This window comes from Pseudomonas sp. zfem002, from assembly GCF_032621685.1.
Classification (GTDB): Bacteria; Pseudomonadota; Gammaproteobacteria; order Pseudomonadales; family Pseudomonadaceae; genus Aquipseudomonas; species Aquipseudomonas japonica.
The window spans coordinates 1-55,482 of sequence record NZ_JAVYJH010000026.1 but is presented as its reverse complement, the minus strand read 5'-3'; the positions used below and the strand labels follow the sequence as shown (position 1 = coordinate 55,482).

Annotated in this window: 53 protein-coding genes and 2 pseudogenes (1 of these 55 only partly in view); 22 read left to right on the top strand and 33 right to left on the bottom strand. The window is 64.4% G+C overall.

The window, feature by feature from the left end; translation table 11 throughout:
- The 6 genes from RTI28_RS25195 to RTI28_RS25170 all read left to right on the top strand — a co-directional run.
- On the top strand, window positions 1-2,293 hold the 3' portion of the coding sequence (locus RTI28_RS25195) for a hypothetical protein (RefSeq protein ID WP_316922993.1). 323 nt of this gene lie to the left of the window's left edge; 2,293 of the gene's 2,616 nt are visible here — the last part of the coding sequence; its start codon lies off the left edge, out of view; its stop codon occupies window positions 2,291-2,293.
- Window positions 2,290-2,709, top strand: a complete 420-nt coding sequence (locus RTI28_RS25190; RefSeq protein ID WP_316922992.1) for a hypothetical protein — start codon at window positions 2,290-2,292, stop codon at window positions 2,707-2,709. The genes RTI28_RS25195 and RTI28_RS25190 overlap by 4 nt, the downstream gene beginning before the upstream one ends.
- 119 nt (window positions 2,710-2,828) lie before the next feature.
- Entirely contained in the window at window positions 2,829-3,635 is an 807-nt protein-coding gene (locus tag RTI28_RS25185) for a hypothetical protein (RefSeq protein ID WP_316922991.1), read from the top strand.
- A gap of 67 nt (window positions 3,636-3,702) precedes the next feature.
- Window positions 3,703-4,125 (top strand): hypothetical protein, encoded by a 423-nt coding sequence (locus tag RTI28_RS25180; protein ID WP_316922990.1) that lies wholly within the window; start codon window positions 3,703-3,705, stop codon window positions 4,123-4,125.
- A 147-nt stretch (window positions 4,126-4,272) separates the two neighbouring features.
- On the top strand, window positions 4,273-4,596 hold the full coding sequence (locus tag RTI28_RS25175; RefSeq protein ID WP_316922989.1) for a hypothetical protein: 324 nt from the start codon (window positions 4,273-4,275) through the stop codon (window positions 4,594-4,596).
- A 165-nt stretch (window positions 4,597-4,761) separates the two neighbouring features.
- On the top strand, window positions 4,762-5,574 hold the full coding sequence (locus tag RTI28_RS25170; protein ID WP_316922988.1) for a hypothetical protein: 813 nt from the start codon (window positions 4,762-4,764) through the stop codon (window positions 5,572-5,574).
- 85 nt (window positions 5,575-5,659) lie between these two features.
- Here RTI28_RS25170 and RTI28_RS25165 read toward each other — a convergent pair whose 3' ends face one another.
- Window positions 5,660-7,780: a c-type cytochrome gene (locus tag RTI28_RS25165; RefSeq protein ID WP_316923049.1), complete on the bottom strand. Its 2,121-nt coding sequence runs from the start codon at window positions 7,778-7,780 to the stop codon at window positions 5,660-5,662.
- A 222-nt stretch (window positions 7,781-8,002) separates the two neighbouring features.
- On the opposite strand from RTI28_RS25165, the gene RTI28_RS25160 reads away from it, so the two are divergent.
- Both RTI28_RS25160 and RTI28_RS25155 read left to right on the top strand, forming a co-directional pair.
- Window positions 8,003-8,431: an SRPBCC family protein gene (locus RTI28_RS25160; RefSeq protein WP_316922987.1), complete on the top strand. Its 429-nt coding sequence runs from the start codon at window positions 8,003-8,005 to the stop codon at window positions 8,429-8,431.
- Between the two features lie 103 nt (window positions 8,432-8,534).
- On the top strand, window positions 8,535-8,822 hold the full coding sequence (locus tag RTI28_RS25155) for a DUF2218 domain-containing protein (RefSeq protein ID WP_316922986.1): 288 nt from the start codon (window positions 8,535-8,537) through the stop codon (window positions 8,820-8,822).
- 109 nt (window positions 8,823-8,931) lie between these two features.
- Here the strand turns inward: RTI28_RS25155 and RTI28_RS25150 are convergent, their stop codons facing one another.
- Entirely contained in the window at window positions 8,932-9,996 is a 1,065-nt protein-coding gene (locus RTI28_RS25150; RefSeq protein ID WP_316922985.1) for an AbrB family transcriptional regulator, read from the bottom strand.
- Window positions 9,997-10,125: 129 nt separating this feature from the next.
- On the opposite strand from RTI28_RS25150, the gene RTI28_RS25145 reads away from it, so the two are divergent.
- Window positions 10,126-11,025, top strand: coding sequence for a LysR family transcriptional regulator (locus tag RTI28_RS25145; protein WP_316922984.1), 900 nt, complete (start codon window positions 10,126-10,128; stop codon window positions 11,023-11,025).
- A 45-nt stretch (window positions 11,026-11,070) separates the two neighbouring features.
- On the opposite strand, the gene RTI28_RS25140 is transcribed toward RTI28_RS25145, so the two are convergent.
- Together RTI28_RS25140 and RTI28_RS25135 are read right to left on the bottom strand one after the other, a co-directional pair.
- Window positions 11,071-12,087, bottom strand: coding sequence for an alpha/beta hydrolase (locus RTI28_RS25140; protein WP_316922983.1), 1,017 nt, complete (start codon window positions 12,085-12,087; stop codon window positions 11,071-11,073).
- A 29-nt stretch (window positions 12,088-12,116) separates the two neighbouring features.
- A complete protein-coding gene (locus RTI28_RS25135) occupies window positions 12,117-13,325 on the bottom strand; it encodes a cytochrome c biogenesis protein DipZ (protein ID WP_316922982.1) in 1,209 nt (402 codons plus the stop codon).
- Window positions 13,326-13,546: 221 nt separating this feature from the next.
- Here RTI28_RS25135 and RTI28_RS25130 point away from each other — a divergent pair, with 221 nt between their 5' ends.
- A complete protein-coding gene (locus RTI28_RS25130; RefSeq protein ID WP_316922981.1) occupies window positions 13,547-14,290 on the top strand; it encodes a response regulator in 744 nt (247 codons plus the stop codon).
- Window positions 14,287-15,579 (top strand): sensor histidine kinase, encoded by a 1,293-nt coding sequence (locus RTI28_RS25125; RefSeq protein WP_316922980.1) that lies wholly within the window; start codon window positions 14,287-14,289, stop codon window positions 15,577-15,579. The genes RTI28_RS25130 and RTI28_RS25125 overlap by 4 nt, the downstream gene beginning before the upstream one ends.
- Before the next feature lie 507 nt (window positions 15,580-16,086).
- Here the strand turns inward: RTI28_RS25125 and RTI28_RS25120 are convergent.
- The 5 genes and pseudogenes from RTI28_RS25120 to RTI28_RS25100 form a co-directional block, all read right to left on the bottom strand.
- A complete protein-coding gene (locus RTI28_RS25120; protein WP_316922979.1) occupies window positions 16,087-16,563 on the bottom strand; it encodes a nuclear transport factor 2 family protein in 477 nt (158 codons plus the stop codon).
- Between the two features lie 47 nt (window positions 16,564-16,610).
- Window positions 16,611-17,498 (bottom strand): annotated as a pseudogene (locus tag RTI28_RS25115) (pyridoxamine 5'-phosphate oxidase family protein); the annotation flags it as partial.
- Window positions 17,499-17,541: 43 nt separating this feature from the next.
- Window positions 17,542-18,171 (bottom strand): glutathione S-transferase, encoded by a 630-nt coding sequence (locus RTI28_RS25110; RefSeq protein ID WP_316922978.1) that lies wholly within the window; start codon window positions 18,169-18,171, stop codon window positions 17,542-17,544.
- A gap of 126 nt (window positions 18,172-18,297) precedes the next feature.
- On the bottom strand, window positions 18,298-19,200 hold the full coding sequence (locus tag RTI28_RS25105) for a LysR family transcriptional regulator (RefSeq protein ID WP_316922977.1): 903 nt from the start codon (window positions 19,198-19,200) through the stop codon (window positions 18,298-18,300).
- Window positions 19,197-20,117, bottom strand: coding sequence for a LysR family transcriptional regulator (locus RTI28_RS25100; RefSeq protein ID WP_316922976.1), 921 nt, complete (start codon window positions 20,115-20,117; stop codon window positions 19,197-19,199). The genes RTI28_RS25105 and RTI28_RS25100 overlap by 4 nt, the downstream gene beginning before the upstream one ends.
- A 294-nt stretch (window positions 20,118-20,411) precedes the next feature.
- Between RTI28_RS25100 and RTI28_RS25095 the strand changes: the two genes are divergently transcribed.
- Entirely contained in the window at window positions 20,412-21,026 is a 615-nt protein-coding gene (locus tag RTI28_RS25095; protein ID WP_316922975.1) for a biliverdin-producing heme oxygenase, read from the top strand.
- Complete coding sequence (locus RTI28_RS25090; RefSeq protein ID WP_316922974.1) at window positions 21,023-23,260, top strand: ATP-binding protein; 2,238 nt, start codon at window positions 21,023-21,025, stop codon at window positions 23,258-23,260. The genes RTI28_RS25095 and RTI28_RS25090 overlap by 4 nt, the downstream gene beginning before the upstream one ends.
- Before the next feature lie 63 nt (window positions 23,261-23,323).
- Here RTI28_RS25090 and RTI28_RS25085 read toward each other — a convergent pair whose 3' ends face one another.
- From RTI28_RS25085 to RTI28_RS25060, 6 genes are all read right to left on the bottom strand, one after another.
- Window positions 23,324-24,028, bottom strand: coding sequence for an ABC transporter ATP-binding protein (locus tag RTI28_RS25085; protein ID WP_316922973.1), 705 nt, complete (start codon window positions 24,026-24,028; stop codon window positions 23,324-23,326).
- Complete coding sequence (locus RTI28_RS25080; protein WP_316922972.1) at window positions 24,028-24,744, bottom strand: ABC transporter permease; 717 nt, start codon at window positions 24,742-24,744, stop codon at window positions 24,028-24,030. Before RTI28_RS25080 ends, RTI28_RS25085 begins: the two co-directional genes overlap by 1 nt.
- Before the next feature lie 205 nt (window positions 24,745-24,949).
- Window positions 24,950-26,449: an MDR family MFS transporter gene (locus RTI28_RS25075; RefSeq protein ID WP_316922971.1), complete on the bottom strand. Its 1,500-nt coding sequence runs from the start codon at window positions 26,447-26,449 to the stop codon at window positions 24,950-24,952.
- Window positions 26,439-27,572: an HlyD family secretion protein gene (locus RTI28_RS25070; RefSeq protein WP_316922970.1), complete on the bottom strand. Its 1,134-nt coding sequence runs from the start codon at window positions 27,570-27,572 to the stop codon at window positions 26,439-26,441. Before RTI28_RS25070 ends, RTI28_RS25075 begins: the two co-directional genes overlap by 11 nt.
- Window positions 27,569-29,035 (bottom strand): TolC family protein, encoded by a 1,467-nt coding sequence (locus RTI28_RS25065; protein WP_316922969.1) that lies wholly within the window; start codon window positions 29,033-29,035, stop codon window positions 27,569-27,571. The genes RTI28_RS25070 and RTI28_RS25065 overlap by 4 nt, the downstream gene beginning before the upstream one ends.
- A gap of 98 nt (window positions 29,036-29,133) precedes the next feature.
- Entirely contained in the window at window positions 29,134-29,880 is a 747-nt protein-coding gene (locus tag RTI28_RS25060) for a helix-turn-helix transcriptional regulator (protein ID WP_316922968.1), read from the bottom strand.
- A 280-nt stretch (window positions 29,881-30,160) separates the two neighbouring features.
- On the opposite strand from RTI28_RS25060, the gene RTI28_RS25055 reads away from it, so the two are divergent.
- On the top strand, window positions 30,161-30,700 hold the full coding sequence (locus tag RTI28_RS25055) for a methylated-DNA--[protein]-cysteine S-methyltransferase (protein ID WP_316922967.1): 540 nt from the start codon (window positions 30,161-30,163) through the stop codon (window positions 30,698-30,700).
- On the opposite strand, the gene RTI28_RS25050 is transcribed toward RTI28_RS25055, so the two are convergent.
- The 10 genes from RTI28_RS25050 to RTI28_RS25005 form a co-directional block, all read right to left on the bottom strand.
- Entirely contained in the window at window positions 30,697-31,638 is a 942-nt protein-coding gene (locus RTI28_RS25050; protein WP_316922966.1) for a choline ABC transporter substrate-binding protein, read from the bottom strand. The genes RTI28_RS25055 and RTI28_RS25050 overlap by 4 nt on opposite strands.
- 44 nt (window positions 31,639-31,682) lie before the next feature.
- Window positions 31,683-32,144, bottom strand: coding sequence for a thioesterase family protein (locus RTI28_RS25045; RefSeq protein ID WP_316922965.1), 462 nt, complete (start codon window positions 32,142-32,144; stop codon window positions 31,683-31,685).
- A gap of 10 nt (window positions 32,145-32,154) precedes the next feature.
- Window positions 32,155-33,105 carry a PDR/VanB family oxidoreductase gene (locus tag RTI28_RS25040; protein WP_316922964.1) on the bottom strand — a complete coding sequence of 317 codons (951 nt, stop codon included), beginning with the start codon at window positions 33,103-33,105 and terminating at the stop codon, window positions 32,155-32,157.
- Between the two features lie 147 nt (window positions 33,106-33,252).
- Complete coding sequence (locus tag RTI28_RS25035; RefSeq protein ID WP_316922963.1) at window positions 33,253-34,188, bottom strand: 3-hydroxyacyl-CoA dehydrogenase NAD-binding domain-containing protein; 936 nt, start codon at window positions 34,186-34,188, stop codon at window positions 33,253-33,255.
- Window positions 34,188-34,937, bottom strand: a complete 750-nt coding sequence (locus RTI28_RS25030) for an SDR family oxidoreductase (protein ID WP_316922962.1) — start codon at window positions 34,935-34,937, stop codon at window positions 34,188-34,190. The genes RTI28_RS25035 and RTI28_RS25030 overlap by 1 nt, the downstream gene beginning before the upstream one ends.
- A 5-nt stretch (window positions 34,938-34,942) precedes the next feature.
- Window positions 34,943-36,364 carry an aminobutyraldehyde dehydrogenase gene (locus tag RTI28_RS25025; protein ID WP_316922961.1) on the bottom strand — a complete coding sequence of 474 codons (1,422 nt, stop codon included), beginning with the start codon at window positions 36,362-36,364 and terminating at the stop codon, window positions 34,943-34,945.
- A 17-nt stretch (window positions 36,365-36,381) separates the two neighbouring features.
- Window positions 36,382-37,311, bottom strand: a complete 930-nt coding sequence (locus RTI28_RS25020) for a 3-keto-5-aminohexanoate cleavage protein (protein WP_316922960.1) — start codon at window positions 37,309-37,311, stop codon at window positions 36,382-36,384.
- Window positions 37,312-37,319: 8 nt separating this feature from the next.
- Window positions 37,320-38,075 carry an SDR family oxidoreductase gene (locus tag RTI28_RS25015; RefSeq protein ID WP_316922959.1) on the bottom strand — a complete coding sequence of 252 codons (756 nt, stop codon included), beginning with the start codon at window positions 38,073-38,075 and terminating at the stop codon, window positions 37,320-37,322.
- Entirely contained in the window at window positions 38,072-39,214 is a 1,143-nt protein-coding gene (locus tag RTI28_RS25010; RefSeq protein WP_316922958.1) for a ring-hydroxylating oxygenase subunit alpha, read from the bottom strand. Before RTI28_RS25010 ends, RTI28_RS25015 begins: the two co-directional genes overlap by 4 nt.
- Before the next feature lie 276 nt (window positions 39,215-39,490).
- A complete protein-coding gene (locus RTI28_RS25005; RefSeq protein WP_316922957.1) occupies window positions 39,491-40,510 on the bottom strand; it encodes a GlxA family transcriptional regulator in 1,020 nt (339 codons plus the stop codon).
- A gap of 157 nt (window positions 40,511-40,667) precedes the next feature.
- Between RTI28_RS25005 and yghU the strand changes: the two genes are divergently transcribed.
- Window positions 40,668-41,507 carry a glutathione-dependent disulfide-bond oxidoreductase gene (yghU, locus tag RTI28_RS25000; protein WP_316922956.1) on the top strand — a complete coding sequence of 280 codons (840 nt, stop codon included), beginning with the start codon at window positions 40,668-40,670 and terminating at the stop codon, window positions 41,505-41,507.
- Window positions 41,508-41,648: 141 nt separating this feature from the next.
- Here yghU and hpaC read toward each other — a convergent pair whose 3' ends face one another.
- The 3 genes from hpaC to hpaA all read right to left on the bottom strand — a co-directional run bounded on the left by hpaC (window position 41,649) and on the right by hpaA (window position 44,730).
- Complete coding sequence (gene hpaC, locus RTI28_RS24995; protein ID WP_316922955.1) at window positions 41,649-42,152, bottom strand: 4-hydroxyphenylacetate 3-monooxygenase, reductase component; 504 nt, start codon at window positions 42,150-42,152, stop codon at window positions 41,649-41,651.
- A 13-nt stretch (window positions 42,153-42,165) separates the two neighbouring features.
- The gene (gene hpaB / locus RTI28_RS24990; protein ID WP_316922954.1) at window positions 42,166-43,731 is read right to left on the bottom strand and encodes a 4-hydroxyphenylacetate 3-monooxygenase, oxygenase component; all 1,566 of its coding nucleotides are present in this window, start codon (window positions 43,729-43,731) and stop codon (window positions 42,166-42,168) included.
- Window positions 43,732-43,815: 84 nt separating this feature from the next.
- Window positions 43,816-44,730 (bottom strand): 4-hydroxyphenylacetate catabolism regulatory protein HpaA, encoded by a 915-nt coding sequence (hpaA, locus tag RTI28_RS24985; RefSeq protein WP_316922953.1) that lies wholly within the window; start codon window positions 44,728-44,730, stop codon window positions 43,816-43,818.
- Between the two features lie 312 nt (window positions 44,731-45,042).
- Between hpaA and RTI28_RS24980 the strand changes: the two genes are divergently transcribed.
- Window positions 45,043-46,287, top strand: coding sequence for a hypothetical protein (locus tag RTI28_RS24980; RefSeq protein WP_316922952.1), 1,245 nt, complete (start codon window positions 45,043-45,045; stop codon window positions 46,285-46,287).
- A gap of 60 nt (window positions 46,288-46,347) precedes the next feature.
- On the opposite strand, the gene RTI28_RS24975 is transcribed toward RTI28_RS24980, so the two are convergent.
- Window positions 46,348-46,584, bottom strand: a complete 237-nt coding sequence (locus RTI28_RS24975) for a hypothetical protein (protein ID WP_316922951.1) — start codon at window positions 46,582-46,584, stop codon at window positions 46,348-46,350.
- Window positions 46,585-47,026: 442 nt separating this feature from the next.
- Between RTI28_RS24975 and RTI28_RS24970 the strand changes: the two genes are divergently transcribed.
- Complete coding sequence (locus RTI28_RS24970) at window positions 47,027-48,310, top strand: hypothetical protein (RefSeq protein WP_316922950.1); 1,284 nt, start codon at window positions 47,027-47,029, stop codon at window positions 48,308-48,310.
- Between the two features lie 24 nt (window positions 48,311-48,334).
- A complete protein-coding gene (locus RTI28_RS24965) occupies window positions 48,335-49,579 on the top strand; it encodes a hypothetical protein (RefSeq protein WP_316922949.1) in 1,245 nt (414 codons plus the stop codon).
- A 60-nt stretch (window positions 49,580-49,639) separates the two neighbouring features.
- Here the strand turns inward: RTI28_RS24965 and RTI28_RS24960 are convergent, their stop codons facing one another.
- Window positions 49,640-49,876 (bottom strand): hypothetical protein, encoded by a 237-nt coding sequence (locus RTI28_RS24960; protein WP_316922948.1) that lies wholly within the window; start codon window positions 49,874-49,876, stop codon window positions 49,640-49,642.
- Between the two features lie 470 nt (window positions 49,877-50,346).
- Here RTI28_RS24960 and RTI28_RS24955 point away from each other — a divergent pair, with 470 nt between their 5' ends.
- Window positions 50,347-50,577, top strand: a complete 231-nt coding sequence (locus RTI28_RS24955) for a DUF4160 domain-containing protein (protein WP_316923048.1) — start codon at window positions 50,347-50,349, stop codon at window positions 50,575-50,577.
- Window positions 50,565-51,017 (top strand): DUF2442 domain-containing protein, encoded by a 453-nt coding sequence (locus RTI28_RS24950; protein ID WP_316922947.1) that lies wholly within the window; start codon window positions 50,565-50,567, stop codon window positions 51,015-51,017. The genes RTI28_RS24955 and RTI28_RS24950 overlap by 13 nt, the downstream gene beginning before the upstream one ends.
- Before the next feature lie 93 nt (window positions 51,018-51,110).
- Here RTI28_RS24950 and RTI28_RS24945 read toward each other — a convergent pair whose 3' ends face one another.
- The 3 genes and pseudogenes from RTI28_RS24945 to RTI28_RS24935 form a co-directional block, all read right to left on the bottom strand.
- Window positions 51,111-52,268: an MFS transporter gene (locus tag RTI28_RS24945; protein ID WP_316922946.1), complete on the bottom strand. Its 1,158-nt coding sequence runs from the start codon at window positions 52,266-52,268 to the stop codon at window positions 51,111-51,113.
- 110 nt (window positions 52,269-52,378) lie between these two features.
- The gene (gene folK / locus RTI28_RS24940; RefSeq protein WP_316922945.1) at window positions 52,379-53,005 is read right to left on the bottom strand and encodes a 2-amino-4-hydroxy-6-hydroxymethyldihydropteridine diphosphokinase; all 627 of its coding nucleotides are present in this window, start codon (window positions 53,003-53,005) and stop codon (window positions 52,379-52,381) included.
- Window positions 53,006-53,054: 49 nt separating this feature from the next.
- Window positions 53,055-53,216: pseudogene (locus RTI28_RS24935) on the bottom strand (permease DsdX); the annotation flags it as partial.
- A gap of 185 nt (window positions 53,217-53,401) precedes the next feature.
- Between RTI28_RS24935 and RTI28_RS24930 the strand changes: the two are divergent.
- Both RTI28_RS24930 and RTI28_RS24925 read left to right on the top strand, forming a co-directional pair.
- Complete coding sequence (locus tag RTI28_RS24930; RefSeq protein WP_316922944.1) at window positions 53,402-54,967, top strand: alkaline phosphatase D family protein; 1,566 nt, start codon at window positions 53,402-53,404, stop codon at window positions 54,965-54,967.
- A gap of 133 nt (window positions 54,968-55,100) precedes the next feature.
- Complete coding sequence (locus tag RTI28_RS24925) at window positions 55,101-55,298, top strand: hypothetical protein (protein ID WP_316922943.1); 198 nt, start codon at window positions 55,101-55,103, stop codon at window positions 55,296-55,298.
- The last annotated feature ends 184 nt before the right edge of the window (window positions 55,299-55,482 follow it).

Here is a 55,482-nt window from a genome sequence, read left to right as displayed (position 1 = left end):
TGGCGAGGTGGTTGCCTATCGCATCCCGACCCAAACACCGACCACCCGCTATTTTCCTGGCCCCGGTGTCACCATCGATGCCCCAGGCGCTTCGGGCTTCGTGCTGGTACGCCATCGTATCCAGGCCCCCGCTATCGAAGGCTGTGCTGAGACCCCTCCATCGCTGACGTTCTACAGCCTGTACATGCACCTGCAGGACTGGGCGGCGTATGAGGACCGCACGCTGGAGCGACCGGCGTTCTGGGTGGAGAGCGAGGCCAAGTGGGTCAAGGAAGGGAAGGAGGCACCGGATCTCATTCGTTCGGGCGAGCATGGTGTGCGGGTAGTCAACCGCAGGCTGGAGCCAAAGACCCTCGGCTATCTGGTCGGCGGTACGCAAGTTGCCATTTCCGGCGAAGGTGACTATCGCCTGCTGGAAAACAGCCTGGGCCCCGAGCACTTGCTGAATGCGGACGGTATGTTGCGTGGCTACGTCGCGGTGAAGTATCTGGGGATGCGTGTAGGCGACATGTTTCTGGTCAACGCCGATGACCTGAACGTGCGCGCCGAGTCTGATCCGCGCAGTGCCGTATTGGACAAATTGCCCAGAAACACGCTGGTGGAAGTCAGCGGCTCGGGTGACATGGTCAAGCTGGAGCGCATCGAGCAGTACGTCCCCATCTCGGCACTGCGCAGCGAATACGTACCGGCCCTGCGCGACCAGGTTTTCGTCCCTGAGAAGCCGATACCGATCAAGGCTGGCGAATTGATCGGGCATATCGGCCCCTACCAGAACAGCGACGAAACCCAACCGCAGAACAGGCTGCACCTTGAAGTTTTCTGCACCACGTATTTCCCCAAGTTCCTCGACGCCAGCCGAGCCTGGGCCGATCGCTTGCCCGTCACGGAGCGAACCTGGCTGAAGGTCACCAAGGGTTCTCTCGCCATCATTCGTAAGCCCGAGCACGGCAGACGCTTTCCCGCCTTCGTCGAACCGCACCACGTCATCGACGCCGACGTGTTGATACCGAAAAACCTGATCGACAACCTGCCTGCGGCCAACAAGATCCACCAGCCCCAACCGGGGGGAGGGAAGAAGCGCAACTGGTACTACCTCGAAGGCCTGCTCAACGACAAGGACGGCACCATCGTCGATGGCTGGGTCGCGGAAATCATCGGTGAAACCGAGTGGGTCAGCCCCTGGCACTGGGGCGGATACGAGGTGATCAGCAACAGCGACTCGCCGACCAAGGGCCGGGCCTATGGTATGTCCCTGCGCGAGGACGTGAGCAAGGAAGACCTCGATCGCCTGCGGCCGATCGCCGATGAGTGGGATCAGGGCGACCTGCAAGGTCGTCTTCACGCCATCCTGGACCGCGATGGCGAGCCCGATGGAAAGATCAGCCCCAAGGAAATTCGCACCGGCCTGAATATCCCTGCTTATGCCCAATCGTTGTCGAGGATCGTGCTGGAGTGTGAAAGCGAGTGGTATTACCGCCAGGAGAAGTGGGATGCGCTGGATCAGATCTTTGGGCATACCACGTCGGCGCCGATTCTGAACTGGGTAGCGGAGAAGGAGCGGATCAAGGAGTTGAGTTGGTGGGAGGACTTGATGGAGCCGCTCAACTTGCCGACGTGGAAGGCCTATTTTCTCCACCCGCTGGGTTTGGTTGGGCAGTTCATCGTTGACGATAACGACTTGTGCTGGCTGAAAGTGCCGTTTGGGCAACTTACATTTGATGTCGAAGGTAACGATATTGAGTTCTCTAGGTATTTCAGTCGTACCGTTCATTGGCCGGGAGGCGCATCTGGTGTAACGATTGGGAGAGGATATGACCTGGGCCAATGCCCCAATCCAGAGGAGGACTTGAAGAATGCAGGAATAAAGGAACCTCTACTGTCTTGGCTATTGAAGTCGAAGGGGCTCAAAGGAGAGAAAGCGCGTGCGTATTTTAATAGTGCGTCTCATCAGATAGCAGGGTTAAAAATTACAAGAAAACAGCAGTACCACCTGTTCATAAATGTTTATCAAGTCATGAAAGATGATGTTGTCAGGGTTTCCGAGAAGTCCGATACGTCAAAAAAATACGGCAAGCTATTTTGGAGTGGCATCCATCCAAAAATCAGGGACATTATGGTAGACCTGCGTTTTCGTGGTGACTACGGAACCGAATCAAGGAAGTTTTTGCAGAAGCCTTTCATAAATAACGACTTAGAAGGGTTCCGCTTGACTATTCAAGACGAAAAAAATTGGCCAAATGTTCCTCGTAATCGATTTTCGGAACGTGCACGTTACGCGGAGAAAATTAAATGAGAGAGAATCGTGCAGTATTTTTCGCTCTAGCGCTTGCTTCTTCAATTTCTTGGGCGGAGGATTTTGACTATGCGGTAATGTCAAGGGCTGAAACACAGAGGATAGAAAACATGGTGGCTCGAAATATGAGCAGCCTTGATGACCCTTGCTTGTACATCGAGATTCTTGATCCTGAAAACAACTGGAGTCCAATTCGAAAAAAAAGCATATGTGCGCTTGATGGAAGAAGCCTGATTTCTGATTTCACGTATGCCAGTTTTTCGAATGTCAAATTTTCCCCCGGCGGGCTTCAGGCAGATTTGACTCTCATACCGCTCCAAGCGGTAATCGAGGATGTTTTACACTGCAGTATAAAGTTGATGGATGATCAAATAGGTTCGCTTAAATGTTCGCAAGGTCGTGAGGGGTATTACTGAGCGAAGTAAATAGTGAGCGATTTTTCGGTGAGATGTTACTAGGGTCATAAATTTGGACGCGCCTAACTACTCTCAGTGAAGGGAAATTTTACAAGGTTGTGGGGCGGGGAGGTGTTAAGGTGAAGCGCTTTCTGCTGGGGCTTTTATTTTTTTCATTTGCCTCCTTATCGGCGGGTGCTTCTAATTTTGACTCGGGAATATATGCGGTTGCAAGAGATCTGAGATTTGCCGAGGACGACGAGCATTGCGATGGAGTTCCTGTCGATCGTGCTTTCCAGCCTGTCAAGTGGGGGGATACGCTCGTATGCTTTGATTATGAGGAGGTGCGGCGTGATGGTTTACATTTCCCCGATGTCATTGCACTGCATACGAAATCTTCATTTGGGCCATCTGCAAAAGTTCACTACTTTTCAGGGGTGGCTAATTCAGGGACTATTCAGGACGTATTTCTGTTGTCGATTGCTCCTGCTGCAGAAGATAGGCTTTTCGTAATCTATCGCGATCCTAACCCTAATCGTTGGTTTTCTGCGCTGTATCAAGTTGCTGTATTTCAGTTGAACGGGGAGGGGCTAAGTCGCGATGAAGGTCTGTCAGAATTTTTCGGAATGGGTGGTGATTTCTCTCATGATGGTTTGGCGTATGTTTTTCCTTATAGAAGCCGAAAAGAAATTGAAAGTTCTGTAAATTCTGCGCTCTTCAGGCTCGCGACATCCTCTGGCGAGGTCATTGGAACTGTTCAGGATAAAACATATCTCTACGAGAAAATCCCTAGCGCGGACTGGAACAGTATTACTTCGTCTTATTTGATAAAAGGCGACAAGGTCAGTGTTATCGACGCCTTGGCAGGGTGGTGTAATGTTACCTACTCCGCGGGAGCCAGGCCGGTCAAGGCTTGGGTGAAATGTGAGAGTATGATCATTAATTAGGTGCCAAAGGATCGTTTCCAAAGGCGGAGGCACTACTAGGAATAATGAGGAAGGTTTTTTTGTAGTCATGTTTTTCTACTGTACTCAACTCGTTGCAGATGATCTGGATTGTCAGCGGATTTATATGGCTGGAACTGGAGAGGCTGCAGGGAAAATAAGAAGATATGTTCTTCACTCGAGCAGTTCGTGTGTGTTTGTTCAAACCTTGCGAAGCAGGGTCGATGGGAGTCCTGTTTATCAAGATGGATTGTGCTGGTTGGAAGGTAAAAGCCTGTCCAGAGATTTTGCGGATGTTGGATTCAATAACGGGGAGTTTCATGGGGGTAAACTTTACTTTGAAGTGAGTGTGACACCTCGTATACCGATGGGGGAAGAGATAAAACTATGTGAGGTGGTTTTTATCAATGGGCGAGCACACCATTTCAAGTGCGAAGATGGAAAGTCGATGGGTGATGTTCGTCGTTCACTATACATAGACGATTATTACTGAGGTCAAGTATGAGGTTTCTAAAAAGAACGACGGTAACTGAAAGTATGTTGCCCAAGGTGCTTCTGAAGGCAAGTCTAGGTCTGGTTTTGCTATTTCTGCATTTTTTTACCGGCAAACGCTAGAACTGTAGATTGCACAGATGTCTTGATGGTGGATTTGGGGGATGCTGGTGACGAGTTTGTGAAATATATTGTGCCGATGGGAAGACCCTGCGTTCTTGTTCAGCTTGAAATTCCCGGCGGGAAGGGGCGTTACAGCTTTCGCAAAGAAATCTGCTCCATTGACGGGAGCAGCCTGATCAACGACTTTTCGCAAGTTGAGTTCAGGCGCGGTGAATTCATAGATAACCAATTGTTCTTTGAGTTGGCTGTCATTCCAGTAGGGAAAGAAGAGTTTGAGATCAAGATATGCAAGGTGTTATTCAGTGACGGCAAGCCTGACAAGCTGACATGTGAATTGTCCCAGGGGTAATTCTGGAAAGCTGCCCCAATTGGCTTGGCGGACTGACGTCAGGGTTCAATGATGCGGCATCTCCCGCTGAATGATCTGCGCCAATCGTTCTCCGGTCCGCGGGTTGAAATATTTTCCAAGTTGGCCAGGGAGTGGGGGTTGTGATGAATAAATCTGGGAAGGTGGGTGTCTAAAGTGATACTAGGGAGGGTTTTGGTCGCTTTTGTATGTTTGCTTGGAGGTGTGAATCTGCCTATTGCCAGCACCATCGAGAGTGCAGATACCACTCATTGTGGCTATCAGCAGAACGACCAGGCTTATAAGCCTGTCGTATGGGGGCAGATGACGATTTGCTTCATCTATGAGAGGTCTTCTCTTGATACTGAGAGTGACGGGCTGCAGTCTGTGGATGGGATAGTTTTGTACATGTCCTCTGCTTCTGGAGCCGTCACCAGGGTTCGAGAATTCTCCAAGGTCTACACGGAAGAGATCCTTCATGATGCCTTCCTGTTTCCAGTTAACAAACAGGGCGAACTTCGGTTGTTTGTGATTCATAGCAATGATACGCCTGGTCGATGGGTGTCGGCTTCAAGGCTATATGATGTAAATGCCTTCGAGTTGAAAGCGGGTCAGCTAGTGCGTGATGATTTGATTTCGGATTTTTTTGGCGGGAGTGGTGACTATCATTTTGATGGGACTGATGAACTGAGGCATGTTTTTCCTTATAAAACCAGGTCGTCAATAGAACAGGTAATAGAGTCACCGCTCTTCAAGCTGGTGAACTCGGGGCTTACAGTCAAAGGCACGCTTAAAGAAAAAACCTTCCTCTACAAGGACAGGCCGTTTTCCGATCTGCACAGTATGACTTCTGCCTATCTGATAGAGGATGATGAGGTAACCGTCACTGAAACCTCGGTCGGTTGGTGCAATATCACTTACTCAGCTAACGCCAAACCGATCAAAGCCTGGATCAGATGTGACAGCATGACTGTTCGGTAAAACGGCATGCAAGGATATGGCTCGATTTAGTACCTCATTAGTAAAGCGCCGCATGCACGGTGCTCGACCTAAACATCACTCCAGCTCAATACCGCGCATCCACCGGCTTCTTATCCTTCGGCCAATCCTTCACTTTCCCGGCGAAGTCCGGGCGCGGCATATGGCTGAAGTATTCGGCCACATCCACCGCTTCCTGGTCGCTCAGGCCACCCTGGCCGAGGGGGAAGCCTTCGTGGAAGGCGATCGGCATGTTCTTCTTGACGAACGCCGCCGCGGTGTAGGTCCGCGCCATGCCGGCACCGATATTGAACGAGTCATCGCCCCACAGCGGCGGATACACCCACTTGCCCGCCGCGTTGCGGATGCCTTCGCCGTCGTTGCCGTGGCACAGGGCGCACTGCACGGCATAGAGCTTCTTGCCGTTCTCCGGGTTCGGCACGATGCTCGGGTCGATCTTGCCGACGCCGCGGCCTTCGACCTTGTCCTGCGCGGTGGTCTCGCGCTTCATCCAGTCGAAGTAGGCCACCATCGCCTTCATCTCCACCGATTTCAGGCCCAGCGGCTTGCCGTTCATCGAGCGCAGGAAGCAGCCGTTGATGCGGTCCTCCAGGGAGATCACCCGCCCGGCGCGCGGCGCGTAGCTGGGGAAGAACGCCGACACGCCGACATAGGGCGAACCGTCCGCCACGGTGCCGGCGTTGAGATGGCAACTGGCGCAGTTGAGGGCATTGCCGACGTTGGCCGGCAGCAGTTCGTGGGTGTTGGTGTTCAGCCGGGCGCCGAGGATCAGCTGGCCGGCGTTGGGCTCCTTGAGCAGGTCGGCCAGGCGCGGGGTCTCGAAGGGACGCTGGTCGAGGCTCCTGACGTCGAGGCGCTTGCGCATCTCGGCGACGGTGCTCGCCTGGATCGCCCTGGCCGCCGGGCGGCCCCAGCTGTCACGGGTGAAGTTGAGAATCTCGGCGATCTCCTGGTCGCTCAGGCGGGCGAACGACGGCATGCTCAGCGCCCGCGCGTTGTCCACGGTACGCGCCGAGCGCCAGCCGGTCAGGGTGATGTGCACCAGGGTCGACGGGTCTTCCGAGATCAGCACCGGGTTGCCGGCCAGCGGCGGGAACACGCCCTTGACCCCGGCACCATCGGCGCGGTGGCAGTCGGCGCAGAATTGCTGGTAGCCGAGGCCGCCGCGCGAGGCCAGCAGGTTGCTCGGGGTGGTGGAACGCAGGTTGATCAGCGGCGCGGGACCCTGGGCGACCTGCATCGGTTTGTCGTGCTCGGAGCTGGGCAGCGACTTCAGGTACAGGCCCACCGCGTGCAGGTCGCTGTCGTCCATGTACTGGGTGCTGTGCTGGACCACGTCGACCATGTTGCCGGACACCGTGCCATGGGCGTTGCGTCCGGTCTTGAGCAGCTCGGCGGTCTGCTCCGGGCTCCACAGGTTGCGTAGGCTCAGGGCGCGCCAGCCTTCCACGGTTTCGCCGGCGAGGAAGTAGCTGCCGTGCTCGCCGGCTTCGGACAGGGTCTTCTCCTGAAAGCCGATGCCCCGTGGCGTATGGCAGGCGCCGCAATGGCCGAGGCCCTGGACGATATAGGCGCCGCGATTCCATTGCGCGCTCTGCGTGGGGTCGGCGCTGAATGCCTGGTCGTCGAGGAACAGCCAGTTCCACAGGGTCAGGCCCCAGCGCTGGTTGAACGGGAAGCCCATGGCCAGGGCGCGGTTCTCCTGGCGCACCGGGTTGACCCCGTGCATCAGGTAGGCATACAGCGCCTGCATGTCCTCGGCGCTGATCCGCGCGTAGGAGGGGTAGGGCATCGCCGGGTAGAGATTCTGCCCATCCGCCGTCACGCCCTTGCGCATCGCGCGGTCGAACTGTTCGAAGGAGTAGCGGCCGATGCCGGTTTCCCGGTCCGGGGTGATGTTGGTCGAGTAGAGCACGCCGAATGGCGTCTCCAGCGCCAGGCCGCCCGCCATCGGCTTGCCGCGGTCGGCGCCGGTGTGACAGGCCACGCAATCGCCGAGGCGGGCGACGTAGCGACCGCGCTCCACCTGGGCCCGGGTGGCGTTGTCGAGGTCGGCGGCATAGTCGGCGGGAAGGTCGTCGATGATCTGCGGGAGGCTGGCGTTGTCGCTGGCCAGGGCGGGAGATAGCAGGGTCGCCAGCGCGACAGCGGCGACGGCTCGGCAGAGGGCTTGCACGGTAGTGTTCATTGTCAAGAATCAGGTCCGTTTGATTACTGTTATGTTTTTTAGTTATTTGAACCTTACTTTTGGTTATTTGCTTTGCGTGCGTAGTGATCTTCATCAATGAAGGCGGGGATTGCTTCCAAAGTACCGATGCGAGCCGTGGGTATCGTCCGTCGGAAGAATGGGACGGGTGCCGCCGGCCTGTAAGACTCGCAGCTTCGAATAATGACCACAGGAGACGGATACATGAACTCGGCACAGGGAGAAGTCACGCTGAAGGCCAGCGCGGACCTGGTCTGGCAGATCGTCGGCAACTTCAACGGCCTGCAGGTCTGGCATCCGGCGGTGACGGGCAGCCAGCTGACTGCGGGCGACAACAACGAAGTGGGCGCCGAGCGCCTGCTGGCGCTGGACGGTGGCGGGACCATCAAGGAGCGGCTGCTGGACTACTCGAGCAGCGAGCGGCGTTATCGCTACTGCATTCTCGACTCGCCGTTGCCGGTGAGCGGCTATGAGTCGGTGGTTCGCGTCGAGGACAGTGGCGATGGGCGCTGCCGGGTGGTCTGGAGTGGTTCGTTCGCGGCGCAGGGGGTTTCCGACGGGCAGGCGGCGGAAATCGTCCAGGGTATCTATGACGCCGGACTCGGCTACCTGCGCGAGCAGTTCGCCGGGTAGGCGCGAGTGCGTTGGTCAGGGAGCGAACGCCGGGGTTGTGGCATGGCACCGTCAGCTATATCGTTAATGTATTAACTTTAATCACCCCTCGAGGAACGCCGTCATGCTCTACAGCCAGGCCACCACCCCCACCGCGCAACCCCAGCGCCTGATCAACCGTCTGTCGCGACACTGGGCGCACAAGTTCCAGGTCGAGCAGGAAGACGGCCAGAGTCGCATCGACTTCGGCGGCAGTGGTTGCCTGCTCAAGGTGGTGGAGGCGGGGTTGTGGGTCGAGGCCTGGGGGCCGGCGCAGGAGATGGACGAGCTGGAGGTGGTGATCGTCGATCACCTGCAGCGCAACGCTGCGGCTGGCGAGATCCTGAGTTTTGCCTGGCAGCGGCGCAGTTGAGCGTGCTGCCCGGGTTTCCCTGATGCACCGCGGACACGGATTCTGTGGCCGCTTCGCGCCCATTCGCGGATAAATCCGCTCCCACAAATGAGCCGATTCTCGTCCCCTCCTAGTGCTGGGTCAGGCGGATGATCTGCCGTGCACAGAACGCCCCGGTCAGGATCACGCCGAACAGGCGCAAAGTCTGCATGGCCAGCACTAGGCCGACATCCGAGTCGGTTTCCACCGCGATGATCGCCATGGCATCCAGCCCTCCGGGGCTGGTGGCCAGGTACATGGACAGGAAGTCGCTGCCGCTCAGGCGCGCCAGCGGCCAGGCGCAGGCGGCGCAGAGGGCGATCAGCCCCACGGCGCCGGCGATCATGGTCGGCAGGCGCTTCCACACGTAGGCCAGCGTATCGCGGTCGAAGCGCAGGCCGATGTAGACGCCGATGGCGCCATAGGCCCCGGCCAGCAGCCATTCGGGCAGGGTGATGCGAAGCAGCCCGGACAACTGCAGGCAGCCGCCGAGCAACAGCGGCAGGAGCAAGGCACCGGCGGGTACCTTCGCGCCAGCGACGACCCCGAACAGAACCACCCCCAGGCCGAGCGCGAGATTCAGCATCGACGCGCTCTCTTCGGGCGCCGGCGCGCCGACGGCGATCTCGCCACCGGTGCTGGCCCCCAGCAGATGACTGACCAGCGAACCGAGCATCACCACGCACACCACCCGCACGTATTGCATGGTCGCGACCACCCGGGCGTCGGCACCGTTTTCCTCGGACATCGCCACCATGGCCGAGGCCGCGCCGGGCGCGGTGCCCCAGGCGGCGGTGCTGCCGGGAATGCCGCCGTAGCGCACGGTGGCGAGGCCGACCAGGGCACTGAGCAGCACGGTCAGCAGGGTGGCGAACAGCATCAGTTGCCAGGACTGCGCCAGCGCGGCGAGCACCGACCAGCTGATCGAGTGGGCGACCAGCAGGCCGACACAGCCCTGGCCGAAGCGAAAGGCCTGCCGGTGCAGGCGGATGCTCGCGCCATTCGCGGCGAAGACGATGGCCACCAGCATCGGCCCGAGAAACAGGCCGGCGGGCACTTCGAAGGTATGCAACAACTGGCCGCCGGCACCGGCGCTGGCAATCAGTGCCAGCCATTGCACGGACGGGGAACGGAACCACGGAAGGGCGGAGGGCAAGGGCGATATCTCCCGATCAGAGCGGCGCTGCGACACCGCGAAAGGCAGCAGGCGAGGAAATTATCGACGGCGCAATCCATCAGGTCTATTTTCTACTTTCGATGAATCGATAACTGAAATTCATGAATCATGGACCTGCGTGACCTGACCTACTTCGAAACCATCGCCGAAATCGGCCACCTCGGCCGCGCCGCGGAAAAGCTCAATCGCAGCCAGCCGGCCCTGAGCAAGAGCATCCAGCGCCTGGAGGAATCCCTGGGTACGCGCCTGTTCCAGCGTGATGGCCGGCGCATCAAACTCACCGATGTCGGCGAGCTGCTGCTGGCGCGCGGCAAGCAGTTGCGCCTGAGCATCAGCGAGACCGAGCGCGAGGTCCGCGATTTCGCCAGCGGGCTGATCGGCAACATCCGCCTGGGCTGCGCCGCGAGCATGGCCGAGCACCTCCTGCCGCAACTGGTGGAAGCCCTGCTGGCGCGCGCACCGGAGCTGACCCTGAGCCTGTCCATCGCCCAGGACGATGTCCTGCGTGAGTCCCTGCGTGCCGGGCGTCTGGACGCGATCATCTGTCCGCTGATCGTCGACGATCCGCGTTTCCTCACCTACCCGGTCGTGCAGGACGAGGCGGTGGTGGTGGCCAGCGAAGATCACCCGGTGTTTTCCAGGCCGGTTCAGCTCAGGGACCTGTGTGCCTATCGCTGGGTCCTGGCCTCGCCGACGGTGACCGCGCGGCGCTGGATCGACAACGCCTTCCTGTCCCGGCAGTTGCCGGCGCCGGTGGCGCAGATCGAGACCAATTCCATTTCCCTGTTGCCGCGGCTGATCGCGCGGACCCGGCTGTTGAGTTTTCTCGCCCGCGAGACGCTGGAGCACGGCCAGGGCATGTCGCGCCTTCGCGAGGTGCCGCTGGCCGAAACGACGATGAGCCGGACGGTCGCCGTGATGATCAGGGCGGAGGGCTACCTGCCGCCCGCGGTGGAGGCGATGGTCGAGTTGTTGCGCAGCGACGGGCGGAGTTTTTTCAATGGCTGACGCGCGGGCCGCCCGTGTTATCGGACTTCAGAGAAAGAACCAGGGTCAGAACCGATCCACATCCACGATCGCCTGGGCAAACGCCCGCGGTGCTTCCTGCGGCAGGTTGTGCCCCACGCCACCCTCGATCAGACGGTACTGGTACTTGCCGGTATAGCGCTTGGCATACGCCTCGGCGGGCGGATGCGGGGCGCCGTTGGCATCGCCTTCGAGGGCGATGGTCGGCACCGGGATCGACGGGAACGCTGCCAGCTTCTTCTCGATCGCGTCATAGCGCTGCTCACCTTTCTCCAGCCCCAGCCGCCAGCGGTAGTTGTACACCGACACCGCCACATGATCGGGGTTGGTCAGCGCGGCGGCGCTGCGCTCGTAGGTGGCGTCGTCGAAATTCCACTGTGGCGAGGCGGTCTTCCAGATCAGCCGGGCGAAGTCATGGGTGTTCTGCGCATAGCCCTCGCGCCCGCGTTCGGTGGCGAAGTAGAACTGGTACCACCACTGCAGTTCCGCCGCCGGCGACAACGGTTTGCGCCCCAGTTCCTGGCTGCCGATCAGGTAGCCGCTGACCGCCACCAGGCCCTTGACCCGCTGCGGCCACAGCGCGGCGACGATGTCCGCGGTGCGCGCGCCCCAGTCGTAGCCGCCGAGCACGGCTCGTTCGATGCCCAGGGCATCCATGAAGGCCACCAGGTCCTCGGCCAGCGCCGCCGGCTGGCCGTTGCGCAGGGTCCTGGCCGAGAGGAAGCGGGTTTCGCCGTAGCCGCGGGCATAGGGGATCAGCACCCGGTAGCCCTGTTCGGCGAGGGCCGGGGCGACATCGCTGTAGCTGTGGATGTCGTAGGGCCAGCCGTGCAGCAGGATCACCACCGGGCCATCGGCCGGGCCGACTTCGGCGTAGGCCACGTCGAGCACGCCGGCCTTGACGTGTTTCAGCGGCGCGAAGCCGGTGTGGCTGCCGACGGTGATCGGCGCGATCTGGGGTGCCGCGCTTTCAGCGGCCTGGGCACCCGCCAGAAGCCCCAGTTGCAGGACAGTGGCGGCGATGACGGCAGTAAGGTTGTGCATGCTCTTGCTCCTTGACGAACGCGGGGAATTCAACGGGCGGCCTTGGCTTCGGCCAGCAGTTTGCGGATGACGTTTTCCTGGATGGCATAGGCGCCTTCACCGAAGTGGCTGTAGCGCACCTGGCCGTCGGCATCGATCAGGTAGTGGGCGGGCCAGTACTGGTTGGCGAAGTTGCGCCAGATCGCATAGTCGTTGTCGATCGCCACCGGGTAGGTGATGCCCAGGCGCTCGACCTGCTTGCGCACATTGGCCGGCACCCGCTCGAAGGGGTATTCCGGGGTGTGCACGCCGATCACCACCAGGCCGTCCTTGCCGTAGCGTTCGGCCCACTGCTTGACGTAGGGCAGGGTGTGCTGGCAGTTGATGCAGTCGAAGGTCCAGAAATCCACCAGCACCACCTTGCCGCGCAGGTCTTCGCGGCTCAGCGGCGGCGAGTTCAGCCACTGCACCGCGCCGCCCAGCGACGGCATGCCGCCCTTGGGCGTGAGGTCCGGTTCGCTGGCGGCCTGGGCCTTGGCGACCAGGCGATCGATGACCGCCGACACCGATTTCAGCACCTGCTGTTCCAGGCGGTTGGACAGTTGCGACGAGGTGCCCGCCAGCAGCTCGCGGGTGCCACCGGAAGCGATGCCGACCGCGGCCAGCAGCACCAGCACGCCGCTAGCGCGCCGCAGCCACTCGACCACCGGCAGGGACAGGCGCAGACGGTTGCTCAAGCCCTTGCCGGCAATGATCAGGGTACCCAGCGACACCGCGCTGCCCAGGCCGTAGGCCAGCAACAGCAGGCTGGTCTGCGCGTTCGGTCCGGCGAGCAGGGCGCCACTGAGGATCAGGCCGAGGATCGGCCCGGCGCAGGGGGCCCACAACAGGCCGGTGGCGACGCCGATCAGCAGCGCGGCGAGCGGCCCGGACGCCGTGGCGTTGGGGGCGAGGCGGTTGCCCAGGGCGACGAAAGGCCGGGCCAGCCAGGTGCCGAGGCGCGGTGCCAGCAGCGACAGGGCGAACAGCAGCATCACCGCCAGGGCGAAGTAGCGCCCGCCGATGTTGGCCTTGACCACCCAGTCGCTGCCCACCACCGCCAGGCTCGACACTGCGGCGAAGGTCAGCACCAGGCCGCCGAGGGTCAGCACCAGGGAGGTGCGGCTGCGTCCGGCACGGGCGAAGACGAACGGCACGATGGGCAGGATGCAGGGACTGAGGACGGTCAACAGACCGCCGAGGAAGGCGATGATCAGCATGGCGTACTCCACTGGCGAGAAGGGGGCGCCGCCGACCGGTCGGTCCGCGGCTGTGAGGCATTTCGCCCTGGGCAGGTGTCCCGCGTGTTTCGCAGCCGGTCTTTACTGTCGCTTCAGGTATACCGGTACGGTTCTGATACATAACCCTACAAACCGGGCTGTCAGACGATTCCCGGCTCGATAGACTCCACCCACCTTCTCCCCGCTAAAAGGCCACTGCGATGGATGCCAACGCTGACCATGTGCTGATCGTCGACGACGACCGGGAAATCCGCGAGCTGGTGGGCAACTACCTGAAGAAGAATGGCCTGCGCACCACCCTGGCCGCCGACGGCCGGCAGATGCGCGCCTTTCTCGACGCCGGTCAGGTCGATCTGATCGTCCTCGACATCATGCTCCCCGGCGACGATGGCCTGGTGCTCTGTCGCGAGCTGCGCGCCGGCAAGCACCGGCATACCCCGGTGTTGATGCTCACCGCGCGGGATGACGAAACCGACCGCATCGTCGGCCTGGAAATGGGCGCCGACGACTACCTGGTCAAGCCGTTCTCGGCCCGCGAACTGCTGGCGCGGATCAATGCGGTGCTGCGTCGCACGCGCATGCTGCCGCCGAACCTGGTGGTCAGCGAGCAGGCGCGGCTGTTGGGCTTCGGCAACTGGCGCCTGGATACCACGGCGCGCCATCTGCTCGACGACCACGACACGGTAGTGGCCCTGAGCGGCGCCGAGTACCGTCTGCTGCGGGTGTTTCTCGACCATCCGCAACGGGTGCTCAGCCGCGACCAGTTGCTCAACCTGACCCAGGGCCGCGAGGCCGATCTGTTCGACCGCTCCATCGACCTGATGGTCAGCCGCCTGCGCCAGCGCCTGCTGGACGACGCGCGGCAGCCGGCCTACATCAAGACGGTGCGCAACGAAGGCTATGTGTTCAGCTTCGCCGTGCGCCTGATCGAGGGCACGTCATGAGTCGCTGGCCGCGCAGCCTGGCCTCGCGGCTGTCGCTGATCTTCCTTGCCAGCCTGGTGCTCGCCCACGGCCTGTCCTTCGGCCTGCAGACCTTCGAGCGCTACAGCAGCGCGAAAACCCTGATGCTGAGCAACTTCGAGCAGGACATCGACACCTCGGTGGCGATTCTCGAGCGGCTGCCGGCGGCGGAACGGCCGGCCTGGCTGGCGCGCCTGCAGCGGCCCAACTACAGCTATCGCCTGGATCAGGGCGAAGCGGGCGTGGCGATGCAGGATGAGCCGGTCTCGGTGAAGTCGATCAGGGCCACCCTCGGCGCGCACTATGACCTGACGTTCCGCGATATCCCCGACAGCCGCGCGCATTACCAGGCGCACCTGCGCTTCGCCGACGGCCAGCCGCTGACCCTCGATGTACGTCCGTCGATCATGCCCTTGTCGCCCTGGCTGCCGTTGCTGTTGCTGGGGCAACTGGCGTTGCTGCTGGCCTGCACCTGGCTTGCCGTGCGCACCGCCATGCGCCCGCTGACCCACCTGGCCAGCGCGGTCGACAACCTCGACCTCAGCCGCCCGGCACAAGCGCTGGAGGAACGCGGCCCGACCGAGGTCGCCAGGGCGGCCGCTGCGTTCAACGCCATGCAGGAGCGCATCGCCGCCTATGTGAAGGAGCGGGTGCAACTGCTCGCCGCCATCTCCCACGACCTGCAGACGCCGATCACGCGGATGAAGCTGCGGGTCGAGTTCATGGAGGACTGTGCGGAAAAGGACAAGCTGTGCAGCGACCTCGACGAGATCCAGCACCTGGTCAAGGAGGGCGTGGCCTATGCCCGCAGTACCGAGCCCTCGACGGAGCCGGCCAGCCGGATCCGTCTCGATGCGTTTCTCGAAAGCCTGGTGTTCGACTACCTCGACACCGGCAAGCCGGTCGCCCTGGACGCGCCGGCCGGTGGGGTGATCGTCAGCCGGCCCCAGGCGTTGCGCCGCCTGTTGACCAACCTGGTCGACAACGCGCTGAAGTTCGGCGGCGAGGCGCGGCTGCGTGTGCAGGGCGTGTCCGCCGGGCGCTTGTCGATCCAGGTGCTGGACAAGGGTCCGGGGATTCCCGAGGCGGCGCTGGGCGAGGTGCTCAAGCCGTTCTTCCGCCTGGAAAGCTCGCGCAACCGCGATACCGGCGGCACCGGCCTGGGCCTGGCCATCGCCGCGCAACTGGCGGCGAGCCTGGGTGGGGAATTGCGCCTGAGCAATCGGCAGGAGGGTGGGTTGTGTGCCGAGGTTGTGTTGCGGGGGGAGTGAGGGGGGCAAGATTGAGCGCCCCGTCCGCGGTGCATCGCGGTGTGCATGGCGATGCTCTTCCAGCGTCCTCAGGATCGAGCGCCGTCCGCGCGGCGCTTCGCGGTGTGCATGGCGATGCTCTTCCAGCGTCCTCAAGATCGAGCGCCGCCCGCGCGGCGCTTCGCGGTGTGCATGGCGATGCTTTTCCAGCGTCCTCAAGATCGAGCGCCGCCCGCGCGGCGCATCGCGGGCTACGCCCGCTCCCACATTTGTTGCAACGTACCTATGTCTGACAGGCCATGGTTGACCGCCTTGTTGGTTCGACTCGATACCGAGTCGAGCCCAACAGCCTCCCCGCGATGCATCGCCGAAAAACAAAGGCTAACAACTCAAATCCAACAGGCCATGGCGCGTTGCAACAAATGTGGGAGCGGGCGTAGCCCGCGATGCGCCGCGCGGGCGGCGCTCGATCTCGAGAGCACTGCAAGCCTCAAGACAGGCACCAGACGGTCACCACACAGCCCCCCCTCACAACCCCAACGCCGACAACCCCGGATGCTCATCCGGCCGCCGTCCCAGCGGCCAGTGGAACTTGCGCTGCGCCTCGCTGATCGGCAGGTCGTTGATGCAGGCGAAGCGTCGCGCCATCAGGCCGTGCTCGTCGAACTCCCAGTTCTCGTTGCCATAGGAACGGAACCAGTTGCCCGAGTCGTCGTGCCATTCGTAGGCGTAGCGCACGGCAATGCGGTTGCCGTCGAAGGCCCACAGTTCCTTGATCAGGCGATACTCCAGCTCCTTGTGCCATTTGCGCCGCAGAAAGGCTTCGGCCTCGGCGCGGCCGTCGATGAATTCGGCGCGGTTGCGCCACTGGGTGTCCGGCGTATAGGCCAGGGCGACCCTGGCCGCGTCGCGGCTGTTCCAGCCGTCTTCGGCCAGGCGCACCTTGAGCAGCGCCGACTCGCGGGTGAACGGCGGTACGGGTGGGCGGATCTCGGGATGGGACATGTGCAGGTTCCTCGATAGGTTGAAAAAACTCAGGCAGGCAGGGTCGTCCAGCGCAGCGCCGTGGCGGCGCGGCGCAGCACGACCCGCTCGACGTCGAGGCTCCAGAGCCGTTCGGCACCCTCGACGTGGTGGAGCCGTGGGTCGTCCAGCAGCAGCTCGGTGCGACCCGCAACCTGCAGCAGATCGCCGCTGGCGAAGTCGACGAACAGCAGTCCGGCGACCGGGTTGAGCAACAGGTTGCCCAGGGTGTTGAAGAACTGGTTGCCGCTGTAGTCGGGCACGATCAGGCGGTTGCCCTCGATGGCGATGAAGCCGGGGCGGCCGCCGCGGTGCGAGACGTCCACCGCGTGGCGACCAGCGTCATGCTCGACATGGCTGGCGATGAAGAAGGTGTCCGCCGCGCGGATCATCTCCCGGGTCTGCGGGTTCAGCGCGGTGAACGTTTCGGGGCGTTCCTGCGCAGACTCGCCGACATAGGTGAAGGCGCGCGGCTGGATGTACTTCGGGCAGTTGCCATAGGACTGTTCGACCTCGACCTCGATGCCGGCGCTGTCGATGCGGCGGATGCTGCCGTTCATACGGTTGCGCCGGCGGCTGTGCAGTTCGATGCCGAGCAGGCCGATCGCCCGTCCCGCGCGCAGGCCGGCGCTGGCGGGATCCTGGCTGTGCGCGCGGGTCGCCAGCAGCAGGTGGCGCGGATCGGGAGAGCGGGCGAACCCTGGCGGGCCTTCCAGCAGCGTGGCCCAGGGCTGGCCGTGATCATCCACGGCGCCGACCACGATGAACGGCAGTTGCCCATAGAAGGTCCGGTGCTGCTCGGGCAGGTGGTCACGGATGACTCTCTGGCCGACCAGTTCCATGCGCTCGGCGACATTGAAGCGCGCCTGCAACTGTTTCTCGCCGGCGTGCCAGGGTGACTTCGACGAACTGTCCATCGCGGCTCTCCTGGAAAAGGGCCGCCGAGGCGGCCCGTGGCATTCAACCAGCCTGCAGGCCGGCGGCGGTGCGCGGCATGCCGACGAAGCCCGGCAGTGCCTCGATGCGTTGCAGCCAGGCCCGCACATTCGGGTAGGCCTGCAGCGACACGTTGCCTTCCGGCGCATGGGCGATGTACGAGTAGTTGGCGACATCGGCGATGGTCGCCGTCGCGCCGGCCAGGAACGGCCTGTCGGCCAGCTCGCCCTCCATCACCTGGAGCAGGGTATGGGCGCGGGCGATGACCTCGTCGGCATGGAAGCTGGCATTGAACACGGTGATCAGGCGCGCCGCCGCCGGACCATAGGCCACCGGCCCGGCCGCGACCGACAGCCAGCGTTGCACGCGGGCGGCGCCTACCGGGTCTTCCGGCAGCCACTGGTCGTTGCCGTAGCGTTTTGCCAGGTAGACCAGGATCGCGTTGGAGTCGGCGATGACCGTGCCGTTGTCGTCGATCACCGGAATCTGCCCGAACGGGTTGAGCGCGAGGAATTCCGGGGCCTTGTGCGCGCCGTTGGCCAGGTCGACGAACACCAGTTCGACCGGCAGGCCGAGCAGGGCGAGTTGCAGTTCGATGCGATGGGCGTGGCCGGAAAGCGGGTGGCGATACAGCTTGATGGCGGTCTGGGACATGATCGAGGTTCCGTGTCGAGTCAGGGGAAGGGCAGCGGTGCGGCGCTGCTGGAGGCATCCTGCGCCCGTTCGCGGATCGACAGAATCGCCAGCAATGGCAATCCATAATTCCGTATTCCGAAACAGTCAGCCGAGAAAGGCCGCGTGTTCACGCAGCAGCGGCGTGGCGAAGTCGATGAAGCTGCGCACCCGCGCATCGGCCCGGCGCCCGTCGCGGTAGATCAGCTGCGCGGGCAGGCCGGGGCTGGCGAAGGCGCCGAGGACTCGCACCAGCTTGCCGCTCTGCAGCTCCTGGTGGGCCTCGTAGCTCATGCAGCGAACCAGGCCCAGGCCCAGGGTCGCGGCATGGATGGCGCCGCGCTGGGTGGTGCAGGTCAGCACCGGCCTGAGCCGGACCGGCCGGCTGCCATCGGCGTGACGCAAGCGCCATTCGCTGGCATAGCCGGGGGCGCTGGTCAGCACGGTGCGATGGGCGGCCAGATCGTCGGGCGTCAGTGGCACACCCCAGGCGGCAAGGTACGCCGGCGACGCGCAGACGATCGGACTGACCCGGCCCAGCGGCATGGCGAAGTCCGACGAGTCTGGCTGCTGGCCCAGGGTCAGGGCGACATCGATGGCATCTTCCAGCAGCCGCGGCAGGGTATCGCTGGCCCGGGTGACCAGTTGCACCTCGGGGTAGGCGCGCAGGTAGGCGAGGGCGATCGGGGTGAACACCTGGTGGTCCATCAGCAGCGGCAGGGCGATGTTCAGGCGCCCGGCGGGGCGCACATGCAGGCCGGCGGCGGAGCGTTCGGCGCTCTCGAGCTGCTGGAGAATCTGCCGGCAACTGGCGGCGAAGCGTTCGCCCGCCGGCGTCAGGCTCACCCCGCGCGGACCGCGCAACAGCAGCGCGCTGTCGAGGCGGGTTTCCAGGGCGTCGACCAGGCGGATCAGGGTCGCCGGCGACCAGGCCAGCCGCCGCGCCGCGGCGGCCAGGCTGCCGGCCTCGACCACGGCGACAAAGGCCTGCATCTGCCGATAGCGGCTCATGGCCTGGCGTGCCGCGCCAGGTGCAGGGCGGGGGTGTCGCGAAAACGCTCGACGCAGTGCTCGATGAAGCGGCTGACCTTGGCCGGCACCCGTGCGCCGGGCTGATACAGCACATGCACGGGAAAGGCCTGGATGGCGAAGTCCTCGAGGACCAGTTCCAGCTCGCCCCTGGCCACCCGTTCGGCGGCCTGGTAGGACAGCACCCGGGTGAAGCCCCAGCCCTGGCACGCGGCATTGATCGCCGCCTGGTTGGAGCTGACCAGCAGGCGCGGTTCGGGACGCAGGACCCGCGGCGTGCCACCGACATCGAACTGCCATTCGGTGAGCAGGCTGCTGGTGCTGGACATGACGATCGGCGCGTCGAGCACCTCGTCGGGCGTGGCGGGCCGGCCGACCTGGTCGAGAAAGGCCGGTGCGGCGCACACCACCGGACGGATTTCACCGACCTGGATGGCCTGCAGCGCGGTGTCCGCGAGCAGACCGATGCGCACGGCGACATCCACGTCTTCGTCGACCATGTTCACCAGGCGGTCCACCAGCAGCGCATTGACGGTCACCTCGGGGTGGCTCATCAGGAACTCGGTGATCAGCGGGATCAGGAACAGCTCGCCGAACATCACCGGTGCGGTGACGGTCAGGTTGCCGCGCGGGCGGATGTCGCTGCCGGTGGCCAGTTCCTCGGCCTCCTGCAGATCGACCAGGATGCGCTTGCAGTCCGCGACGAAGCGCCGACCGGCTTCGGTCAGGCGCAGGCTGCGGGTGCTGCGCGCCAGCAGCAGGGTGCCCAGGCGCTGCTCCAGGCCGGCGATCACCCGCGTCACGCTGGGCGGCGACATGCCCAGCAGGCGGGCGCCGGCGGCGAAGCTGCCGGCGTCGGTGACGGCGAGCAAGACCTTCATTTCCTGGAATCTGTCCATGTCGATCGTCCGCGCTGGGAAGGGAGTCGGCGCACCATACCGGCAGCGCGTTTCAAGGTGGAGCGAGTTTATACGCGATCGCAGGCGCCACCGTCGAAATCCACCTGCTCCAGTGCACCGCGATCGGCCCGCGAGCCAGTGCCGACATGGCGAAAACCCGCTGGCATTTCCTTTAGCGCGCCAACTGAATCCCACGTTGCGCGGCTGTAGGAATTAGTCCATTTTGTCTGTTGATCTTTCGATCAGCTTTTAGCCATTGGCCATCACGAGGTCATTCATCAGATCAGAGGCCACATGCAATCAACGCCCTGTGACGTCGCTTCGGCGCCGGTCCTTCAAGCCCTGCGTGCGGGCACCGGCGACCTGCACATCGCACTGGAAAAACGCCTGCCTTTCTTCTCCGACACCCTCGATCTCCCGGCCTTCCTGCGCCTGATGCAGGCCTATCACGGCTTCTATGCACCGCTGGAAGCCGCGTTGCGACAACGCAGCGACCTGCCCGCCGAGGTCGATCCGCAATCGCTGCACAAGACCGCCACCCTGGGCGACGACCTGCGCGCCCTGGGCCTGTCCGCCGAGGCGCTGGCGCAGTTGCCGGTGTGTCGCCAGTTGCCGCCGCTCGGTTCGAGCGCCGCCTGCCTCGGCGTGCTCTATGTCATCGAGGGCGCGACCCTCGGCGGCCAGGTGCTGCGCCGGGAAATCCACCGCCGTCTCGGCCTCGATGCCAGCAATGGCGCGGCCTTTCTCGATGTCTACGGCAGCGACACCGGGCGCCGCTGGCGGGCCTTTCTCTCCCTGCTGTGCGCTCGCCCGCTGGACGCCGCCGGGCGCGGCGTCGTGGTCGCGGCCGCGCAGCAGACATTCCGCTGTTTCGAACGCTGGCTGGAAAGCCGGGAGGTACTGCTGTGAACGCCGAAGAGCAGAAGGCTTTCGACGAACTGCTGGCCGATTGCGCCAACGAGCCGATCCGTTTTCCCGGGGCGATCCAGCCCCATGGCCTGCTGGTCACCCTGAGCGAGCCGGACCTGCGCATCCTCCAGGTCAGCGCCAACGTCGAAACCCTGCTGGGCCATGAACCGCAGGCGCTGATCGGGCAGCCCCTGGAGCAGTTGCTCGGCGCGCAGGCGCTGGCCGCGCTGCGTCCGACCCTGGAGCAGCCGCTGCTGTCCAACGAATCGCCCCTGCAGGTACAGCTCGGCGGCCTGAGCTTCGACGGTCTGCTGCATCGCCACGACGGTGTGCTGATCCTCGAACTGGAAGTGCACGCCCGGCATTTCGGGGCCGACAGCATCGCCGGCAACCTGATCAACCTCGGGCGCATGCTTCAGCGCCTGCAGGGGGCGAAGTCGCTGCAGGCGCTGTACGACATCAGCGTGCGCGAGATCCAGGCCATGACCGGCTACGACCGGGTATTGATCTACCGCTTCGAGGAAGAGGGCCACGGCCAGGTGATCGCCGAAGCCTCCGCGCCGGCCATGGAAGTGTTCAACGGCCTGTTCTTCCCGGCTTCCGACATTCCCCAGCAAGCCCGCGAGCTGTACCGCAGCAACTGGCTGCGGATCATCCCCGATGCCGATTACCAGGCCGTCGCGCTGGTGCCGCGCCTGCGCCCGGATACCCAGGCGCCGCTGGACATGAGTTTCGCCACCCTGCGCAGCGTGTCGCCGATCCACTGCCAGTACATGAAGAACATGGGCGTGCTGTCGTCCATGAGCATCTCGCTGCTCAAGGACGGCGAGCTGTGGGGCCTGATCAGCTGCGGCAATCGCCAGCCGCTGCATGTCCCCCACGAACTGCGCATGGCCTGCCAGGCCATCGGCCAGGTGCTGTCGCTGCAGATCAGCGCCATGGAGGCCCTCGACGTCAGCCGCCAGCGCGACGCCAAGATCGAGGCCCTGGCGCTGCTCAACCAGGCGCTGGTCGACTCGCCGCAGACCGTCTTCGACGGCCTCGCGGGGCAGCCCGAGGTGCTGATGGCGCTGACCGGCGCCGGCGGCGTGGCGATCATCGAGGACCGGCAGTTGCACCGCCACGGTAACTGCCCCGAGCCCGACGAGATCCGCGCCCTGCACCAATGGTTGCAGCACAGCGGCGAGCCGGTGTTCGCCAGCCACAACCTGTCCGCCGTGTACCCGCCGGCCCTGGCGTACCAGGCGGTCGCCAGCGGCGTGCTGGCCATGAGCCTGCCCAAGCCGGTGGACAACGGCGTGCTGTGGTTCCGCCCGGAGGTCAAGGAGAGCATCAACTGGAGCGGTGATCCACGCAAACCGCTGGACCTGGAAAACTCCGAGACCGGCCTGCGCCTGCGTCCGCGCACCTCGTTCGAGATCTGGAAAGTGGAGATGGCGGGGATTTCGCGCAAGTGGAGCCAGGGTGACCTGTTCGCCGCCAATGACCTGCGCCGTTCCGCCCTGGAAAACGACCTGGCGCGCCAGGTACGTCGCGAGCAGCAGGCGGTGCGCGCCCGCGATGACCTGGTGGCGGTGGTGTCCCACGACCTGCGCAACCCGATGACGGTGATCTCCATGCTCTGCGGCATGATGCAGAAGACCTTCAGTTCCGACGGCCCGCACACCTCGCGGCGCATCGCCACGGCCATCGACACCATGCAGCAGGCGGCGGGGCGCATGAGCACGCTGCTGGACGATCTGCTGGATACCTCGAAGATCGATGCCGGGCGCTACACCATCTCGCCGAAGACCCTGGATGTCGGGCAGCTCTTCGAAGAGACCCAGGCCCTGCTGGCGCCGCTGGCCTTGAACAAGGACATCAGCATCGCCTTCGAGAGCGAGCCGGCGCTGAAGATCCATGCCGATCCGGAGCGGCTGTTCCAGGTGCTGTCGAACCTGGTGGGCAATGCCATCAAGTTCACTCCCCGCCTGGGCGCGGTGGGAGTGCATGCGGTGGCGGGGGGCAACGAGATCGTCTTCACCGTACGCGACAACGGCGAAGGGATCGCCGCGGACCAGTTGCCTCACGTGTTCGATCGCTACTGGACGCTGAAGGCGGGCAATCCGACCGGGACCGGGCTGGGCCTGTACATCACCCAGGGTATCGTCGAGGCCCACGGCGGACGGATCGAGGCGCGCAGCGAGCTGGGGAAGGGGACGGAGTTCAGGTTCACCATTCCGGTGGGGCAGTGAATTCCGTCAGCGGGGTTGATTCGCGTCTGCGGCGTCGGATCAGCCCCGTTTCAGGCGGTCATGTCAGCTGTAGATGCTTGCGATGAAGGCGTCATCCAGCGTGGCCCCGCCAAATCTGCTCATGAACGCCTGGGCACTGTCGAAGCGGGAGAACTGCTGATTGTGAATCAGGTGGAAGCTGTCGCAGTGCTCGCAGATCTCCTGGATGTTGTGCGACGAGACGATGATGGTCGCGCCGTTCTCCCGGGCTTTCTTGATGAACGACCAGATGTAGTGGCGCGATTCGGGATCGACCCCGGCGGTGGGTTCGTCGAGGATCAGCAGTTCTTTTGCAAACGAGATGAGCGACAGGGTGAAGAAGAAACGGATCTCCCCGTAGCTGCAATGGCTTGGGCGTTTTTTCAATGTCTCGCTGAATTTCGTTGCCAGTCGGGTATCCCAGGCGTGGAAGGTCTGCAAGGTCGTGGCCAGCGACGGAATCCGTGCGCAGGACAGCGCTGCAGTCATTTCGTAGATTTCTTTCATCGACAGGGTCGCCGGCATGCCCAGGGTCTGTGACAGATAGGAATGCTGGTGCGTGAGGTTTTCCAGTGTGCCCCGGTCCGGGCGGCGGATGGCGCAGATCAGGTCGAAGAAGGTGGTTTTGCCGGCGCCATTCTTGCCGATGATTCCGGTGATCTCGTTTTTCCCGATGAGGATATTGGCGTTGTCGAACAGGACCTTGTCCTTGAACTTCAGTGACAGGGCCTGGGCTTTGATGGCGGGCATCAGTATCTGCTCCATACCGGGTTGATCTTCAGTTTTCGTGCGGTGTACACGAAGGTCACAAGCAGTACGCCGATGAACGACAGCATGAAGGGCAAGGCTTGATAGTGGCCGGCCATGATGTTTTTCGAGAGCAGGAAGATATTGAGCAGATTGACGATATCCAGGGCTGGGCTCTGCACCCTGGTCGACAGCAGTGCCAGCAGGATCAAGGCGAAGATGATGATCGAGATAACGGTGTTGGCCGTCTGGAATTTCAGTCGGCGGTTGGCGAGCAGCAATGCCGGGGTGCAGAAGATGATGAAGCAGGTGAGGAACCTGTAGAGGATCAGCGTCATTTCCGAAACGCTGTATTCACCGAAGCCAGGCTTGGTAATCAGATAGAACGTCAGGCAATAGAGCGATGCCGTCAGGAAACAGCAGATCAGGTGTGACACCAGGAAGATGTTTTTCGCCTCGGCGCAGTAGATGAAGGATCTGATAAACCCGCTTTCCCTGCGTCCGATGATGTAGAAGGCGACACCGAAAAAGGCCACGGTGGCGGCGATATAGGCATGGAAGCCTGCCGTCGAGTGGAGGTAGTTGTCACTTGCGCTGTCGGAGGGGGCATTGGTGTAGGTGATCAGATAGAACAGGGCGCTGGGTGAAATGAGCGTCCAGAGCAATGAGATGGGCTCTCTCAATTGCTCGCGCAGAAACAGGCTGGTGAGTTTGATCACTCTTGCGATCGTTGAAGTCTTCACAGGCACCTTCGACGTTGGCGGGTTTCTTGGGCGTTATGAGCTAAATCCTCGAGTGGGTGTTTTTAGTTGCTGATTCGTCCCGTGTAAGTGGGAATCTTCCTGCTGTTTTGTAGGCGGTGGATCTAATGCCCCGAGAGGAGCGACAGCAGTCGCCGTCGGCCCGGCAGACCACTGCCAATCTTCAGCTTTTCCCGCTGCGCAACAACAGCGCCGCCCCCGCACACACCAGCAGGGCGACGAACGCCAGATAGAACGCATCGCCATACGCCATCAGGAACGACTCATGGCGTATGTGCTCGCCGAGTCGCGCCAGCACCTCCAGCTCATCCGGCGCCCCTTGCAGGCGCTCCTGCAACGCCGGTGAAAACACATCCACCTGTTCGCCGATCCGCACCGAATGAAAACGTTCGCGCTGCGACACCACCTGGGTCAGCACCGCCGTGCCCACTGCGCCACCGAGGTTGCGCAGCATGGAAAACAGCGCCGAGGCCGATCCCGCTTCGCTTTTCGACAAGCCCGACACCGCCAGCACCGACAGCGCCACCATGATGAATGGCTGGCCGATCCCGCGGATCACCGTCGACGGGATGATCACATTGGCCGCCGCGTCGGCATCCAGGCAGGCCCCGAGATAACAGCCCAGCGCCATGATGGCGAAGCCGCTGGCGACCATCAGCTTGGGCGTGAGCCAGCTCATCAGCCTGGGCATGAATGGCGCCAGCAGCAGTTGCACCAGGCCATAGGCGATCAGGCTGACGCCGATTTCCCGAGCGTTGTAGTCATGCATCTGCGACAGGTAGTTGGGCACCAGGAACACCAGGCCGAAGGTCGCCCCGCCGAAGACGAACATCGCCGCGCTGGCCACGCCGAAGTTGTAGCCGGCCAGCAGGCGCAGGTTGATGAAGGCGCGCCTGCCGAACAACTGGGTATGGATGAACAGCAACAGGGCCAGCACGCCGACGACCAGGGTCCAGGTGATGAAGTTCGAGCCGAACCAGTCCTTGCGCCCGCCTTCCTCGAGGACGATCTGGATGGCGCCGAGGCCGACGATCATGGCCGCGATTCCCAGCCAGTCCCCCTGGCGCAGGCGCTGCAACTGCATGGGCTGCGCCGGGATGGCCCAGGCGATGGCCGCCAGCAGCGCCACTCCGGGCAGCAACTGCAGATAGAAGATCCAGCGCCAGCTGTACGCATCGGTGAGCCAGCCGCCGATGGACGGGCCGGCGGCCTGGGCCACGCTGTTGGACAGGCTGAACAGGGCCATGCCCATCGCCACCTTCGACGCCGGCAGCTCGGTGATGATCAGCTGGAACGACAACGGGATCAGCACCGCGCCGGCCGCGCCCTGGATCACCCGGATCAGGATCATGCTCGCCAGGTTGGGCGCCAGCGAACAGGCCACCGAGGCCAGCAGGAAGATCGCCGAGCCCACCAGCATCACCCGGCGCAACGAGAACACCTGCACCAGCCAGGCGGTGAGCGGGATCATCACGATCTCGGCGACCAGGTAGGCCGTGGAAATCCACGAGCCTTCCTCGAAGGTGGCGCCCAGCGAGCCTTCGATCTCCGGCAGGGCGGCGCTGGTGACATGCACGTTCATCCCGGCCATGAAGCAGCCGAACAGCCCGCCGACCACCGCGACCCAGGACTTCAGCGAGATCTTCTGCGCATCAAGGCTCATGGGTGTCGACCTCGGCGATCACCGACATGCCCGGCAGGATCGGCAGCTTCTGCCGGGCGCCGTCCTCCAGCACCACCTTGACCGGAAAGCGCTGGACGATCTTGGTGAAGTTGCCGGTGGCATTGTCCGGCGGCAGCAGGGCGAACACCGCACCGGAGCCCGGCGAGAAGCTGTCGACCCGGCCATGCAGGACCTGGCCGGGGAAGCTGTCGACCAGCAGCGTCACCGGTTGCCCCGGACGCATGCGGCGCAGCTGGGTTTCCTTGAAGTTGGCGACCACGAAGGATTGCTCCACCGGGACCAGTGCCAGCAGCGGCAGCCCCGGGGTGACGTACTGGCGCTGACGCACGCGGCGCTGGCCGACCACGCCGGCGATGGGCGCGCGGATCAGGGTGTCCTCCAGTTCATGGCTGGCCAGCTCCAGGCTGGCATCCGCCTCGGCGGCGCGGGCCCGTTGCTGGTCGAGCAGGGCGGTCGCCTGTTCTCGGCTGGCCTGCAGCACACTGAGGCGGGTGTGCTGGCGGCTGGCGGCGGCCTCGGCACGGCTCAGCGCCGAGCGGGCGCGGGCGAAGTCGGCACTGGCGCTTTCCAGACGCTGCTCGCTGGCCGCCTGTTGCGCCACCAGGTCGCGATAGCGCTGGAAGTCCAGCTGCGCCCGTTGGCGTTCGGCGCGGGCACTGTCGATATCGGCAGCGGCCTGGTCGATCAGCGCCTGCTGTTCCTGCAGGCGCGCCTCCAGGGTGACCAGCGCCGCCTGCTGTGCGGCGATCGCCGCGCGGCTTTCGTTCTGCCGGGCCCGGGCCTGGAGCAGGCGGGCCTGGTAGTCGCGGTCATGGATGCGTACCAGCGGATCGCCGGCAGCCACCGCCTGGTTGTCCGCGACCAGGACCTCGGCGACGTAGCCTGCGACCTTCGGGCTGATGGTGATCCAGTCGGCGCGCACATAGGCGTCGTCGGTCTGCTCCAGATAACGCCCGCTGTCCAGCCAGTACAGGCTGTAGCCGAGCACCGCCAGGCTCAGGGCGGCACCGCCGAGCCAGTACAGACGCTGGCGTCCATGGCGTGGCGGGGGTGTGGTGTCGGCGCCGAGCTGGGCGCGTTGTTCATCGACGGCGATATTCATCGGGCAGTTCCCTGGTCGTTGGCGGCGTAGTGGGCGGCGGGTTCCTGCCAGCCGCCACCGAGGGCCTGAAAGAGATCGATCTGGCGTTCCATCAACTGGCGGTCGGCCTCGGCCTTGTCCGCTTCGAGACGCACCAGGGCGCGCTCGCTGTCGAGCAGGTCGAGGAAGTCGATGGCGCCGGCGCGGTGGTTGAGGCGGGCCAGCTGGTAAGCCTTGCGCCCGCTGTCGAGCGCGGCGAGCAGGGCCGCACGGTGGCGGTTTTCAGCGCTGTAGCGGAGCAGGCTCTGGCGCACTTCCTTGAGGGCGACCAGCGTCCGCTGACGGAAGCGCGCCAGTTGCCCGCGTTCATGAGCCCTGGCGCCATCGACGCGGGCGCGGGTGGCGAGGACATTGGGAAAACGCCAGCTGATCAGCGGCCCGACGCTGTAGCTGATCGCCTGGTGTTCGCCAAGGTCGCCCAGGTGATCGGCGGACGAAGCGATCGCGGCGCCGAACGAGACGCTCGGCAGGTAGTCCGCCTGGCGTATCCCGACTTCGCGGCTGGCCGCTTCCAGCTCGCGCCGGGCCTGGCGGATATCCGGGCGACGCTGCAGCAGCGCCCAGCCATCGCCCACCGGCAGCGGGCGGGCCAGTTGCGGCACGTTGCGACAGCCGCTGATCGCTGGCGGCAGGCTGTCACGCTCGGCACCGACCAGCAGCGCCAGCTCCTCCAGCGCCGCCTCCTGTTCGGCCTGCAACGGTGCCAGGTCCGCGCGGGTTTCTTCCAGCAGGCTGCGCAGACGTTGCACTTCCAGGTCGGTGACCAGCCCGGAACGACGCTGGCGCTCGGTCAGGTCGAGGCTCTGGCGCACGGTGTCCAGCGAGCGCTCCTGGATCATCGCCCGCGCCGCATAGGCACAGGCGCTGGCATAGGCGCGAGCGGTGCCGGCGGCAATACCGACGCGCAGCTGGTCACGGGCGGCTTCGGCGGCCTCGGCATTGGCCTGGGCGGCGAGGATCGACTGGCGCACCTGGCCCCACAGGTCGATCTGGTAGTCGAGGGCGAAGGCGGGGCCGTGGCTCCACTGCGATGGCGCGCGCTGGCCGCTGGCCTTGGCTGCGCTCTGGTCCTCGTCGCTGCGACCGTAATCGCTGTGCCACGACAGGCGGGTATCCGGCCATTGCCGGGCCTTGCTCTGGCCGAGCAGGGCGAGCAGTTCGTCGACATGGGCGAGGGCCGCCTGCAGGTCGAGGTTGTGGGTCAGGGCGCGGGTTACCAGTTGATCGAGCTGCGGATCCTGGTACAGGCGCCACCATTGGGCGTCGGCCGGGGCATTGCTGGTTTCACTGGCGAGGGCGTGCCAGTCGGCGACCACCGGCGCGGTGGTGGCGGGCGCGGGATGCTCGCTGAGCGCCGAGCAGCCGGCCAGCAGCGCAGTGGCGCAGGCCAGTGCCCGCGGGCGAAGGGAGAAGGCTATGGGCATGGTCTGGAGTCATTTTCGTGGTGACTCCGGCAGGTTAGGCAGCGCTGCTTGCCGGTGCGCTCGCGCTGCGGACAACGACCCTCGCGAAACGGACAACCTCAGCCCGCCAGCCCCTGATAGTGGCTGGGCAACTGGCCGATGATGCGCCTGAAGGTCTGCGCGAACGCACTGGGACTCTGGTAGCCATGCTCCAGCGCCACCTCCAGTACCGAGGCGCCGGCAATCAGGCGCTGCATGCCCAGGACCATGCGCACGCGGGTGCGCCAGTCGCCGAAGTTCATCCCCAGTTCGCGCTGGAACAGCCGGGCCAGGGTCCGGCCGCTCATGTTCAGTTGCTGCGCCCAGTCCTCCAGCCCGGTTTCGTCCGCCGGGCGCGCGATGACCTGGTTGCACAGGCGCTGCAGGCGCGGATCGGCGGGCATGGCGAGGTGGATGCCGACGGTCTGCGCGGCGTGCATTTCCTCCAGCAGCAGGGCGTGGATACAGCGCCGCCGGCGCTCGTGCTCGATCGCCAGCGGCAACGCGCTGGCGGCCACCAGCAGCTCGCGCAGCAGCGCGGTGACGGTGATCAGCTGACAGTCCTGGCCGCCCCAGGGCCAGGTCGAGGCGGGCATGAACAGGGTGCGCATGCGCACGCTGCCGAACATGCGGATCTGGTGCCCGGTGCCAGGCGGTACCCACAGCGCATGGCCGGACGGCACCACCCAGTGCGTCCCCGCGGCACCCACCAGCATCACGCCGGACAGGGCGTGGATCAGCTGCGCCTGGATGTGGCAGTGGGGGAGGATCTCTTCACCATCCTGGTGATCGAAGGCCAGTGCTTCCAGGGCCATGGCGCAGGTCATCGGCAGTCCTTGTGCGGTTGCGGCGGGGGAATGTGGCCATTGTAAGAAGCAATGGCGGGGTGATTGTTGCAATTTATTGCAGGGTTGCGCCGAGTTCGCCAGAAAATATCGCCGTGGCGATGCGCGACGCAATCTTTCACCTCTTCGTTCGGCCTCGTGTCGGGCCGAGCCAGCGGTGTGGATCGACCACCCGATGAACCAGGGCTGGATCACCGCAGCCTTGAGATCCATCACGTGCCCATGGTAAAGACTGCCCCCTGACCCCAGGAGCCGCACCCCCATGTTCTACTCCACCACCTACCAATCCCCTGTCGGCACCCTGCAACTGGCGAGCAGCGACAGCCACCTGATGGGCCTGTGGATGGTGGGCCAGAAGTACTTTGGCGACAGCTCCCCGGGCGAACTGATCGTCAACGACGACCTGCCTTTCCTGATCCAGGCCCGCGACTGGCTCGACCGCTATTTCGCCGGTGCACAGCCCGCCATCGCCGAGCTGCCCATGGCCCCCCTGGGCAGCGACTTTCGCCAGGCGGTCTGGACCCTGCTCTGCGAGATCCCCTACGGCGCCACCACCACCTACGGCGAGATCGCCAAGGCGGTGGCCGCCCGCACCGGCCTGGCGAGCATGTCCAGCCAGGCGGTCGGCGGGGCGGTGGGGCACAACCCGATCTCGATCATCATCCCCTGCCACCGGGTCATCGGTCGCGATGGCAGCCTGACCGGCTACGCCGGCGGCATCGACAAGAAGATCCACCTGCTGGAACACGAAGGCGCGCTGTCCTCGCTGTTCTACACGCCCACCCGCGGCAGCGCCCTTTAAAGACTGGCGCGCACCGCCTCCAGCCCCGGCTTGCCCTCCAGCGTGCTGACCCCCTGCAACCAGCCCTCCAGCACCTGCGGGTTGGCCTTGAGCCAGGCCCGCGCGGCGGCTTCCGGTTCCATCTTGTCGTCGAGGATCGAACCCATGATGCGGTTCTCCATGTCCAGGGTGAAACTCAGGTTCTGCAGCAGTTGCCCCACGTTCGGACAGGCCGCCACATAACCCTTGCGCGTCGCCGTGTACACCGTGGCATCGCCGAAGTCGGGGCCGAAGAAGGCGTCGCCGCCGGTGAGGAACCTGATCTTGAAGCGCGTGTTCATCGGATGCGGCTCCCAGCCGAGGAACAGGATCGGCTCGTCGCGGCGAATGGCCCGCTCGACCTGCGACAGCATCCCCGATTCACTCGACGCCACCACGTTGAACCCGGCGTCCTTCAAACCGAAGGCATTCTGCTCGATGGCCTTGAGCACCGCATTGTTGCCGCCATCGCCGGGCTCCAGGCCGTAGATCCTGCCGTTGAGCGGGTCCTTGAAGCGCGGGATATCGGCGAAGTCCCTGAGCCCCTTGTCCCACAGCGCCTGGGGGACGGCCAGGGTGTACTTGGCGTGCTCCAGGTTCTTGCGCACGATGTCGATCTTGCCGGCGTCGCGGTACGGCGCCAGGTCCGGCTCCATGGTCGGGATCCAGTTGCCGAGGAACACGTCCATGCTGCGTCCTTCGGCCAGGGCCTTGTAGGTCAGCGGCACGCCGACCAGGGTGACCTTGGTCCTGTAGCCCAGGCTCTTGAGCAGGGTGGTGGCGACGGCGGTGGTGGACTGGATGTCGGTCCAGCCCGGATCGGACAGGCGCACGGTATGGCATTGCGCGGGATCGCTGGCCTGGCTGGTGACAGCAAAGCTCAACAGCGCACCGGCAAACAGCATGGATTTGGCGGACATCGGATCGCTCCTCGAGGCAGGGATTGGCGTTTGTGGTTGTCGTGCTAGCGGCGGATGGCAATCACCCGCCCGCAGTAACCGGGGTGGTTCGCCCCGGAATGCCGTGGCACCAGCGCCTCCAGGCGTTGCTCGACGCTGGCGGCAAAACCGCAGGCCTTGCTGGTGTGGAAATTGATGTTCATCAGCATCTGCTCGCTGACCGCCAGCAACTGGCCGCTGGCCCCGTGGTGCAGGTTGTGCACGATGTGCAGGCGCTTGCGATCGCGGTCGATGAACTGCGTGCGCACGTCCAGCGGGTCGCCCAGGGTGGCCTGGGCCAGGTAGTTGATGTGCGCTTCGAGGGTGAACAGGGTGTGCCCGGTGGCTCCGCGACCGACCTCGTCGAGGCCGATGCGCGCCATCAGGGCGTCGGTGGCGTAGCTGAAGATCAGGAAATAGAAGGCGTCGCGCAGGTGCTCGTTGTAGTCGATCCACTCGGGACGCACGACGGTACGGTAGGTCTGCATCGGGGGCTCCTTACAGGTCGAGTTCCAGCGTCTCGCTGAGGGCGCGGGAGACGCAGACGATGATGGTGTCGTTGCGCGCCTGCTCGGCGGCGCTGAGCACGCTGTCGCGGTGCTCGGGGATGCCGGCCAGCACGCGGGTCTCGCAGGACGCGCAGGTGCCTTCGCGGCACGAATGCTCGACCCTGATCCCGTTGCGTTCGAGGACTTCGAGAATGCTCTGGTCCGCCGGCACCTCCAGGCACCTGTCGCTTTTCGCCAGGCGCAGGGTGAACGGCCGGTTGGTGCCCGCCTCGACGGCCTTGGGCGTGAACCACTCGAAATGCACTTGGTCCGCGGGAAAGCGGCTGGCCGCCGCTTCCACGGCGAGCATCAGCGGGGTCGGGCCGCAGGTGTAGAGATGGCTGTCGGCGGGGAGGGCGGCGATGGCCCCGGCGATATCGAAGAAGCCGCCGGCTTCCTCGTCGGCATGCAGCAGCACCTTGTTGCCATAGGCGGCCAGCGCCTCGCGAAACGCCGCGCGCTCGCGGCTGCGCACCAGGTAGAACAGGCGCCATGGCTTCTGGTTGGCCTCGCACCAGTGGATCATCGCCAGGATCGGCGTGATGCCGATGCCGCCGGCGAAGAACACGTAGTGCGCGGCCTCGCTGTGCAGCGGGAAGTTGTTGCGCGGTACGCTCACGGTGAGTTCGTCGCCGACCTGCAACTGCTGGTGGATATAGCGCGAGCCGCCGCGGCTGTCCGGCGCCAGGCCGACGCCGACCTGGTAGCGCTCGCGTTCGCGGGCGTCATTGCACAGCGAGTACTGGCGCACCAGGCCGTCGGGCAGGTGCAGTTCGATATGGGCGCCGGCGGTAAAGGCAGGCAACGGCGCGCCGGCGGGATCGCGCAGTTCCACCACCAGGGCATCGCGGGCGGCGGGCAGGATGCGTGCGACACGCAGAATCAGACGATCCACGGACATGATGACCTCGACTTCGAAAAAGGGGCGTCCTGCCCAAAAGGCGCCGCGTCCGCGGCGCGTCCTCAGGAGCATGGGTACCTACACCAGTGGACTGCTCCCACAAGAGTTCCGGCAGTGAACCCGAAGTTGTGTAGATACCTGTTCTCATCAGCGCCGGCGCAGGTCGTTGCTGGCCTTGAGCATGGCGGTGATCAGGGCGTCGCGGGCTTCCGACAGCTCGGCCTGTGAAGCACTCGCCGACTCGGCCAGCACACCTTCGACCAGGCGCGCACTGGTTTCGGCATCCAGGCGCGGATTGCCGAGGTCGTCCCACCAGCGATGGAAGCTCTCGGTGTACTTCTCGCAGAACGACTGCAGCCCGCCGGGCCCACCGCCGAGGTGGAACAGCTGGGTCGGGCCCATCGCCGCCCAGCGCAGACCGGGCCCGGCCCAGACCGCCTTGTCGACGTCCTCGACACTGGCCGCGCCGATGCTCACCAGATGAATCGCCTCGCGCCACAGCGCCGCCTGCAAGCGGTTGGCGACATGCCCCGGGACCTCGCGATGAACCTGGATGGTGACCTTGCCGACCAGCTCATAGAAGCGCTCGGTCCGTGCGATCACGCCGTCGGCGGTGCTCGTGTTGCCCATCACCTCCACCAGCGGAATCAGGTGCGGCGGATTGAACGGATGGCCGAGGACCAGGCGCGACGGGTCCTTCCAGCCGGCCTGCATCTCGCCCAGCGGCAGGCCAGAGGCGGAGGAGGCGACGATAGCGCCGGTTTTCAGTGCCGGCTCGATCTCGGCGTACAGCGCGTGCTTGATGGCGATGCGCTCGGGCACGCTTTCCTGGATGAAATCGGCGTTGCGTACCGCCTCGGCGGCGCTGTGGTGGAAGCTCAGCTCACCCGGCGCGCCGGGTTTGACCAGGCCCAGTTCGACCAGGGTCGGCCAGGCGTTGTCGACATAGGCACGTACATCGCTTTCCATCGTCGGCGCCGGGTCGTACACCGCGACATTGCGCCCCGAGGCGAGAAACAGGGCGGTCCAGCTGGCACCGATCACACCGGCGCCGATCACCGCGACATTGGCAAATTCATTCATCAGAAAAACCTCGGTTGCAGGGGGGAAGCGGCGGTCAGGCCGCCATCGATGACGTAGCACTGGCCGGTGACGAACGCGGCCTGTGGCGAAGCGAGCCAGCACACCAGGCCGGCGACATCCTGCGGCGTGCCGAAGCGGCCGGCGGGGTGGCGGGCGAGGGCATCGGCCTGGGCCCGGGCGGGGTCCCTGGCCACGGCGAAACCGTCCGCGGCCATGGCGGTCATGATCCAGCCGGGACACACCGCGTTGCAGCGCACGGCGGGGCCGTGATCCACCGCGAGGGAGCGGGTCAGGCCGTGGACGAAGGCCTTGGAGGCGTTGTACAGGGCCATGCCGGGGTCGGCGTTGAGCCCGGAAATCGAGCCGATATTGACGATGCTGCCGCCGTGTTCGGCCATGCCCGGCAATACCGCGCGGCACAGGTTGAAGGTGCCGCGGGCATTGATGCCCATGACCTGGTCCCAGTCCTGGTCGCTGGTCTCGGGCAGGGTCTTCTCGATCTGGACGCCGGCGTTGTTGACCAGCACGCTCGGTTCGCCGAAGCGCTCCCGGGTGCGCTGCACGACCCGTTCGGCATCGCCGGTGCGGGCCACGTCAGCCTGCACCCAGAGCACTTCGCCGGGCAGGTCGGCGGGGCGCTCGCCGCGCCCGCAGGTCGCCACCCGGGCGCCTTCGCCGAGGAAGCGCTCGACAATGGCCCGGCCGATCCCGCGGCTGCCGCCGCTGACAATCACGATTGCTTGATTCATGGCGATCATCCGTGGGCGAACATGACGTGGCGGACGCTGGTGTAGGCATCCAGGGCGAACACCGACATATCGCAGCCATGGCCCGAGCCCTTCATCGCCGCCCAGGGCATTTCCGGGGTGGCCACGCCATGGGTGTTGACCCAGGTGAAGCCGTAGCGCAGGCGGCTGGTGACGTCCATGGCACGGCCGCTGTCGCGGGTCCATACCGACGAGGCCAGGCCGTAGCGGCCAGCGTTGGCGATGGCCACCGGATCCTCGCCGGCGGCGAAGCGCGATACCGTGATCACCGGCCCGAAGATTTCCTGGGTGGCGATCTCGGCGTCATGGGCGACATCGGCGATCACCGTGGGCCGGTAGAAAAAGCCCGGGCGGTTCTCCCGCTCGCCACCGGCCACCACCCGGGCGCTGCCGTGAGCCCGCTCGACGAAGGCAGCGACCCGCTGGCAGTGGGCTTCGCTGATCAGCGGGCCCATCTGCGTGCCGTCTTCGTGCTGCGCGCCGGTGCGGATCGAGCCCACCGCACTGGCCAGGGCCGTGACCACCCGTTCGTAGACGCTGTCTTCCACCAGCAGCCGGCAGGGCTGGGCGCAGTCCTGCCCGGCATTGAAGAACGCGGTGCCGCGCAGGGTGGCGACCAGCGTGTCGATATCGGCATCGGCGTAGACGATCACCGGTGCCTTGCCACCCAGTTCCAGATGAACCTGGCGCAACTGTTGAGCCGCCGCGCGCATCGCTGCCGCGCCAGTCGCTGGCGAGCCGGTGATGCTGATGCCCTCCACCCCAGCAGCATTGACGAGATGATCACCGAGGGTCGCTCCTGTGCCATGGATGATGTTGACCAGGCCCCGGGGCACCACGTCCTGCAGCAGTTCGCCGAGGCGCAGGGTCGACAGCGGGGTCAGTTCCGAAGGTTTGAGGATCACGCTGCAGCCGGCCGCCAGCGGCGCGGCGAGCTTCCACGCGGCCATCATCAGCGGGTAGTTCCAAGGCGCGATGGCGGCGATCGGGCCCAGCGGGTCGCGACGGATCAGGCTGGTATGCCCGGCCACGTACTCGCCGGCGGCCACCCCGGACAGGGTCCGTGCCGCGCCGGCGAAGAAGCGGAAGGTGTCCACGGTCAGCGGCATCTCGTCGTTCAGCGGCGACGGCCACGGCTTGCCGGCATTGCGGCTTTCCAGGGCCGCCAGCTCTTCGGCGTTGGCCTCCACCACGGCGGCGATCTGCAGCAGCAGCGCCGAGCGCTCGGCCGGAGTGCTGCGGCTGTAGCTGGCGAAGGCCCGCTCCGCTGCGGCGACTGCGGCATCCACCTGTTGCGTGCTGGCTTCGTTGACCATGGCGATGCATTCGCCCAGGGCCGGGTCGAATACCGGCAAGGCTTGCCCGGCGCCGGCGATGAGTTCGCCGTCGATCAGCATTCGTGTGTGCATGGTTGTTCTCCCGAAAGTCAGAACTCGACCTGGTCGCCGCCCTTGAGGCCCAGGCGCTGGCGCGCCTCGGCGGGCGTCGCGACCTTCAGGCCCAGGCTCTCGACGATGCCGCGGACCTTGCGCACCTGCTCGGCGTTGCTCCTGGCCAGTTCGCCGGGGCCGCTGTACAGGCTGTCCTCCAGGCCGACCCGCAGGTTGCCGCCGAGCAGCGCGGCCTGGGTGGCGAAGGCCATCTGGTTCTTGCCGGCGGCCAGCACCGACCATTCGTAGGCGTTGCCGAACAGCTTCTGCGCGATGGTGTGCATGTGCATCAGGTTGTCGAGGTCGGCGCCGACCCCGCCGAGCACGCCGAAGACCATCTGCACGAAGAACGGCGGCTTGATCCAGCCCTGGTCGATGACCCAGGCCAGGTTGTACAGGTGGCCGAGGTCGTAGCACTCGAACTCGAAGCGGGTGCCGTGGCCGTCGCCCAGTTCCTTGAGGATGTATTCGATGTCGGTGAAGGTGTTGCGGAAAATGAAGTCGCGGGTGCTGTCGAGGAACGCCGGCTCCCAGTCGTGCTTCCAGCTGCTGTGCTTGGCCTTCATCGGGAAGATGCCGAAGTTCATCGAACCGACGTTCAGCGAGGCCATTTCCGGGCTCAGGCTGATGGCGGCGCGCAGGCGTTCCTCGCGGCTCATGCCCAGGCCGCCGCCGGTGGAGACGTTGAGCACGGCGTCGCTGCGGCCCTTGATCTGCCCCATGAAATCGCGGAACAGCTCGGGGCGCGGGTCCGGCTTGCCGGTCTCGGGATGGCGCGCATGCAGGTGGATGATCGAGGCGCCGGCGTCGGCGGCCTCGATGGACGAAGCGGCGATCTCGTCCGGGGTGATCGGCAGGTATGGCGACATGGTCGGGGTGTGCACGCCACCGGTGGTGGCGCAGGTGATGATCACGGATTTCGGCATGATGGTTCTCACAGTTTCATTTGCTGGACTTGGGCGGTCAGGCCGCCGTCGAGGACCCACAGCTGGCCCGAGGCATAGCGCGCCTCGTCGCCGGCCAGCCAGTTGACCAGGTTGGCGACGTCGTCCGGGGTGCCGTAGCGCCGGGTCGGATGGACGTCGCGCACCGCCGCTTCGAGGCTGTCGATATCGCCGTGGTCGCGGAAGAAGCTGCGCAGCATCGGCGTGTCGATGTAGCCGGGGCAGATCGCGTTGACGCGGATGCCTTGCGGGCCGTGGTCGCAGGCCATGGCCCGGGTCAGGGCGTGCACGGCGCCCTTGGTCGCGCAGTAGGCGGCGAGGCCCGGGTCGGCGATGAAGCCGTCGTAGGAACCGAAGTTGACGATGCTCGCGCCGCTGCCCTCGCGCAGCAGCGGCAGGGCATGTTTCGAGACCAGGAAGGTGCCGGTGACATTGACCGCGAAGATGCGGTTCCAGTCGGCCAGGCTGGTTTCCTCGATGGTCTTCTCGATCTCGATGCCGGCGGCGTTGACCAGCACATCGAGCTTGCCGACCGCTTCACGGACCTGGTCCATGGCGGCGCGCACGCTGTCCTCGCAGGCCACGTCCAGTTGCAGGAAACGGCTGCCGGGGGCCGCCGCACCTTCGCGCAGATCGGCGGCGAACACCGTCGCGCCTTCGCGGACGAAGCGCGCGCAGATCGCCTGACCGATGCCGCCGACGCCGCCGGTGACCAGCGCCACCTTGCCGTGCAATGACCCGCTCATGCCTGCAGCCCCTTGCGGTAGGCATCGAGGACCAGGCCGTGGAAGTGGTGCAGGGCGTGTTCGGACTTGCCCGAGCCGTTCGGGTCGGTGACGATCCGCCCCTGCTCGAAGGCCGGGGTGCGCATGCCGCGCTGGACGTTCTCGACCAGGGAGATGTCCTCCACCTGCAGCACCTCGTCGAGGTAGCGGATGGCCTCGCGCTCCATCTCGTCGGGCTCGGGGGTCTCCAGGTAGAAGTCGTAGGTTTCGTAGGTCAGGTCGGGGCCGGCGGGGATGATGTGCAGGACGATCATCGAGCTGCGCCCGGGGTAGCGCATCAGGCAGGTGTTGGGCCACAGCCACCACACCGCGTGGGTGCGCACCTTGGCCCTGGAGGTGTCGTAGGCGCTGTTCTGGCCGTGACCGGCCTCGGCCATGTGGCTGGAGTAGATGCCGTGGGTCTGCACCTTGTAGGTGTCCATGTCGACCAGGGTGCAGAAGTCCTTGTGCGCGGTGGGGCAGTGGTAGCACTCGAGGAAGTTGTCGACCACGTTCTTCCAGTTGGATTTGATCGCGTAGGTCAGGCGGTGGCCGAAGGTCAGGTTGGCCACGTCCGGGGCCCAGTGCAGGACTTCCTGCTGCAGCTCGCCGGACTGTTCGGCGAGCGGGCGGGCGTCGGGGTCGAGGTTGACGAAGATGAAGCCGCAGAACTCCTCGACCTGCACCGGGCTCAGGTGGATGTCGCTCTTGTTGAAGTCCTTCAGCCCGCCGACATGGGGTGCGCCGGTGAGGGCACCGTCGAGGCCGTAGCACCAGGAGTGGTAGGGGCAGATGATCCGCTTGACCGTGCCTTCACCGGCCAGCAGCGGGTGGGCGCGGTGCTTGCAGACGTTGTAGAAGGCCTTGAGCTGGCCGTTCTGGTCGCGCAGCACGGCCACCGGGTTGCCGGCGATCTCGGCGGTGATGTAGCTGCCGGGCTCGCGGACCTTCTCCACATGGCAGACCCACTGCCACGACTGGCTGATGATGCGTTGCTGGTCGAGCTGGAACCACTGCGGGTCGACATAGGCTTCCTTGCGCAGCGACTGGGATACCAGCGGGTCGGGATGGTAGCCCCGGGCGATGGCGTCGAACTGGGTTTTGGCGATGACTTCAGACATATCAGCGGTCGTCCCGTACAAGAATTGTTGATGTTGGAGTTCTTGTCTTCGGGGCTGATAGTGGGCGCGCGGCGGGGCGGGAAATGTGCAGGAATGGCCGTGGTTTGTCGGTTTTTCGCCGGGGTCGTTTTTGGGTATGTGGGGTGGATTTTGCGACCTGTGTCGCTCTTGCGGGCCTCATCGCGGGCAACGCCCGCTCCCACGGGGATCACTGTCGGTCGTCGCGCAACCTGTGGGAGCGGGCGTTGCCCGCTCCTACAGGGTTTTGTGTCGGCTTCAGGTTTGCGGGGTCACCTGATGCATCGGCCAGGCCCGGTACTCGAACGGTATCCGCCCTTCCTGCCGGTCCTTCCTCGGCGTCAAACCAAAGCGCTCCCGGTAGATCCGGCTGAAATGCGACTGATTGAAGAACCCCGACGCCACCGCGATCTCCATCAAGGACATGTCCGTCTGCGTCACCAGGCAGCGCGCCCGGTCCAGGCGGATATCGCGGTAATACAGCGCCGGACTCTTGCCGACGATCTGGTTGAACAGGCGATCCAGCTGGCGCTGCGAGATGCCGATGCGCGCGCAGATCGCCGGAATCGCCACGGCCTCCTCCAGGTTCTCCTCCATGAGGCGGATCGCCTGGCGCACCAGGTCCGGCACGGTGTTGCCCAGCGGCTGCGGCGCCTGCGGATTCTGCTGGCTGCCCAGCGGACGCAGGCGTTCATGGAACAGGTAGCGTGCGGTCTCGTTGGCCAGCACGTCCCCATGCAGCGAACGGATGATGTGCAGCGCGCAATCGGTGGCCGCCGCGCCGCCGCAGCAGGTGATGCGCTTGCCCTCCATGACCAGCATGTCCTCGCAGATCTCCACCTGCGGGTACAGCTCCTTGAGCGAGTCGATATGTTCGTAGTGCGCGGTGGCGCGCCGGCCATCCAGCAGCCCGGCCTCGGCCAGCAGGTAGGTGCCGGTGTCCAGCGCGGCGAGGATCGCCCCGTCCCGCGCCCAGCCACGCAGGGCCGCGCTGAGGGCCGGGCTGTGCAGGGTCTCGGGGTTCCAGCTGGACGACAGCATGACCAGGTCCGGCGTCGGTTGCTGCACCTCGCTCAGCGCCACGCTGGCGATGCTCATGGCATTGCTGGCCTCGACCATGCCGCCGTGCATCGAGGTCAGCTCCCAGTGGAAATGGGTATGCCCGCTGAGGTAGTTGGCAGCGCGAAAGGGGTCGATGAACGCCGTGGTCGCCGCCAGGTTGAACCAGGGGAAGACCACGATCAGCAGGGTGAAGGGTTTGGCGGACTCGGCTGGCATGGCGGATGACCCGGTAACGAGGAGAAAAGGCACAACCGTGGAATTACCACGAATCGCCTGGCGCTGGCGAGGTGGGAAAAGTGAACGTCGGCTTGCCCGACGCTGCCGAATGGCTGATAAAGACGGCTGTTTTGCCTACATCGAAGAGGGCTTGTGTATGTCGGATCAACCCTACACTCCACCCAGGGTCTGGACCTGGGACAAGGCCAGCGGCGGCCAGTTCGCCAATATCAACCGGCCCATCGCCGGCCCCACCCACGAGCGCGAACTGCCCCAGGGTCGCCACCCGCTGCAGTTGTACTCGCTGGCCACACCCAACGGCGCCAAGGTCGGCATCCTGCTCGAAGAGCTGCTGGCCGCCGGCTTCAAGGACGCCGAATACGACGCCTGGCTGATCCGCATCGGCGAGGGCGAGCAGTTCGGTAGCGGCTTCGTCGAGCTCAACCCCAACTCGAAGATCCCGGCGCTGCTCGACACCCGGGTCAAACCGGCCGTGCGCCTGTTCGAGTCCGGTTCGATCCTGTTGTACCTGGCCGACTCCTTTGGCGCCTTCATTCCCAAGGACCCGGCCAAGCGCGCCGAATGCCTGAACTGGCTGTTCTGGCAGATGAGCGGGGCGGGTTTCGTCGGGGGTGGTTTCGGGCACTTCTTCGCCTATGCGCCGGAGAAGTTCGAATACCCGATCAACCGCTACACCATGGAGGTCAAGCGCCTGCTCGACGTGCTCGATCGTCAGCTGGCGGAACACCGCTATGTGGCGGGGGACGAATACAGCATCGCCGATATCGCCTGCTGGCCGTGGTTCGGCGAGATGCTGCGCAACAAGGTCTATGGTGCTGCCGAGTTCCTCGATGCACAGCGCTACACCCATGTGCTGCGCTGGGCCGACGAGATTGCCGAGCGCCCGGCGGTGAAGCGTGGGCAGCGGGTCAACAAGACCTGGGGGGATGAGGCGGAGCAGTTGCCGGAGCGGCATTCGGCGAGTGATTTCGACTGAAGCGAACGCGGACCCCGTAGTGACTGGCTTGCCTGGGGAGGACCTGTAGGAGCGAGGCTTGCCCGCGAAGGACCGCGCAGCGGTCCCTGATGGCGGTGAAGTCTGGGACCGCTGCGCGGTCCTTCGCAGGCTAGCCAGCTCCTACAAGGCCGCGCTCGGCCGCGTTAGCGGATGAAAGGCACGGCTGAAGTACACCAGCCCGTCACCGCTGTCGCGCACCTGGATATCCTCCAGCTCCACCAGCAACACCGAGTGGGTACCCACCTCCTGCACCTGGGTCACCCGACCTTCGAGGTTGGCCAGGGCATCGCTCAGCCTCGGCTGGGCGGCCTCCTGCAACTGCCAGTCATGCAGGCCGAAGCGCTGCTCCATGGTCACCTGGGTGATCCCGGCGAAATGCCGCGCCACCTCTTCGTGCTCGCTGGCCAGCACATTCACGCAGAGCCGGCCGTTGGCCTTGATCACCGCGTTCAGCGCGCTGTTGCGGTTGACGCAGACCAGCAGGGTCGGCGGCGTGTCGGTCACCGAGCACACCGCGGTGGCGGTGATGCCGCAGCGCCCGGCCGGGCCGTAGCTGGTGATCACGCTGACCGCGGCGGACAGGTGCGCCATGGCTTCGCGAAACGCCTGTTGCTGAGTGTTCATCGCGGATCTCCGGTTACTGACGGATGCCGTCGAGGGCGTTGATATCGGTCGGGTTGTGCAGGTGCGGCACGCTCCAGCCTTGCTCGTCGTAGTCGGCCAGGCACTGCTCGACCAGGCCCTGCATGCCGGCCATGGCGCCGCTGGCGCGGGCGTAGGCGAGGGTCTGCAGGCGGATGTCGTCCTGGTTGCCGGCGTAGTTGATCTCGTACAGCTCGTGGCGGCCGCCGAACTCGCTGCCGATGGCGTCCCACAGCAGCTTGAGGATCTTCACCCGCTGGCGGTGGTCCATGCCGCCGGAGCCGCGGCAGTAGGTGGCGAGGTACTTGTCCAGTTCCGGATTGGCGAAATCGCGCACGCCGCTGGGCAGGTAGATCAGGCCGCTGGCCACGGTCTGCTCGATGATCTTCTTGATCGCCGGATAGGCGGTCGGCGCCATCACCCGGTAGACCTGCTGCGCCTGGTTGCTCGGCAGCAGCGCCGGGATGCTCCAGGTGTCCTGGCGCTCCGGCGCGCCGCACATGGCGTCGGTCAGCGACCAGAACAGATTGCGCCAGGCGATCACCTCGCCGACCTGCGCCGAGACGCCGCGAAACTCCAGCGAGCCGGTGCACTCCAGGGCCTTGGTCAGCAGGCCCGAGATGAAGTCGAGCTTGACCGCCAGCCGCGTGCAGCCCTGCATCGGGTACAGCCGGCCAAAGCCGCCGGCGCTGGCGAAACGGCGGCAACGCTCGTAGTCGCGGTAGACCAGCACGTTCTCCCAGGGCACGAAGACGTCGTCGAGGATCAGGATCGCGTCGTTCTCGTCGAAGCGGCTCGACAGCGGGTAGTCGAACGGCGAGCCGGTCAGGCCGGCCTGCAGCTCGTAGGACGGGCGGCAGATCAGCTTGAGGCCGGGGCTGTTCATCGGCGCGAGGAACATCAGGGCGAAGTCCGGATCGTCGCCCATGACCTGGGCCGAGCCGAAGCCGATGAAGTTGTAGTGGGTCAGGGCCGAGTTGGTCGCCACCACCTTGGCGCCCTTGACGATGATCCCGCCTTCCACCTCGCGGACCACGCGGATGAACACGTCCTTGACCTCGTCGCCGGGTTTGTCGCGGTCGATGGGTGGGTTGACGATGGCGTGGTTGAGGTACAGGCAGGATTCCTGGATGCGCTTGTACCAGGCGCGGGCGTTGTCCGCGTATTCGCCGTAGAACTCCGGGTTGGCGCCGAGCACCGCGCCGAACGCCGCCTTGTAGTCCGGGGTGCGCCCCATCCAGCCGTAGGACAGGCGCGCCCAGGCGGCGATGGCGTCGCGCTGCTCGCGCAGTTGCTCGGCGCTCTCGGCGATGCGGAAGAACTTGTGGGTGTAGCCGCCGTTGCCGGTATCGGTCGGCCAGCACAGTTGCTCGTGGTGTTCGGGGTCGTGCAGGGCGTCGTAGAGCCGGGCGATGGAGGCCGCCGAGTTGCGGAACGCCGGGTGGGTGGTGACGTCCTTGACGCGGTCGCCGTAGATGTAGATTTCGCGATCGTCACGCAGGCTTTCAAGGTACTCGGCGCCGGTGAACGGGCGCAGGGTTTCGGGCTGGGCGGTGGGCATGCTGGTCTCCGCTGATTGTAGTTATCGGAAGCCTTGGGGGCTGGGCAGCATGATGAAGTGACGGGGTTCTGGGCTGAATGACGCTTAGGTTGGAAAACTTGTAGTTTTCGTAAGGTTCTCGGCGCGGTAGTCGCGCGGGCTGACACCCACCTGCTGAGTAAAGAACCGCGAAAAATACCCCGGATCCTTGAACCCCAGCTCGTAGCAGATCTCGTTGATCGACATCCCGCTGTGCAGCAGCAGGCGCCGCGCCTCCTGCGCCTGGCGTTCCCAGACCACGCGCTTGGCCGACATCTGCGCGATGCGCCGGCAGACCAGGTTGAGGCGGGCGGTGGTCAGGCCCAGCAGCTCGGCGTAGTTCGGCATCGGCCAGTGCTCGTGGAAATGCTGTTCCACCAGCAGGTTGAAGCGGTGGAACAGTAGCAGGTCGGGGCGGTTGACCTGCCAGTCGGGCTGGGCGTTGCCGGCCAGGCGCAGGAGGGTGACCAGGATCAGCCGCACCAGCGCCTGCAGGTTCAGCTCGCGGCCCGGCAGGTCGGCGCGGAATTCCCGTTGCAGCAGGTGGAACAACTGGTCGATCTGTGCGGCCTCGGCGGCCAGTTCGGCGGGCAGGTCGGCGAGGCTGACGCACAGGGGGATTTCCAGGCGCGGGTCGGGGGCGCGCTTGCCGTCGCTGAACATCTGCCAGACCCAGGGCTGGCGCAGGGTGATCACGTGGCCTTCGCATTCGGCGTCGGTGACGAAGGCGTGGGGGATACCCGGCGGGGTGAAGAACAGCATCGGACCTTGCAGGCGGTAGGGAGTGTCGTCGAGGTAGACGTGGACCTGGCCCTTGACCATGTAGTGGATCTGGAAGAAGCGGTCGTGCCGATGCACCGCGACATTGCGCCCGAACACCGCGGACAGGCGACCGTGGGCGTCGTAGTGCAGGTCGGCGTCGGCATAGCGCTGGTCGTAGTCGCGGCCGAGGTCGAGGATGGGGATCGGGGTGCTGGTCATGGCGTTGTTGTTGGTGGCGAAGGCGAGGTGTTTCTAGCCGAGGGAGATTGCTGGTGTCAAACCGGGGTGCGGTTTCCCGGCCAGCTCCCAGGGTCTTGCGCCGGGCCCGAGCCCTGCGGCTGGTAGGCGACCCGGTGGGAGACTGGCCGGTCAGATCACACCGAGGTGCCGGTTACGGACGCCTTCAACAGCGCCGGTGTGATCTGCATCGGACCTACCTGGCATTTCTGTCAGGCTGACAGGCGACGACACCTCCCGTTCAATGGCTTCAGCGTTTCGACGGGAAACGCGCCTGCCCACAGGGAGAAATCCATGAAAATCCTGCCAGCCTGCGCGACCGTGCTGTGTGCGTTGCACGCCCAACTGACATGGTCTGACCTGCTCAACGAGCCCGCACCGAAGGACGCGGTGCTGGCGCCGCTGCTGTCCGCGCATGACGTTACCTCGGCGCGTTTCTTTTCCGTAGGCCAGATCGGACGCACCATCGGCATAGGCTGGTCGTGCACGGCAACGCTGGTGGCCGGCGGTGACAACCCTGATCCAGACAAACCGGCGCTGCTGGTGACGGCCGGCCACTGTGCCGCAGGAATGACCGGTGATAACGAAGTGGTCAGCGATCGCCCCACGGACGAGGGCTGGTATTTCACGCCATCCTATTTTCATGACAACAAGGATCAACATATTCGGATCCCTATCAGCCGGATTGTCTATTCGACGATGAAGTCGGCCGACATCGGCGTCCTGCAGTTGGGCGAAACCTATGGCCAGTTGCTCGAAAAAGGCTTCAAACCCATGCGTCTGCGAGCCCTGGAGGGTGCCACCCCGGATATCGATATTGCCCATGTTCCGAGGGGGCTGTTCCGCGATCATTACCTGCGGTACTCCGAGTGCCCGAGCCGGCAACCGGCGGCCTTGTTCGAAACGGCGCGTGAGGCCGCGTTGCAAAAGGACCTGCCCTGGTTCTGGCCGGGCGCCCACCCCAACACCTGCATTGGCATCTATGGCGGATCGTCCGGTGCCCCCATCTTCGCCAGGGGCGAGTGGACGATCATCGGTGTGGTTTCCACCAGTCTGCAGGAGGAGGGGTGCGGTACCGGCAAGCCCTGTGAAATCGAAGCCGGGCAGCCAGTTGGCAAGCTGGGCACGTCCTACTTCGCCTCGATCGAGCCTTTGGTCGAGGGGTTCAAGGCGGATGGCTCGTTCGACCCTTCCAGCCTCGACCCGGGCACTGGCATCGTTATCCACCGCCAAGGCAATGATGACATTCCACCGACGGGCCCGAAGGACGAGGGCGAGCGCCGGCCGGTGCGCTGGGGCATGTTGATCGATGAGTCGTTCGAGAGCATCCGCTACAAGATCGGGCCGGCCGACGAGACGCCGTGCGAGCAGCCCAAGGGGTATGGCGCTGCCGAACCGGTGTTGCAGCAAGCCCTGATGGACCGTGCTACCCCGATGGCGTCGGGCGTCTACGTGCTCTGCGCGGTGGGCAAGCGGCCTGGCAGCGAGACGTGGCAGCCGTGGTCGCAGGCGACGGTCAAGTTGCTGCGGGTCGAGTAGGGGGAGACTTTCGGGCCTTGTCGCTGGCAAGCGGAACGCCGCTTGCCAGCGACAGACCGGTCAGATCACTACTGATGTGCCGGTCGCGGACGCCTTCAGCAGCGCCCGGGTGATCTGCATCTGCAGGATGGAATCGTGGATCAGCCAGCGTTGTTTGGTGGGGAGGTCCTCGGTTGCCTCGTTGGCGTGGTCGATGGCTTTTTCGAGGTGCTGGCCGGCGAGTCGGATGGCTTCTTCGAGGCAGAGGCCGTCGCGGATGGTCATGACTGGGGGTGGGTCGGGGACGTGCTTTTTCATGGGTGCAATCCTATGAGTGAAGGGATTACCACCAATCCTGCTGTCAAACAGAAGGGTGGCAACTGTACGTGGGTTGACAGACCGAGTCATAGGTACCTCGGCGCGCACGAGTGCGCCCGCACGCACAGCTGCCATAGCAGCCGGCGCCTATGAATACGGCCTGTCAAAGCCGGTCGTCGATGTGCAACGACCGGCGAAGACTAGGCAGCATTTCAATGGAGCGCAACGGCTGATAAGGCCGGGGAGTATGCTTGGGAAATTGCCTACATGAAAGTCGGAGATGGGTGAAGTTTCGTACCCATTTGCGACGGTTTTCGAAAGGCAATGGACAGTGGCGTGAAGGTCCTACCTGGCACTTCTGTCAGGCTGACAGGCGACGATACCTCCCGTTCAATGGCTTCAGCGTTTCGACGGGAAACGCATCCGTCTATGGGAACGAGCCATGAAACTCCTGCCAACCGCTGCCGCGCTCTGGGTGCTGTACACACCACTGACCTGGTCCGATCCACTCAACGAACCCGCGCCGGCGAACGTGGAGCTGGCGCCCCTGTTGTCTGCGTATGACGTGACTTCAGAACGGTTTTTTTCCGTCGGGCAGATGCGCCGCTCCATGGGCGTTGGCTGGAACTGCACGGCCACGCTGGTCGCCGGCAGCGATAGCCCGGATCCGGACAAGCCTGCTCTGATTCTCACCGCGGGTCATTGCGCTGCCGGGCTGACGGGCGACAACGAGGTGGTCGTGAACCGCCCCTCGGACGAGGGCTGGTATTTCAGCCCTTCCTACTTCCACGACAACGTGGATCAGCAGGTGCGTATCCCCATCGTCTCGATTCTCTACTCGACCATGAAGTCGACCGACCTGGGCGTGATGCAACTGGGCGAAACCTACGGCCAGATGCGCGAACGGGGCTTCAAGCCGCTACGCATGCGCAGCCTGGCTGGTAGCAACCCTGATCTCGATATCGCGCATATCCCGATCGGCATGTTTCCCCCGCCGACCTGGTACCTGCGCTATTCCGAATGCGCGAGCCGTCAACCGGTTGCGATGTATGAAACCGTCTACACGGTCGTGCCGCGCAAGGATGTGCCCTGGTTTTTCCCCAGCGCCCATGCCAATCGCTGCATCGGCCTCTACGGCGGATCGTCCGGGGCACCGATCTTCGCCCGGGGTGAGTGGAACATCGTCGGTGTGCATTCCACGGGTTTGCGCCAGGAGGGCTGTGGCTCGGGTAAACCCTGCGAGATCGAAGGCGGGCAACTGGTCGGCAAGCTGGGAACCTCCTACTTCTCCTCGCTCGATCGGCTGGTCGAAGCGTTCAAGCCCGACGGATCGTTCGATCCTGCCAGCCTCGATCCGGGTACCGGCATCGTCATCCACCGCCAGGGCAGTGGTGACATGCTACCGGACGGTCCGGGGACGGACCCGGATCGCCCGCCGCGGCCGGTGCGCTGGGGCATGCTGATCGACGAGGCGTTCGAGAGCATCCGCTACAAGATCGGTCCGGCCGACGAGAACCACTGCGAGCAGCCCAAGGGCTACGGCGCCGTCGAGTCGGTGTTGAAGCAGCCTTTGCTGGATCTTGCCGCTCCGCCGGAGCCGGGCATCTACACCCTGTGCGCGGTGGGCAAGCGTCCTGGCAGTACGCAATGGCAGCCGTGGTCGCAGGCGACGATCAAGGTGTTGAGGATTCCGGAGCGGGTCTGGCCGGAAAGTCCTGTGAACTGAGGCGCTGCTACCTGGAGGTAAACCATGAAATGCCTGTCCGCCCTGGGGCTTTTCCTGTGTGCGCTGCATGCGCCATCGAGCTGGTCCGACCCTCTCAACGCCCCCGCCCCGAAGGACGCGGTGCTGGCTCCGCTGCTTTCGGCGCATGACGTGACCTCGGAGCGCTTCTTTGCCGTCGGGCAATTGAAAAGCACCATCGGTATCGGCTGGTCCTGCACGGCAACGCTGGTTGCCGGCAGCGATACCCCGGACCCTCAGAAACCTGCGTTGATCCTCACCGCGGGCCACTGCGCCGCCGGGACGACGGGCGACAACGAGGTGGTCATGGATCGTCCGAGGGGGGAGGGCTGGTTCTTCACACCTTCGTACTTCCACGACAACAAGGATCAGCATGTGCGTATCCCCATCGTCAGGATCCTGTACTCGACGATGAAGTCGACCGACGTCGGCGTGCTGCAACTGGGTGAAACCTGGGGCGAGGTGCTCGCGAAGGGATTCAAGCCCATGCGGTTGCGGGCCATCGACGGCGCCATTCCCGATATCGATATCGCGCATATTCCGATCGGGCTGTTCCGCGACCATTACCTGCGCTATTCCGAATGTTCGAGCCGGCAACCGGTCGCGCTGTTCGAAACCCTGCGCGCGATCGAACCGCGCAAGGACATGCCCTGGTTCTGGCCGCGGGCCACTCCCAATCCGTGCATCGGTCTCTACGGCGGATCTTCCGGGTCGCCGATCTTCGCCAGGGGCGAGTGGGCAATCATCGGCGTGCACTCCACTGGTCTGCGCGAGGAGGGCTGTGGCTCCGGCAAACCCTGCGAGATCGAAGGCGGTCAGCCGGTGGGCAAGCTGGGAACCTCCTATTTCGCTTCGACCGAGCGTTTGCTCGAGGCGTTCAAGGCGGATGGGTCGTTCGATGCTTCCAGCCTGGATCCGGGCACCGGCATCGTCATTCATCGCCAGGGCAATGGCGACAGCGTGCCGATCGGCCCGGAGGTGGCGGGCGAGCGCCGGCCGGTGCGCTGGGGCATGTTGATCGACGAGGCGTTCGAGAGCATCCGCTACAAGATCGGTCCGGCCGACGAGACGCCGTGCGAGCAGCCCAAGGGCTATGGCGAGGCGGAGTCGGTGTTGAAGCAGCCGTTGATGGATCTCGCCACACCGATGGTGCCGGGCGTCTATGCGCTGTGCGCGGTGGGCAAGCGGCCGGGCAGCACGCAGTGGCAGCCGTGGTCGCAGGCGACGGTCAAGTTGCTGCGGGTCGAATAGGGGGAGACTTTCGGGCCTTGTCGCTGGCAAGCGGAACGCCGCTTGCCAGCGACAGACCGGTCAGATCACTACTGATGTGCCGGTCGCGGATGCCTTCAGCTGCGCCCGGGTGATCTGCATCTGCAGGATGGAATCGTGGATCAGCCAGCGTTGTTTGGTGGGGAGGTCCTCGGTTGCCTCGTTGGCGTGGTCGATGGCTTTTTCGAGGTGCTGGCCGGCGAGGCGGATGGCTTCTTCGGGGCAGAGACCTTCGCGGATGGTCATGACTGGGGGTGGGTCGGGGACGTGCTTTTTCATGGTGTGTCTCTATGGCCGTTGATGGGGATTTGCACCTGCCGCTGTCAAACGGAAGGGTGGCAACTGTGCGCGGGTTGACAGACCAGGGGCCATAGAGCCTGGCGCACCCGAAGGTGCCCACACGCACAGCTGCCATAACAGCCGCGCGTCTATAACCTTCAAGCCTGTCAAAGCCCGATCGTTGATTTGGCAACGACCGGCGAAGACTAGGCAGCATTTCCATAGAGCGCAACGGCTGACAGGGCTGGCGAGTATGCTTGGGAAATTGCCTACAAGAAAGTCGGAGATGGGTGAAGTTTCGTGGCTTTTTGCGACAGACGTTGGCTGGTGTTCTTTCGAACCTGATCGCTAGCATGCCCGCTGTCCACATCCGGCGCCGCTGCGCCGCGCATGCGCCAACAGGCCATTCAGGGTCTGTCGGGATAACAGCCACATTCTTGATGCATCGCCAAATTGGCGATATGGTTGCCATGTCTACCCACTACCGATTTCGCGAAAAGTACCGTATCGAGCTGCGAGAAAGAGACCACCTGCCGCCCCATGTCCATTTGACGGGTGGTGGGGTAGATGTGGTGATCAGCCTGGAATCGGTGAGCGTTACGCAGGGCAGGGCACCCGCCAGAGTGGTACGTGAGGCCCTCGCATGGGTTGCGGCCAATCAGGCCGATCTGTTGAAGGAGTGGATGAAATGGCATCGATGAAACGCCCCCGCCTGCGGGCAGTTCGGCCACGCTCGGGTGCACGCCTGGCGCTTACCTTTACCAATGGTCAGCAGTTCGATCTGGACATGAGCGATGCACTTGCCTCGTATCCAGGCCTGGCACCGCTTGCCCAGGACAAGGCATTCGCAGGCGCCACCCTCGGGGATGGGGGGTGGACTGTCGAATGGCCGGCGCTGGATATCCAGATCGGCGCAGACACCTTGTTGCTGGATGCCCTGGCCCAGGCGGCGCCGGATGAAAACACGCGGATCTTCATTCGCTGGCGTCTGAGGCATCGAATGACGCTCGATCAGGCTGCCGATGCACTGGGCGTGAGCGCACGCAGTATCAGCAGGTACAGCAGCGGCCGCGAAGCGGTGCCGCGCACATTGGCACTCGCTTGCCTGGGGTGGGAGGTGCTGGAGCATAAAGCCGCCTGACTCGCTCTCATGGAAAGACCATAACTAACTGATATTTCTCTAATTTTGTAGGAGCTGGCGTACCTGCGAAGGCCTGCAGGGCAGGCCCGGAAATCACCTGAACTTCCAGGCCAGCCAGCGCCCGCCGCTGACCACCCAGACCACCCCGGCAATCACCCAGATCCCCACCAGCATCCCCTGCACCCCGGCCTGTCCGATCAGCTTCCCGGCAATGAACGGAAAGCCGAATACGCCAATGAAATACGCCAGGCTGAACAGCAGCAACGCCTGCGCCGTCAGCCGCTGCGGCGCTTCATTGGCCGCCAGCCCGTTGATCACCGAGTAGTTCAGCCCGTACCCGACCCCGAGCAGTGCCGCCGTCAGCACATACCCGACACTGTCGTGCACCCAGTGACCAAAGCCGAGCACCGCCACCAGCATCAGGGTGGTCAGCACCCAGGAACTGGCGAACGGATTACGCTTCACCACCCACCCGGCGATCAGCAGCCGGCAACAGATCGCCGCGCCCATGAAGCCGATGAAGAACAGCGAATAATCCAGCCCCAGGCTTGCCGCATAGCTGGTCTGGAAGCTGCCCAGACCGCCGAAGATCGCACCGCCCAGGCCCACCAGCAGGATCGAGAAGGCCGAACGTGAGCCGAGTACGCGCAAGGTGGCGGCGAGACTGATGTGCACCTGCTCGCTCGGGCGCTGCTGATCCTGGCCGGCGCCAAGACGCCAGAAATAGGCCCCGCTGAACTCCGCCGCCAATGCCGCGCAGAAGAACGCCACTTGCACCGGCAGGCCCGTCAGCGCCGCCAGCTTGCCGAGCAACGGACCGCTGCCGATACCGCTCAGCATGCTCCCGGAGAGCAGGGCGAAGCAGTGGGTACGGCGCGCCGGTTCGACCATGGCCGCGACCATGATCGGGCCCAGGGTATAGAAGATGCCCCAGCCGATGCCCAGCAGTACCCCGCAGCCCAGCAGCGCCGTGCCCAGGCCTGGGACCGTGGCGAAGCCCAGCGAGGCCGCCACCAGGCACAGCGCCGCGACGGCGATGCTGCGGGCGGCGCCTATGCGCTGCATGAGATGTCCGGAGCCGAGCACCGCCAGCAGGGTGCTGAGCATGGCCACGGCGAACACCTGGCCGGCATCGCGCTCACTGCCGCCGAAGGAATGCACCAGCAGCGACAGGAGGAAGGTGGCGCCGTAGGCGATCGACAGCAGGAAGCAGGCGATGCAGAACAGGGTGAAGCGGGATGTCGCGGGCATTGATACCTTCCAGGTCAGGGGAAGGTGCCTTTCTAGCATGGGGTCGGACAGGGAAAGTCATGGGAATGCCGGAGTTGGGTGGGGCAGAAATGCATCTGACCCGCTACCTGTCATGCCCTGTCACTGTAGGAGCGTGGCTTGCCCGCGAAGGACCGCGCAGCGGTCCCAGACCTCGGCGCGATCGGGGACCGCTGCGCGGTCCTTCGCAGTGGTTCGTCACACGACAAGCCAGCTCCTACAGAGTGAGGTGGGCCAAACTGGAATCTGACGGGGGCCAATGCCGGGCCCGGCCTGAGCTGTTTCCACAACTCCACCATGCTCAAGCCGAACTCCGGATGCCGCAGTTGCGGCGCCAGCAACTGCAACGGATACAGCACGAACGCCCGCGTCAGGATCTCCCCCCGCGGCACCCGCACCCCGTCCACCAGCCCGGCGAAGTCGTCGAACAGCAGCAGGTCGATATCCAGTGCGATCAGGCTCTGCGCGCCACGTCGCCGACCGTGCAGTTCCTCGATCTCCTTGAGCCAGCCGATCAGCTCGCGCGCCGACAGGTCGGTGGTGGCCGACACCACCAGGTTGAAGAACGGCGGATGCTCGCCGTCCAGCGATTCGCTCTCGTACACCGGCGAGCAGCGCAGGTCGCGCAGGTGCTCGCCGAGCATGTTCAGGGCGATGTCGATATGGGCCTCGCGTTGGACATTGCTGCCCACGCCGAGAAAGATACGGTGGTCGGTCATGGCCGTCTGGCTCGCAAAATAGCGCCATCCCTGGCGCGGTTCCCGGGACTCAGCCCAGGGTGTAGTTCAGCAGCAGCGTCGCCAGCAGCGCGACGAGCGAGGCCACCACGGTACCGCCGGTGAATTTTTTCAGCGCTTCTGAAAGCGACACGTTCAGGTACTCCTTGACCACCCGGAACGCCGAATCGGTGACATGGGCCCAGCCGATGGCGATCACCGGGATCTCGGGCTTGAGGAGCGAGTCGGCGGCGAGCATCAGGCGATGATCAGTGCCAGGGATCTTTGGCCCGTGAAAATCGTTTTGTGTGGCAGGTTCTTGCGCGACAGCTAGCATCAAATTGTTACATCGCAACCACAGCCAATCGACTGCTACCCAACGATCAGGGAGGATCCGCCATGAGTCTGCGACTCGGCCCGCTAGTGCACTTTCAGGGAATCCATGCCGGGAAGTATCGCGTTTCGGCGCTGTTGGTCAGCGACCTGGGTGATCCGCAACCCGTGGCCAAGCTGACCAACTGCAAACTGATCGATGTCGAGAAGATCGCCGCCATTCCGTTCGGCAAACCGACGCGCAACGTCTGGCGAATCCAGGTCGCCGTCACCCAGAAGAAAAACACCGCGCTGCGCTGCGAAATCGATGTCGGCAACGGCCTGGCGAGTTTTCACGTGCCCGCCGCGGGCGAGTCGCCGAGCATCGCCTATGAGTCGTGCAACGGTTTTTCTGCCGAGAAGTACCGCAAGAAAGTCATCGACAGGGCCAACGAGCGCTGGTTCGACATGGGCCAGCGGCACGCCGTCAAGGACAAGGAATTCCACCTGCTGCTGATGGGCGGCGACCAGGTCTATACCGACTCGCTGACGGTACTGACCGGGCCGATGAAGGACTGGTCGGAGCTTTCGCACAAGGAGCAGGTGGGGGCGACCTGGAACAAGAAACTGGAAGAGCAGGTCGACCAGTTCCTCGCCGAACTCTACGTCTCGCGCTGGAGCCAGGACGGGGTGCGCCAGATGCTCCAGGCGATTCCCTACGTGGCGATGTGGGACGACCACGACATCACCGACGGCTGGGGTTCCTACCCGCAGGAGCTGCATGAGAGCGAGGTCTACAAGAACCTGTTCAGACTGGCTTCGGCCTACTACCGGCTGTTCCAGCAGCAGCTCAAGGTGGGCGAAACCCATCCGGCCGCGCTGCCTGTGGTTTCCGAGAAGCCCGCGCCGGTCCAGGGCTTCACCCTGGTCTATGCGGGCCTGGGCGAGTTGGCGATCCTGGTGCCGGACCTGCGCAGCGAGCGCCAACCCGACCTCAAGGGCAAGGACGGCAGCTTCACGCCGACCCGCATCGCTTCGGAGGCTACCTGGGACTCCATCTTCACCTGGCTCAAGGGCCTGTCCACGGCCAGACCCCGGCATCTGCTGGTGTGCTCCAGCCTGCCGGTGGCCTACCTCGACCTGAATGCCGCCGAAGTGGCGCTCAATGCGCTGCCGGGCACCTGGGAGCTGGAAGACGACCTGCGCGACCACTGGCGCAGCAAGCCGCATCGCGACGAGCGCCAGCGCCTGATCAAGCGCCTGCTGGATTTCTCCGCACTGGGTACGCGGGTCACCATCGTCTCGGGTGATGTGCATGTGGCCGCGGCGGCGGTGATCGAGTCGACGCTGCCGCAGCATGGCAATGGCTCGGGGGTGATCTTCCAGCTGGTCTCCACCGGCATCGTGCACACGCCGCCGCCGGCGGTGGCGGTGTACTTCATGGAGAAGTTCGGCGCCGGCCAGGAAACCATCGAATACGGCGTGAGCGCGAGGATGCTGCCGATCGGCTTCAAGGGTCATTACCTGGTGCCCGAGCGCAACTGGCTGAGCCTGGAGCCGGACAAGAAAGGCCGGATCTGGGCCAACTGGCATGTCGAGGGGCATGACCACCTGCTGACCCAGGTCATCGATCCGGTGATCCGCGGGGAGTGACGCGCGGCGCTGCTGAAGCTTTCGGGATTGTCATCTGCGCCTCACCTTGCTGTTAGCTGCCGCTCCTTAGACTGGCTGGCATCGAGGGTCGCAATTCCCTGTGACCCTGCAACAGGTGAGGTGTGTTATGCGAGTGCTCAAGGTCATTGTGCTTGCCGGTCTGTTCGCCAGCGGCGCCGGCGTTGCCCAGGCGGAAGATGGATTCGAGCGGGTCCAGCGCTTCCAGGCGCAGTTCCAGGCCGAGCAGCAGCGGCTGTGGGGGGATCGCGGCGATGAAGGCAAGGAGCAGGTGGTGAAGCAGGAGAAGGATGGCAAGAAAGCGGACAGTTGAGGATTGCGCGGTACCCCTAAGCCAGGCGAATGCCTGGCTTTTTTTGTTGGTGCGCCAGGCATGGCGCGTTGCGCGTTAGCGCAACCTGCTTGGCTGTGGTGGCCAAAGCAGGAGACTTGGAGGTGAAAGTCCTCTACACACCCGGCAAGGGGAAGTGTTAGCCGGAGGCAAGGGTATCGCGGGC

What these genes read in the sequence shown, in the direction of transcription:
- RTI28_RS25190 (WP_316922992.1), top strand. Translation starts at nt 2,290, where the DNA reads ATGAGAGAGAATCGTGCAGTATTTTTCGCTCTAGCGCTTGCTTCTTCA.
- RTI28_RS25180 (WP_316922990.1), top strand. Translation starts at nt 3,703, where the DNA reads ATGTTTTTCTACTGTACTCAACTCGTTGCAGATGATCTGGATTGTCAG.
- RTI28_RS25175 (WP_316922989.1), top strand. Translation starts at nt 4,273, where the DNA reads ATGGTGGATTTGGGGGATGCTGGTGACGAGTTTGTGAAATATATTGTG.
- RTI28_RS25165 (WP_316923049.1), bottom strand. Translation starts at nt 7,780, where the DNA reads ATGAACACTACCGTGCAAGCCCTCTGCCGAGCCGTCGCCGCTGTCGCG.
- RTI28_RS25160 (WP_316922987.1), top strand. Translation starts at nt 8,003, where the DNA reads ATGAACTCGGCACAGGGAGAAGTCACGCTGAAGGCCAGCGCGGACCTG.
- RTI28_RS25155 (WP_316922986.1), top strand. Translation starts at nt 8,535, where the DNA reads ATGCTCTACAGCCAGGCCACCACCCCCACCGCGCAACCCCAGCGCCTG.
- RTI28_RS25145 (WP_316922984.1), top strand. Translation starts at nt 10,126, where the DNA reads ATGGACCTGCGTGACCTGACCTACTTCGAAACCATCGCCGAAATCGGC.
- RTI28_RS25140 (WP_316922983.1), bottom strand. Translation starts at nt 12,087, where the DNA reads ATGCACAACCTTACTGCCGTCATCGCCGCCACTGTCCTGCAACTGGGG.
- RTI28_RS25135 (WP_316922982.1), bottom strand. Translation starts at nt 13,325, where the DNA reads ATGCTGATCATCGCCTTCCTCGGCGGTCTGTTGACCGTCCTCAGTCCC.
- RTI28_RS25130 (WP_316922981.1), top strand. Translation starts at nt 13,547, where the DNA reads ATGGATGCCAACGCTGACCATGTGCTGATCGTCGACGACGACCGGGAA.
- RTI28_RS25125 (WP_316922980.1), top strand. Translation starts at nt 14,287, where the DNA reads ATGAGTCGCTGGCCGCGCAGCCTGGCCTCGCGGCTGTCGCTGATCTTC.
- RTI28_RS25120 (WP_316922979.1), bottom strand. Translation starts at nt 16,563, where the DNA reads ATGTCCCATCCCGAGATCCGCCCACCCGTACCGCCGTTCACCCGCGAG.
- RTI28_RS25110 (WP_316922978.1), bottom strand. Translation starts at nt 18,171, where the DNA reads ATGTCCCAGACCGCCATCAAGCTGTATCGCCACCCGCTTTCCGGCCAC.
- RTI28_RS25105 (WP_316922977.1), bottom strand. Translation starts at nt 19,200, where the DNA reads ATGAGCCGCTATCGGCAGATGCAGGCCTTTGTCGCCGTGGTCGAGGCC.
- RTI28_RS25100 (WP_316922976.1), bottom strand. Translation starts at nt 20,117, where the DNA reads ATGGACAGATTCCAGGAAATGAAGGTCTTGCTCGCCGTCACCGACGCC.
- RTI28_RS25095 (WP_316922975.1), top strand. Translation starts at nt 20,412, where the DNA reads ATGCAATCAACGCCCTGTGACGTCGCTTCGGCGCCGGTCCTTCAAGCC.
- RTI28_RS25085 (WP_316922973.1), bottom strand. Translation starts at nt 24,028, where the DNA reads ATGCCCGCCATCAAAGCCCAGGCCCTGTCACTGAAGTTCAAGGACAAG.
- RTI28_RS25075 (WP_316922971.1), bottom strand. Translation starts at nt 26,449, where the DNA reads ATGAGCCTTGATGCGCAGAAGATCTCGCTGAAGTCCTGGGTCGCGGTG.
- RTI28_RS25070 (WP_316922970.1), bottom strand. Translation starts at nt 27,572, where the DNA reads ATGAATATCGCCGTCGATGAACAACGCGCCCAGCTCGGCGCCGACACC.
- RTI28_RS25065 (WP_316922969.1), bottom strand. Translation starts at nt 29,035, where the DNA reads ATGCCCATAGCCTTCTCCCTTCGCCCGCGGGCACTGGCCTGCGCCACT.
- RTI28_RS25060 (WP_316922968.1), bottom strand. Translation starts at nt 29,880, where the DNA reads ATGACCTGCGCCATGGCCCTGGAAGCACTGGCCTTCGATCACCAGGAT.
- RTI28_RS25055 (WP_316922967.1), top strand. Translation starts at nt 30,161, where the DNA reads ATGTTCTACTCCACCACCTACCAATCCCCTGTCGGCACCCTGCAACTG.
- RTI28_RS25050 (WP_316922966.1), bottom strand. Translation starts at nt 31,638, where the DNA reads ATGTCCGCCAAATCCATGCTGTTTGCCGGTGCGCTGTTGAGCTTTGCT.
- RTI28_RS25045 (WP_316922965.1), bottom strand. Translation starts at nt 32,144, where the DNA reads ATGCAGACCTACCGTACCGTCGTGCGTCCCGAGTGGATCGACTACAAC.
- RTI28_RS25040 (WP_316922964.1), bottom strand. Translation starts at nt 33,105, where the DNA reads ATGTCCGTGGATCGTCTGATTCTGCGTGTCGCACGCATCCTGCCCGCC.
- RTI28_RS25035 (WP_316922963.1), bottom strand. Translation starts at nt 34,188, where the DNA reads ATGAATGAATTTGCCAATGTCGCGGTGATCGGCGCCGGTGTGATCGGT.
- RTI28_RS25030 (WP_316922962.1), bottom strand. Translation starts at nt 34,937, where the DNA reads ATGAATCAAGCAATCGTGATTGTCAGCGGCGGCAGCCGCGGGATCGGC.
- RTI28_RS25025 (WP_316922961.1), bottom strand. Translation starts at nt 36,364, where the DNA reads ATGCACACACGAATGCTGATCGACGGCGAACTCATCGCCGGCGCCGGG.
- RTI28_RS25020 (WP_316922960.1), bottom strand. Translation starts at nt 37,311, where the DNA reads ATGCCGAAATCCGTGATCATCACCTGCGCCACCACCGGTGGCGTGCAC.
- RTI28_RS25015 (WP_316922959.1), bottom strand. Translation starts at nt 38,075, where the DNA reads ATGAGCGGGTCATTGCACGGCAAGGTGGCGCTGGTCACCGGCGGCGTC.
- RTI28_RS25010 (WP_316922958.1), bottom strand. Translation starts at nt 39,214, where the DNA reads ATGTCTGAAGTCATCGCCAAAACCCAGTTCGACGCCATCGCCCGGGGC.
- RTI28_RS25005 (WP_316922957.1), bottom strand. Translation starts at nt 40,510, where the DNA reads ATGCCAGCCGAGTCCGCCAAACCCTTCACCCTGCTGATCGTGGTCTTC.
- yghU (WP_316922956.1), top strand. Translation starts at nt 40,668, where the DNA reads ATGTCGGATCAACCCTACACTCCACCCAGGGTCTGGACCTGGGACAAG.
- hpaC (WP_316922955.1), bottom strand. Translation starts at nt 42,152, where the DNA reads ATGAACACTCAGCAACAGGCGTTTCGCGAAGCCATGGCGCACCTGTCC.
- hpaB (WP_316922954.1), bottom strand. Translation starts at nt 43,731, where the DNA reads ATGCCCACCGCCCAGCCCGAAACCCTGCGCCCGTTCACCGGCGCCGAG.
- hpaA (WP_316922953.1), bottom strand. Translation starts at nt 44,730, where the DNA reads ATGACCAGCACCCCGATCCCCATCCTCGACCTCGGCCGCGACTACGAC.
- RTI28_RS24980 (WP_316922952.1), top strand. Translation starts at nt 45,043, where the DNA reads ATGAAAATCCTGCCAGCCTGCGCGACCGTGCTGTGTGCGTTGCACGCC.
- RTI28_RS24975 (WP_316922951.1), bottom strand. Translation starts at nt 46,584, where the DNA reads ATGAAAAAGCACGTCCCCGACCCACCCCCAGTCATGACCATCCGCGAC.
- RTI28_RS24970 (WP_316922950.1), top strand. Translation starts at nt 47,027, where the DNA reads ATGAAACTCCTGCCAACCGCTGCCGCGCTCTGGGTGCTGTACACACCA.
- RTI28_RS24965 (WP_316922949.1), top strand. Translation starts at nt 48,335, where the DNA reads ATGAAATGCCTGTCCGCCCTGGGGCTTTTCCTGTGTGCGCTGCATGCG.
- RTI28_RS24960 (WP_316922948.1), bottom strand. Translation starts at nt 49,876, where the DNA reads ATGAAAAAGCACGTCCCCGACCCACCCCCAGTCATGACCATCCGCGAA.
- RTI28_RS24955 (WP_316923048.1), top strand. Translation starts at nt 50,347, where the DNA reads ATGTCTACCCACTACCGATTTCGCGAAAAGTACCGTATCGAGCTGCGA.
- RTI28_RS24950 (WP_316922947.1), top strand. Translation starts at nt 50,565, where the DNA reads ATGGCATCGATGAAACGCCCCCGCCTGCGGGCAGTTCGGCCACGCTCG.
- RTI28_RS24945 (WP_316922946.1), bottom strand. Translation starts at nt 52,268, where the DNA reads ATGCCCGCGACATCCCGCTTCACCCTGTTCTGCATCGCCTGCTTCCTG.
- folK (WP_316922945.1), bottom strand. Translation starts at nt 53,005, where the DNA reads ATGACCGACCACCGTATCTTTCTCGGCGTGGGCAGCAATGTCCAACGC.
- RTI28_RS24930 (WP_316922944.1), top strand. Translation starts at nt 53,402, where the DNA reads ATGAGTCTGCGACTCGGCCCGCTAGTGCACTTTCAGGGAATCCATGCC.